The following is a 56760-nucleotide window of genomic DNA, read 5'->3' on the forward strand; positions in this document are numbered from 1 at the left end:
GTGGTTCGACCGGGAGAAGGGGGCCGGGCTCAGCATCCTGCGGCTCGGCATCGGCTCCTCCCCCGCCGGCAGCCCGTACGACCACATGGTCTCCATCCAGCCCGAGGACCCGGGCGGCCCGGACGCCCCGCCGAAGTACGTCTGGGACGGCGACGACAACAGCCAGGTCTGGGTGGCCAAGGAGGCCCAGCGGTACGGGGTCAAGCGCTTCTTCGCCGACGCCTGGAGCGCCCCCGGCTACATGAAGGACAACGGCGACGACAAGAACGGCGGCACGCTCAAGCCCGAGTGGCAGCGCGCCTACGCGAACTACCTGATGGCGTACACGAGGTTCTACGCCAGGGAAGGCATCAGGATCACCGACCTCGGGTTCACGAACGAGCCCGACTGGACGGCCACGTACGCCTCCATGCGCTTCACCCCCGAGCAGGCCGCCCAGTTCGTCAAGGTCCTGGGCCCGGTCGCCAAGGGCGTGAAGGTGGCCTGCTGCGACTCCTTCGGCTGGAACGAGGCCAAGGCGTACACGGCGGCCATCGAGGCCGACCCCGAGGCCCGCCGCTGGGTGAAGACGCACACGGGCCACACCTACGCCAGCCCCGTGGACGCCCCGCTGCCGACGGACAGGAAGACCTGGATGTCGGAGTGGAACCCGAACGGCAACACCTGGAACGAGAACTGGGACGACGGCAGCGGCTACGACGGCTTCACGATCGCCCAGGCCGTGCACGACGCGCTCACGCTGGGCAACGTCAGCGCCTACGTCTACTGGCTGGGCGGCTCGCGCGGGGCGACCAGGGCGCTGCTGCAGCTCGACGAGGTGGCCAAGACCTATCACGTGTCGAAGCGGCTGTGGGCGCTGGCGGCGTACAGCAGGTTCATCCGGCCGGGCGCGGTGCGGCTGGACGCGTCGGCCGCCGATCCGGCGCTGAAAGTTTCAGCGTTCCGCAACCCCGACGGCTCCCGCGTGATCGAGGTGCTCAACACCGGCACCGCCCCGGTCACGTGGAAGGGCGTGCGCGGCAGGGCCACGGCCTACGTGACCGACACCGACGACTCGCTCACCCCGTCGGCCGTGCCGAACCGCACGGTGACGCTCCAGCCCAGGGCGCTGACGACCATCGTCGTACGGTGACTTCGGCGTGAGCCCGGGCCCCTGCCTCCCGGGCTCACGCCGGCGCCTCAGGAGACCGGCACGATCGGGCTGTACGCCTCGGGCGAGCTGCCTGAGCCGTGGAAGACCACCCGGTGGGCCCCAGTCAGGGGCACGCTCAGTGGCGCAGTCAGCGGCACGCGCCACACGAACAGGTCGTCGGCCGAGGAGACCAGCGGGTTCAGGTCCACGGGCGTCCAGTTCCAGCCGGACCCCGCGTGCCGGTAGTACCAGGAGTTCTCGATGAGGTAGTCGGCGCCGATGCCCGCCACCGCGAAGCCGGTCGCGGCGTCGTTGTCGGCGTCGATGTACACGTGGTGGAAGTCGAACGGCAGGTTGTAGCGCGCCTGGTAGGTGGCGCTGCCGTCGGCGACGGAACCGGCCGCCTCGGAGATGGGGTCGCCGCTGGGCACGGCGGTGGTGACGGTCAGCGGCCGCGCGGGCGCGGACTCGTTGCCGCTCGCGTCCCTGGCGAGCACGGTGAAGGTGTACGAGGTCGCCGGCGTGAGGCCGGTGACCGGGACGGTGGCGTCAGCGGGCAGCAGGGCGGCGGGCAGGCGGAGCAGGCGCCGGCCGTCCATGAGGACGTCGTACCAGGCGGTGTCCGCGGTGCGCTCCCAGGCCAGCCGGACGCTGGCCACCTTGACCTGGTCGGCGCCCAGCCCCGCGGGAGTGGCGGGCGGCGCGGCGTCGGCCTTCCTGGTCCGCAGGGACACGGCGGCGCCGGCGGCCGAGGCGTTGCCGGCCGCGTCACGGGCCTTGACGGTCACCGTGTAGGCGGTGCCCGGGTCGAGGTTCTTGACGGTGACGGCGGGCACGCGGCCCGCGGTGCCGGTGACCCGCAGCCCGTCCAGGTGGACGTCGTAGCCGACCGCGCCGGGCGAGGGCCGCCAGGCCAGGGTGAGCGAGGTCGGGCCGCGCTTGACGGCCGTGGCGGGGCCGGGGCGCGCGGGCGCCCCGGTGTCGGGCGACCTGGCCGCGTCCAGCTCCGCCCGCCAGTAGTCCGGCAGGGTGTCCCAGGGGTTGGCCAGCACGTCGGGCGTGACGTACACGTGGCCCGCGCCGCGCTCCTTGGCCAGGCGCAGCGCGTCTTCCATCTGCTCCTGGGTGGCGGTGGCGTGCACGAGGTGCCAGAACCGGCGCGGGTCCCGGCCGCGCTGCCACGCGGGCGGCTGCCAGCCCTGGTACGTCTCGTACGTGCCCTCGAACGTCAGGCTCACGTCGGCGATGTCGGCGTAGCACTCGTCGGTGCCGATGCCGGGATTGATCACCGTGAACGCGCCCCGGTGCAGGCTCTTGATCGACTCGTCCAGCGCCCGGTAGGTGTCCGAGTAGGCGTTGCCGGGGCCGCAGACGTTCTGGACCTCGTCCAGGAAGACGCCGCCGAGGCCGTGGGCGCCGTACAGGTCGTACCAGCGGGCCACGTCCTGCTGCGCCTGCGCGAGCCAGGCGAGCGGGGTGGTCTCGCCGAGCCGGGTGGCGCGGCCGGTGCTGCCGAGGTAGCCGGTGGCCACGTAGCCGAGCACGGTGACCCCGGCGGCGCGGGCGTCGGAGATGGCCTTGGCGTAGTTGGGGTCGAAGTCCTTGCCGGGGCCGGAGAACGGGTTCGCCACCACGATCCCGACCCCCGGGTCGGACAGCCGGCCCCACAGCTCGCCCGGGTAGAAGTACGCGGGCACGGCCAGCGACAGGCCGGGCTCGTCCGCGGATGACGACGCGTGGGCCGTGCCGGTGAACGAGCCCAGGAGGAGCACCGCGACCGCGGCGGCTCTGCGTAAGAACATGGGTCAGCCTTTGCTGCCGGTGTGGGCGATGCCCTGGATGAACTGTCGTTGCAGGAACACGAACACGGCGATCACGGGGAGCGAGGCGATCAGCGAACCGGCCATCAGGACGGGGTAGTCGGTCTGGTACTGGCCCTGGAGCGCGGCCAGCCCGGCCGACAGCGTCATCTTCTCGGGGTCGGTGTTGACCACCAGCGGCCAGAACAGGTCGTTCCACGCCCACAGCAGGGTGAGGATGCCCAGCGCGACGAGCCCGGGCCGGGCCAGCGGCAGCATGACCGACCAGTAGATCCGCACGGGGCCGGCGCCGTCGAGCCGGGCCGCCTCCTCGATCTCGCGCGGCAGGCCCAGGAAGAACTGCCGCAGCAGGAACACCCCGAACGCGCTGAACAGGCCGGGAACGATGATCGCCTGAAGGCTGTTGAGCCAGCCCAGCGAGGACATGATCTGGTACTGCGGGATCACGAACAGCTGCGGCGGCACCATGAGCACCGACAGGAAGACGCCGAACAGCAGGTTCCGGCCGGGGAAGCGCAGGCGGGCGAAGGCGTAGGCGGCCATCGAGCAGAACAGCACCTGCCCGGTCACCCGCCCGGCGGCCATCAGCACGGTGTTGAGGAACTGCTCGCCGAACGGCAGCAGGTCGAAGACCTTCGCGTAGTTGTCCCAGCGGCCCTCGGGCAGGAACGTCGGCGGCACGGCGGTGGCGCTGCTGAGCGTCTTGAGCGAGGTGATGACCTGCCAGACGAACGGCGCCACCATCAGCAGCGACGAGACGATGAGCAGCGCGTGCACGCCCAACGGGCGGCGCTCAGACATAGTGCACCCACTTCCGCTGGAGCCGGAACTGCAGCATCGTCAGCACCGCGATGAGCGCGAGCAGCGCGATCACGATGGCGGCCGCGTAGCCGCGGTCGTTGGTGACGAAGGCCCGCTCGTAGAAGAGCTGCACGACGGTCTGCAGCCGCGAGTACGCCGGGTTGGCCCGCGCCGACTGCCCGGACCCGGTCATCACGAAGACCAGGTCGAAGAGCTGCAGCGAGCCGATCACCGAGACGATCGAGATGAAGAACGCGGTCGGCGACAACATCGGCAGCGTGATCCTGAAGAACTGCCGGATGCGTCCGGCGCCGTCGATGGACGCGGCCTCGTACAGCTCCTTGGGGATGCCCTGCATCCCGGCCAGGAAGATGATCAGGTTGTAGCCGACGCTCATCCAGATGCCGACCACCACCAGCGCGTACATGGCGGTGGCCGGGTCGGCGATCCAGTTGGGCCCGTCGATGCCGGCGATCGAGAGCACCTGGTTGACCAGGCCGTAGTCGCCGTTGTAGAGCCAGCGCCAGAGCATCGCGACCGCGACCGGCATGGTCACCACGGGCAGGAAGAACGCCGTCCGGTAGAGGCTCACGCCGCCCAGTCCCGGCCGGTTGAGCAGCGCGGCGAACACGATGGCCAGCGGGATGCCGAGCAGGCCGAGCACGGTGTAGGTGAGCGTGTTGAGCACCGCCCGCCCCACCTCGGGGTCGGAGAACAGCCGGGTGTAGTTTTCCAAACCGGTCCAGGTGTGCCCGCCGAACGCGCCCCACTCGGTGAAGGAGAAGTAGGCGGTCTGCACGACGGGCCACAGGTAGAAGATGGCCAGGCCGAGCCCGGTGGGGGCGATGAACGCGTACCCCCACAGGGCCTCGGCCCGCGGCCGGCGCCGCTTCACCGCGTGGGCGGCCCCGGCGGGCCGCCGCGTTTCGGCGGTCGTGCTCACGTCACTCCTTGGCCAGCAGGTCGTTCATGCCGGCCGCGAGGTCGGCGGCGGCCTTCTCGACCGGCACCTCGCCGGTCCACGCCTTGGTGAGGTGGGTGAGCTCGGCCTCCTGCCAGGCGGCGGTGTTCTTGGAGACGGGGTACGGCACCGCGTACGCGACCGAGTCGAGGAACGTCTGCAGCTTCCACTCGGGGTGGGCGGCCACCCAGTCGCTCTGGGTGCCGTTGTAGGCCGGGATCGGGCCCTTCTTGCCGAGGATGTCGGCGGCCTGCTTGGAGCCGAGGAACTCGACGAACTCCCACGCCTCGGCCGGGTGCTCGGTCTTGGCCGACACCACGTTGGCCACGCCGTGGATGATCGTGGCCTGCTTCTCACCCTTCGGCAGCGGGGCGACGTCCACCTTGTCCTTGGTGTAGTCGTTCTTGCCGAACTCGGCCACGTTCCACGAGCCGCCCCAGTACATCGCCAGCTTGCCGGCCTCGAAGAGCTGCAGCGGGGTGGTGTCGGTCATGGTCTTGAGGTCGGGCGACTGCTTGGCGGCGATGAGGTCGGTCCAGAACTTCAGGCCCGCGATCGTCTTGGGGTCGTCGTAGCCGGACTTCTTGCCGTCCGGGGAGATCACGTGGCCGCCGGCCTGGTAGATCGTGTTGTACTGGTACTCCTGGAAGCTCGTGAGCTGCGCCCCGACGGCGTAGACGCCCTTCTTGGGGTCGGTGAGCTTGGCGGCGGTCTCCTTGAAGTCGGCCCAGGTCCAGTCGTCGGCCGGATATTTCACCTTCGCGGCGTCGAAGAGCGTCTTGTTGTACCAGACGCCGACCGTGTCCATGTCCTTCGGCAGGCCGTACAGCTTGCCCTCGTAGGTGTAGAGGTCCACCAGGGCCTTGGGGTACACCGACGAGTCGATCTGCTCCTCGATCGGCTTGATCACGCCGTTGGAGGCGTAGAGCTGGAAGTTGGGGCCGTTCATCCAGAAGACGTCGGGCGCCGCGCCGCCGCTGACCGCGGCCTTCATCTTCGTCCAGTAGTCGACCCAGGGGGTGAGCTGGACGTCCACGGTGATGCTCGGGTAGGTCTTGGTGAACTCCGCGGCCAGCTCCTGCATGACCGCCTGCTGGGTGGCGTCCCAGACGCCGTAGGACAGCTTCACCCACTTCTCAGGCTGCGTGTCCGTGCCGGCCTGCTCACCGCCGCCGCACGCGGAGGCGAGCAGTGCCACGCAGAGGAGCGCCGCACCGCTCCGTGCCGACTTCCACATCTCCCGGTCCTCTCCTAGAACGTGGGAGTAATGATGGAGTCCAGGAAAATTGTTGGCAAGAGTGGCTTTGTTACAGATGGCTCACGAGCGGGGTGCGGCCGTCGAGCACGCGGTCCTCCACGTCGTCGAGCGCGAGGCGTACGGCGCCGAGCACCACGGCCTCGTCGCCCAGCGCCGACATGCGGACCTCGGGGGTGCGGATGCACCAGCGGTCCAGCTCGCGCCTGAGCGGTTCGATGAGCACGTCGGCCGAGCGCGAGAAGCCGCCGCCGACCACGACCATCTGCGGGTCCAGCGTCAGGACCAGCGCGGACGCGCCCAGCGCCAGGTCCTTGACGTAGCGGCGCACGGCCGCGAGCGCCGCCTTGTCGCCGTTGCGGGCGGCGGCGAACACGTCGCCCGCCTCGCCGTTGGCGTCGCTCAGGTGCTCCTGGGCACGGATCCAGCCGAGCACCGGCAGCGCGCCGATCTCGCCCGAGGCGTTGCCGAAGCCCTTGTGCAGCTTGCCGTCGATGACCAGGCCCGCGCCGGTGCGGAGCCCGGCCAGCAGGAACACCATGTCCTTGGCGTAGCGGGCCACGCCGCGCCAGCACTCGGCCAGGGCGGCGAGCTTGCTGTCGTTCTCGACCAGCACCGGGGCCGGGACGAGCCGGCGCACGTGCGCGGCCAGGTCCACGCCGGTCCACTCGGGCAGCGCCTCCGACAGCATGACCTTGCCCGCGCCGTCCACCAGGCCGGTCGTGCCGACGCCCGAGGCCCACACGTCGCCCCCGGTCAGCCCGGCGCCCTCCAGGCACTCCGCGACCGCCCGGTCCACCGCCGCCAGGCGTTCGAGCCGGCCCATCTCGGGCGTGACCGGGACCCGGGCGCTGTGCTGCACGTCGCCGTCGAGGTCGGCGACCACCGCGCGGATCTTGTGCCCGCCGATGTCGACGCCGAGCACCCGGCCCGCGTCGGCCCGGAACCGGTAGCGCCTGGCCGGGCGGCCCACCCCGCCCGCCGTGGCCCCGGCCTCGGCCACCCAGCCCTTCTGCAGCAACTCCCGGACCACGTCCTCGGTCGAGGCCCGCGACAGCCCCGTGCGCTTGGCGACCTCGGTGAGCGTGAGCGACGGCCGGCCCTGCAGCACCTTGATCACGGCCAGCGCGTTGAGCTGCCGCAGCCGCGACAGATCCCCGCCGCTCATCTCCGCCGCCATCGGCCCCCCTTGCTGTCTGCTTCCTCAGACCGAATAATGATGCTCTCCATGATATTTCTTCGGGGAAGGTTCCATGACTGAGGTGACTCTAGCCGTCGTCGGCGGCGGCCTGCGAGGGCTGACCTACGCGCGCCGCGCGCACGCCACGGGCGCGGGGCGGGTGGTGGCGGTGGCCGAGCCCGATCCGCAACGCCGGGCGGCGTTCGCGGCGGAGTTCGGGATCGTGCCGGAGCAGGTCTACTCCGACTGGAAGGAGCTGGCGGCGGACGGGCGGCTGGCGGACGCGGCGATCATCGCCACGCACGACCGGTTGCACACCGATCCCGCGGTGACGCTGGCGGACCTCGGTTACCACATTCTCCTGGAGAAGCCGATGGCGACGGAGGAGCAGGAGGCGATCAGCATCGCCGAGGCCGCCCGGCGCAACGGCATCATGCTCGCGGTCTGCCACGTGCTGCGCTACACGCCGTACACGAAGGTCGTGAAGGAGCTGCTGGACGAGGGGCGGATCGGGCGGCTCGTCAGCGTGCAGCACCTGGAGCCGGTGGGGTGGTGGCACCAGGCGCACTCGTTCGTGCGCGGGCACTGGCGGCGCCAGGACACCTCGGCGCCGATGCTGCTGGCCAAGGCGTGCCACGACATCGACTGGCTGGTGCACCTGTTCGGCCGGCCGCCGTCCCGGGTGTCGTCGTTCGGCTCCCTGTCGCACTTCCGCGCCGAGGAGCGGCCCGCCGAGGCGGCCGACCGGTGTCTCGACTGCCCGCTGGAGCCGTCGTGCCCGTACTCGGCCAAGCGCCTCTACCTGGGCTGCCTCGGGGACCCGGACAGCGAGTTCTGGCCGCTGTCGGCGGTCACGCCGGGACGGACCGAGGAGGCGGTGCTCGACGCGCTGCGCACCGGCCCGTACGGCAGGTGCGTGTACGCCTGCGACAACGACGTCGTCGACCACCAGGAGGTGGTGATGGAGTTCGACGACGGCGGGACCTGCTCGTTCACGATGAGCGCGTTCACCCCGATGGAGCACCGGCGCACCCGCCTGTTCGGCACCCACGGCTACATCGACGGCGACGGGCGCACGCTGCGCGTGGTGGACTTCCGCACCGGCGAGGAGGAGACCGTCACCACGGACGGCGTGGCGGGCCCGTCGGCGGCGGACGGGCACGGCGGCGGCGACGAGGGGCTGACGGACGCGTTCCTGGCCGCCGTCGCCTCGGGTGACGGCTCGCTGCTGCGCTCGGACGCGGCCGAGAGCCTGATGACGCACCGCGTCGTCTGGGCCGCCGAACGCGCCCGCCACACCGGCTCCGTGGTGACCCTCTAGCCCCAGACCTCCTGGGCGGTCTCGGCGATCAGGCGGAGCTTGGCGAACTGCTCGTCCTCGGTGAGCCGGTTGCCCTCGACCGTCGAGGAGAACCCGCACTGCGGCGACAGGCAGAGCTGGTCCAGGTCGATGTACTTGGCCGCCTCGTCGATGCGCCGCTTCAGGGTGTCCTTCGACTCCAGCTCGCCCCGCTTGGTGGTGACCAGCCCGAGCACGACCATCTTGCCCGGGGGCACGAACCGCAGCGGCTCGAACCCGCCCGACCGCTCGTCGTCGTACTCCAGGAAGAACCCGTCCACCTTCAGCTCGCCGAACAGCGCCTCGGCGACGAAGTCGTAGCCGCCGGCGGCGGCCCAGGAGGAGCGGAAGTTGCCGCGGCACATGTGCGTCGTGATCGTCATGCCCGCCGGCTTGGCCGCGAGCGCGGCGTTGATCTGCCTGATGTAGCGCAGGTGCATGTGCTCGGCGTCGTCGCCGCGCCCGGCCAGCTCGGCCCGCTGGGCCGGGTCGTTGAGATAGGCCAGGCTCGTGTCGTCGAACTGCAAATACGTGCACCCCAGCGCGCCGATCCGGCGGACCTGCTCGGCGTAGGCCGCGCTCAGGTCGCGCCAGAACTCCTCGACGTCCGGGTAGACCTCCGGGTCGATCGCGGCCGGCCCGCCCCGGTAGTGCACCATGCTCGGCGAGGGGATGGTCAGCTTGGGCACCGCCGTGCCGACGGTGTCGCGCAGGAACGCGAAGTCGTCGGCGAAGATCGGCTCGGTGAGCCGGATCCGGTCGTGCACGCGCAGCGCGGCAGGGGTGAACTCGATGTCGCCCTGCTCGTTGTGGAAGCGGACCGTGATGTGCTCGTCGGCGGCCTGGCCGATGCCGCCGAGCCGGTAGATGAAGTCCATGTGCCAGGAGGCGCGGCGGAACTCGCCGTCCGTGGCGCTCTGCAGCCCTGCCTCCTGCTGCTTGCGCACCACGTCCCGGATCGCCTCGTCCTCGGCCTCCCGCAGCGCGTCGCCGGTGAGGGTCTCACGGGCGCGCAGCAGCGCGGCCGGGCGGAGCAGGCTGCCGACATGGTCTGCGCGGAAAGGCGGTGAGGTACGCATGGAAGATCATCCTTCTCCGTAGAGCTTTCTCAGCGGGGCCTTGAGGAGCTTGCCCGCCGCGTTCTTGGGTAGTTCAGCCACGAATTGCAGATATTTCGGGATCTTGTAGCGGGCCAGCCGGCCGTCCAGGTGCTTCAGCAGCTCGTCACCATCGGCCACCGTTCCGGGCCGCAGGACGACCAGGGCCTTGCCCACCTCACCCCACTTCTCGTCCGGCACGCCGATCAGCGCGCACTCGGCGACCGCGGGGTGCTCGTACAGGGCGCTCTCCACCTCGGCGGGATAGATGTTCTCCCCGCCGGAAATGATCACGTCCTTGATCCGGTCGGAGATGCGCACGTAGCCGTCCTCGTCGGCGACGCCGACGTCCCCCGAGCGGAACCAGCCGTCGGCGGACAGCACCTCGGCGCTCTCCTCGGGCCGCCGCCAGTAGCCGGGCATCACGTTGGGGCCCTGGACGTACAGCTCGCCGGGCTCCCCCGGGGCGGCGGGCGAGCCGTCGGGGGCGACCAGCCGGACGTCGGAGAAGAAGCACGGCACCCCGGCCGTCCCGGCCTTGTCGATGGAGTGCTCGGCCCCGAGGAAGAGCGCGCCGGGCGCCGCCTCCGTCATGCCGTACCCCTGCAGGAACGTCAGCCCGCGCTCCTGGTAGAGCCGGATCAGCGGCTCGGGCACCGGCGCGCCCCCGCACAGCAGGTGCCGCAGGCTCGACAGGTCGGCCGTGGCCCAGCGCGGCGAGCGGGCCAGGAGGCCGAACATCGACGGCACCCCGAACATCACCGTCACCCGCTCCGCCTCGATGAGGTCGAACGTGCGCTCCACGTCGAACGACGACTCCAGGACCACCCGGCCGCCCTTGAGCACGCTCGGGACGAGCGTCTGGGCCAGCGCCGCGATGTGGAACAGGGGCGCGCTGATCAGCACCACCTCGTCGTGCGCCAGCGGCACGTCCACGAGCAGGTTGACGGTGTTCCAGGTCAGGTTGGCGTGGGTGAGCATGGCGCCCTTGGGACGGCCGGTGGTGCCCGACGTGTACATGATCAGGCACACGTCGTCCTGGCCCACGGGCTCGTCGATCGGCTCGGGCGAGCCGGACGCGAGCAGCGCCTCGTAGCCGGCGGCCGGCAGGTGGCGCCCCGGCAGCCCCTCGCCGTCCCGCTCCTCCCCCAGCACGAGCACCGCCGGATCGGCGTCCTCCAGGATGAAGCGCAGCTCGGGCTCCGCCAGCCGGGTGTTGAGCGGCACGAACACCGCGCCCAGCAGCCCCGCCGCGAAGAACGTCTCCACCATCGACGGCTGGTTGACCCCGAGGAAGGCGATGCGGTCGCCGCGCCGCACGTCCAGCGCCGAGGCCAGCCGGTTCACGCGTTCCCGCAGGTCACGATAGGTGTGGTCGCGACCCCGGTACGACAGCGCGACCCGGCCGGGCGTCATGCGGGCCCTGCGCGCCGGCCACGAGCCGATCCCCTGATTCCGCATCGGCACTCCTTGAGGCTCAAGCCCTCAAATTAGGCCACTATGTGATCGCTGTCACCGTTCTCCCAGGTTTCATCGGGAACGGTGTCCAGCAACCGCGCCACGACCTGCTCCGCCTCCGGCCGGAACCGCTCGTGCAGCGTGTGGCAGACCCGCTGCGCCTTCTCGGCCGGCCAGTCGTGCGGCAGGTAGCGCAGCGGCAGCCGCGGGTCGGTCCTGATGATCTGCAGCCAGCCGGTGAGCAGCGTCAGCGACCGGGCCAGGTCGTCGGGGGCGTCGGGCGCCGGGTCGGCCTGGTCCCAGCGGCTCAGGAACGCCCGGTAGCGGGCGCCCAGCCCGGCCAGGTCGTACGCGTCCCCGACCAGGGCCTGCATGTCGGTCGGGTGCCGCGGCTCGGCGGCGAAGACCTTCACGTTCGCGCCCAGGTCCTCGATCACCCCGGCCGCGTCCACCTCGCCTGGAGCGATCCACAGGCCGTTCTGCAGCGGGCCGAACCCGGCCCACACCAGCCTCGACCGCAGCTCGTGCCGCTGCCGCTGCCAGGACTCCGGCAGCGAGAAGCCGATCAGCGTCCACCGGTCCTCGTCGGCGTCGTTCACCACGCCGCTGTGCCAGATGCGCCGCTCGCCGTCCTTGAGCACCTCGCTGCTGGTCGGGGTGAGCCCGAAGTACATGCGCCGCCCCGAGCGCTGCCGGCGCAGCAGCCCCCGGCGGACCATCCGGGTCAGCGTCGAGCGCGTGGCCTCCTCGGAGATGCCGACCTTGCCGAACGCCTCGATGAAGCTGCGCGACGAAACGCAGATCCCCCGGCCATATACGTGATCTCCGAGGAAGGTCAGAATCACCGATTGAGGCCTCATAACAGCTTGTCTCCAGATATTCGGCACTCTATTGACAGCCGTAATGTACCTGCCTACATTCGGGGCCACATCGCCCGGTCCAGGAGGTTCTGATGCGCAGGCTTCTACCGTCCCTGGCCTGTCTCCTCCTGGCCGTGACCGCCTGTGGCGGCGGCGGAGAAGGAGGCGGATCCGGTGGGCAGGATCCGATCAAGGTGGGCCTCATCGTCTCCCTGACCGGCAACTACACCCCGCTCGGCAGCGAGGACAAGAAAGCCGTCGAGCTGGCCGTGGAGCAGGTCAACGCGCAGGGCGGGCTGCTCGGCCGCAAGGTGGAGCTGGTCCCGCGCGATGACAAGACCGCCCCCGACCAGGCCATCGTGGCCTACAACCAGATCAAGGGCGAGATCGACGCCTTGATCGGGCCGGTGTTCTCCAACGCGGCGCTGGCGGTCGAGCCGCTCGCGCAGCGCGAGAAGATGCCGTACCTGTCGCTGGCCCCGGCCCAGGAGCAGGTCGAGCCGATCAAGTCGTACATCTTCGTCACGCCCGCCCTGTCCAGCATGTACGCCGAGCGCTACCTGCAGTACATCCAGGCCGAGGGCATCAAGACGATCGCGGTGGCGTGGGACTCCAAGAGCGCCTACTCGGTCTCCGGCCACGAGTCCATGGTGGCCCTGGCCCCCAAGTACGGCGTGACGATCGCCGTGGACGAGCCGTACGAGACCACCACCTCCGACTTCAGCGCGGTCTTCCAGCACGTGCGCGACTCCAAGGCCGAGGCGCTGGTGTTCTGGGGCTCGGGCGCGCCCGGCGTGACGGCCGCCAAGCAGTACGTGGCCTCCGGGCTCAAGACTCCGCTGTTCCTGACCGCGTCGCAGGCCAGCAAGCTGTGGCTGGAGCCGATGGGCACCGCGGCCGAGGGCATGACCGTGCAGAGCGCCATCGGCGTGGTCGGCGACCACCTGCCCGACGGGAAGCAGAAGCAGATCATCGACCAGATGGCCAAGCCGTACCAGCAGAAGCACGGCTACCCGCCGCCGCAGTTCGCCCAGGACGGCTACAGCGCCTCGCTGCTGCTGTTCGAGGCGATCAGGAAGGCCGGCAGCACGGACAAGACCAAGATCCAGCAGGCGCTGGAGAGCATGGACCTGATCACGCCGAACGGCCGCTTCCGCTACTCCCCCACCGACCACTCCGGCCTGTCGCCCGAGTTCATCTCGGTCAACACGGTGAAGAACGGCCAGTTCGTCCCCACCGAGTGGGCCAAGGAGCAGCTCACCAAGACCGTCACCGCGGCGGGGTGAGGCGTGCTGCGGGTCACCGGGGTCTCACGCTCTTTCGGGGGCGTCTACGCCGTCCGCGACGTCTCGCTGAGCGTCGCGGACGGCGAGGTCTGCGGCGTCATCGGCCCGAACGGAGCCGGCAAGTCCACGCTGTTCAACCTGATCACCGGGCACCTGGCGGCCGACCACGGCCAGATCTCCTTCCTGGGGCACCGCGTTGACCGGCTCGCGCCGCACCGGCGGGCCCGGCTGGGCATGTCGATCGTCTTCCAGGCGGCCCGGGTGTTCCGCGGCATGACGGTCAGGGAGAACGTCATGGTGGGGCTGCACGGGCGTACCCGGGCGGGGTTCGTCTCGGCGGCGCTGCGGCTGCCGCGGCACCGGCACGACGAGCGCGAGATCGCGGCCGAGGCCGACGCGGCCCTCGAACGCGTGGGCCTGACCGGGTGGGCGGACCGGCCCGCCGACCGGCTTCCGATCGGGCAGCAGCGGGCGCTGCAGCTGGCCCGCGCCCTGTGCGCGCGGCCCCGGCTGCTGCTGCTCGACGAGCCCGCCTCCGGGCTGCGCGGCGAGGAGCGCGAGCGGCTGGCGGCGCTGGTGGAGGAGCTGCGGGCGGGCGGGCTGACGATCCTGCTCATCGAGCACGACGTGGCGTTCGTGACCCGGCTGGCCGACCGCGTCGTGGTGCTCGACCTGGGCCAGGTCATCGCCGACGGCTCGCCCGCCGAGGTGCGGGCCGACCCGCTGGTGCTCGCCGCCTACCTCGGACAGGCCTCATGATCGAGGTCCAGGACCTGGTGGTCTCGTACGGCACCGCGACCGCGCTGGACCACGTCACCCTCACGGTCGGCAAGGGCGAGATGGTCGCCCTGCTCGGCCCGAACGGCGCCGGCAAGTCGACCCTGGCGAACACGCTGGCCGGGCTGCTCGCCCCCGCCTCGGGCACGGTGCGGATCGGCGGCCGGCTCGCGCTCATCCCCGAGGGCCGCCAGCTGTTCCCGGACCTGTCCGTCGCCGACAACCTGGCCCTCGGCGGCTGGCGGTCCGGCCTGCGCGACCCCTCCTTCGTGTACGACCTCCTCCCCCGGCTGGCCGAGCTGGCCGGGCGGCGGGCAGGGGTGCTGTCCGGCGGCGAGCAGCAGATGGTGGCCTTCGGCCGGGCCATGATGTCGCGCCCCGAGGCGCTGGTCGTGGACGAGCTGTCGCTCGGGCTGGCCCCCCAGGTCACCGCCGACCTGGCCGCGCACCTGGCCGAGCTGAACCGGACGCAGGGGCTGACCGTGCTGCTCATCGAGCAGAACGCGCGGCTGGCCTTCGACCTGTGCTCGCGGGCGTACGTGCTGGAGGTCGGGCGGGTGGTGACCGAGGGCGAATGCGCGGACCTGGCCGACGACCCCAGGGTGGCCAGCGCGTACCTGGGCGGGGCGATCACATGAGCGGCCCGAAGGGGGCGACGGCGTGAGCGCGTTCCTCACCTACCTCCTGAACGGCCTCGCGGTCGGATGCGCGATCGCGTTGATCGCCAGCGGCCTGGTCACCATCCACCGCGTCACCGGCGTGGTGAACTTCGCCCAGGGCACGTTCGCCGTCATCGCCGGCCTGTGCACGTCCTCCCTCCTCGGCCTCGGCTTCCCGCACGGCCTGAGCGAGCTGGCCGCCGTCCTGGCGGCGGCCGTGGCCGGGCTCCTGACGGGCCTGGCCGCCATCGGCAAACCGGGCACCACCCCCCTCTCCGCGCTGATCGTCACCCTGGGCGTGGGCGTGCTCGCGTACGCCGTGGAGATCGTCCTGTGGGGTGACCAGCCGCGCTCGGCCCCCGGGCTGGCGGGCTCGCTGACCGTGGCCGGGGCGCGCATCCAGACGCAGCACCTGCTGGTCATCGGCGTGACGGCGGCCACGTTCGTGGTGCTGGCGCTCTTCTTCGGCCGTACCTACCTGGGCAAGGCGCTGACCGCGTGCGCCTCCAACCCGTACGCCGCCCGCGTCGTCGGCATCGACACCCGGCGGATGGGGCTGCTGGCGTTCGCGCTGGGCGGGCTGCTCGGCGGCATCGCCGGGGTGCTGGTGACGCCTCTGCGGCCGATCTCGTTCGACACCGACGTCACGCTGATCGTCAACGGCTTCGCCGCGGCCGTCTTCGGCGCCCTCACCCGGCCGGTGATCGCGCTGGCCGGGGCGCTGCTGCTCGGCGTGGCCGAGACCATGGCCGCCGGCTACGGCTACGGCTCCCACCAGCTGGAGGTGGCGCTCGGTCTCATGATCGTCGTCATGATCGTGCAGGCGAGCCGCCGCTCGGCCATCTCCGAGGAGTCCGCATGATCAGGCTCGCGGCCGGGATCCTGGTGGCCGCCGTGACGCTCGTCCTGCCCGCCGTGCTCGACGACAGCGTGCTGGCCGTGTACATCCTGCTCGGGCTGGCCGCGATGGTGACGGTCGGGGTCTCCCTCCTGATGGGCTACGCGGGGCAGGTGTCGCTGGGCCAGGGCGCCTTCTACGCCATCGGCGCCTACACCGCCGCGCTCCTCTCCCTCGGCGGCGTCCCGCCGGTGGCCGGGCTGGTCGCCGCACCCGTGGCCGCTGCCGTGTCCGCGCTCGTCATCGGCACCCCGCTGCTGCGCCTGCGCGGCCACCACCTGGCCTTCGCCACGCTCGCCATGCAGCTCATCCTGCTCTCCCTGGCCGGGCAGCTGGAGTTCACCGGCGGGGACATCGGGCTCCAGGGCATCCCGCAGTTCAGCGTGGGGCCGTTCGAGGTCGGGAGCGCGGCGGCGTACGCGTACATGACCTGGGGCGGGCTGGCGCTGGTGATGCTGGTGACCCACAACGTCATCACCTCCCGTCCGGGCCGCGCCCTGCGCGCGCTGGCCACCAGCGAGACCGCGGCCGCCTCGTCGGGGATCCCGGTGGGACGCTACAAGCTGGTCGTCTTCGCCCTGTCGGCCGCCTTCGCGGGGCTGGCCGGGGGGATCTACTGCTTCTACACCGGTTACGTGGCGCCGGGGTCGTTCCCGGTGCTCATCTCGATCCAGTACATCGTGATGGCGGTGGTCGGGGGGCTGGGCACGATCTGGGGGGCCGTGGTGGGGGCCACCGCGATCACGCTGCTGGTGCAGGGGCTGGACAGCCTGGCCTCGCTGCCGGGGATGCCCACGTACGCGCCGAGCGTGCTGTCGTACGCGGTGTACGCGCTCGTACTGATCGTGGTGGTGCTGTTCATGCCGCACGGCCTGGTCCCCGCCGTCTCCGGCCGCCTGCAGCGAAAACGCGGCAATCCTTCGCCGGAGAAGCGCCGCCACCGGTAAATTCAGGGGCTTCTGCCGGCCACCTGAAGCCACGGGACGTGCGACATGGGAGAGACTCCCGATGCCGAGTGGCAGTTCTATCGCACCGAAACCGGGCGTCCCGTCGTCAGTGAAGAAATCCAGGACGTGCTGGGGGACGGCCCTCCCAAGAAGGAGCTCGGTGCACTTCTGAGCAGGATCCAGTACAACCGCGCCCTGCCGCGCGACACCAAGTCGCTCGGACAAGGGCTGTTCGAGGCCCGTCTGACGTATGTCGGCAGCGAATACCGGCTCTACTTCGCGCACGGCCCCCAAGGAGGACACGTCCTGCTCGGGCTGGCCTTCCATGTGAAGGGGAGCAAGGGCGCCCAGGAACGAGTCATCGCCAGGGCCCGGGACCGTCTGGCCGACTGGTTGCGGAGAATATAAGGTTAACCCGATACGAGGAGGCCGACCGATGATGGATCCCAACGTCGCGGAACTACTGGGCATCGACCTGGCCGACCCAGACGTGCAACGCGAGAATGCGGCCATCGACCGCGACATGCGCCTCGTCGAGACGCTCGTGGCCATCCGCAAGCAGCGCGGGCTCACCCAGGCCGAGGTCGCCGAGCGTATGGGCCGCAGCCAGCCGGCGGTCTCCGACTTCGAGCGTTTGGGCGGCGACCCGCATCTGTCGACGATCCGTCGTTATGCCCTGGCCGTCGGCGCGGAGGTGGTGCATGTCGTCACTGCTCCAGCGAGCGCCTCGACCACGAGTTCCACGGCCGCACGGGTCTGTGTCCACGCTGTCGGCTTCGCGGAGGAAACGGGGCCGACGGGGGCAGGGGTGACTTCCGGGACGGGCAGCCTTGATCTGAAGCAGGCGACTCTGTGATCGAAGGCTTTCTTGTCCTGGCCGACTCCGCCACCACGGACAAGTCATCGGGCAAAGTGCACATGCTGGGAGCAGGATGGTCGGTGACCGGCCCGGCCATCCCGCCGTCCGCCGTGAGCGGCTTCCTTCGCGTGCCGTGGGACGAGGCCGGAGAAGCGCTGCGTTTCCGGCTCCGTCTGGTGGACGAGGACCGCAACGGAGTCAAGGTGCTCCACGGGGACGGGGAAACTCGTGCCGTGGGCTTCGAAGGCACCCTGGAGCTGCGTGACGCGGAACCGCCGGATGAGATCATGGAGCAGGTCCCCATGAATCTCAGCTTCGCCATTTCCGTCCCTTCCCTGCCTTTGCCTGCGGGCCGGGTCTATGAATGGCTCTTCGACGTCGAAGACACGGAAGTGGCCTCGGTGCGCTTCGCCGTACGGGCGGAGACCACGTATCGGTGAAATCACCGGTCTCTCCTGAACGTCCCCTTTCAGACATGACATCCGCGCGTAACACTGGACGGCATGTCCCCTGTCAAGTGCGCACCCCCGCTGCGCGGTCGTGACGAGGAGGAGCGCGCCCTTCGGCGGCTGCTCGACGGCGCCCGTGCGGGATCCGGCGGGGCGCTGCTGCTGGTGGGCGCGCCGGGCATGGGGAAGACGGCGCTGCTCGACCTGGCCGCCGCGCATGCCGCCGACGGCTTCCGGCTGTTACGGGTCTCCGGGGTGGCGGCCGAGTCGCGGCTGCCGTACGCCGGGCTGCACGGCCTGCTGCGCCCCGTCGCCGCGTCCGCCACCGCCCTGCCCGACGCCCAGTCCCTCGCCCTGATCTCGGCCCTGGAGTCCGGTACGGCCGCCGGCGGGCTGGCGCTGCCCGCCGCCGTGCTCGGGCTGCTGTCGGCGGTGGCCGCCCGGCAGCCGGTCCTGGCCTGCGTGGACGACGTGGACCTGCTGGACCCGGCCAGCCAGGAGGTGTTGTCGTTCGCGGCCAGGCGGGTGTCGGCCGAGCCGGTGGCGCTGCTGTTCACGGCGCGTACGGGCGTGCCCGACGGCATCCCGGCACGGGAGCTGGCCGGGCTGGACGCGGCGGCCGTACGCGAGCTGGCCGGTGACCTGGCGCCGGGGAAGGTGGCCGAGGACCTCCTGGCGGCGCTGGACCAGATCGCCTGCGGCAACCCCCTCGCCCTGGCCGAGCTGATCGGCTCGCTCACCCCCGACCAGCTCGCCGGCCTGGCCGCCCCGCCCGCGGCGCTGCCCAGGGACGGGCGGCTGTGGCGGGCCCACGCCGCCCGCCTGGCCGACCTGCCGGAGGAGGCGCGGCGGCTGCTCCTGCTGATCGCCGCCGACCCCGGGCTCGACGTGCCGACGCTGATCCGGGCGGCCCGGCCGGCGTGCGCGCTCACGGCGCTGGAACCGGCCGAGCGCGCGGGCATCCTGCTCTCCGCGGGCGACCGCTACGACTTCCGCGACCCGGCGGTGCGCGGGGTGGCGTACTACGGGGCCTCCCTGCTGCGGCGGCGCAGCGCCCACCGCCTGCTGTCCGCCCTGCTGGAGGACCCCGGGGACGGCGGGGGGCAGCGGCTGCGGCGGGCCTGGCACCGCGCCTGGGCCCTGGACGGCCCGGCCGAGCGGCTGGCCGACGAGCTGGCCGCGGCGGCGCTCGACGCCTGCCCGCCCCGCGCCTACCCCGAGCCGTACCTGGCCCTCGAGCGCGCCGCCGAGCTCACCGAGCACGACCACCCCGCCAAGGCCGAGCGCCTGGCCGCCGCCGCCCGGCACGCGTGGGTGGCCGGCCGCCCCCAGGTGGCCCGCTCGCTCCTGGCCAGGCTGCGCAGCCTGGCCGCCCCGGACGAGCTGCGCGCCCACGTCCAGCTCCTGCACGGCAGCCTCGAACTGCTCGGCGGCGAGACCGGCAGCGCCCGCGAGGAGCTGCTCTCGGCCGCCGCCTGGCTGCTGGAGAGCCACCGCATGCTCGGCGTGCGAGCGCTCGTCCGGGCCGCCGACGCCAGCTACCGCGCGGGCGACAACCGGGCGTTCATCGCGATCGCCCGGCAGGCCGCCGCGCTGCGCCGCCCCGACGAGACGGTGCCGACGCAGCTCATGTTCGAGTATCTGGCCGGAATGGCCTCCACCTTCAGCGGCTCGCACCAGGAGGCGGCCGCCCCGCTGCGCCGGGTCGTCGAGCTGGCCGGGTCGGTACGCGACCCCGCCGTGCTCGTCTGGGCCTGCGTGGCCAGCATGCTCCTCGGCGAGGACGCCACCGCCCACCGGCTGTCGGCCCGCGCCGTCGAGTTGGCCCGCGTGCGCGGCGCGGCCTCGGCCATGCCGCAGCTCCTGGAGTACATGATCTACCCGCAGATCTGGATGGGCCGCTACACCTCCGTCGCCGCGACCGCCGCCCAGGGCCTGCGCCTGTCCCAGGAGACCGGCCAGCTCAACACCGCGGCCCAGCACCTGGCCTGGCTGGCGATCACGGCGGCCGTCGAGGGCGACCAGGAGACCTGCCGGGTGCGCGCGGACGCCGCCATCGATTTGGCCGACGCGCACGACCTGGGCATCGCGGGCGCCATCGGCAACTGGGCGCTGGCCTACCTCGACCTGGCCGCGGGCCGCCCGGCCGACGCCGCCAACCGGCTGCGCGCCGAGCGGCGCAACCACAACCACGTCGTCATCCGCGTCATGGCCACGCCGCATCTCATCGAGGCGTGCGCGCGCACCGGCGACCAGGAGCGGGCCCGCTCGGCGCTGCGGGTGCTCGAACGCTGGGTGGGCAGCACGCGCAGCCCCGACCTGCGCGCGCTGGTGTCCCGCTGCCGCGCGCTGCTGGCCGGGCCCGGGGAGGCCGAGGAGCTGTTCCGGGAGGCGATGGAGCTGCACGGGCAGGGCGTGTACGAGTTCGAGGCGGCGCGTACGCAGCTCCTGTACGGCAGCGCCCTGCGCCGCGACCGCCGCCCCGGCGCGGCCAGGACCCACCTGCACTCGGCGCTGGAGACCTTCGAGCGGTACGGCGCCCGCCTGTGGACCGAGCAGGCCAGGACGGAGCTGCGCGCCTCCGGCGACCCCGTCCGCCCCGCCATGGACGCGACCACGGGGCAGCTCACGGCCCAGCAGCTCCAGATCGCCCGCATGGTGGCCGAGGGCGCGACCAACAAGGAGGTGGCCGAGCAGCTCTTCCTCAGCCGCCGTACCGTCGAGCACCACCTCAGGAACATCTTCAGCCGCCTCGGCATCCGCTCCCGCGTCGAACTGGTACGCCTCATGTCCTGATCGAAGGACCGGTGATTTCACCGATGCACGGCTGACTGCGCATCCGAACAATGGCGACAGACAGCAGTCACCCCCCGGTGAGCTCCCCAGTGAGCCCCCGATGAGCAGGGAGTATGACGACGTGCAGCTCTCCACCCCCCGATCCGGCGCGCGAACGTTGACCAAGCTCGCCCTCACCGTCTCACTGATCGGCGGCGCCCTGGCGGCCGCCACCCCCGCCCAGGCGGCGGCCGGCCCGTACGACCGCGGCCCCGACCCCACCGACGCCATCCTGGAGGCCAGCCGCGGCCCGTTCGCGACCGCGCAGACCAGCGTCTCCTCGCTCAGCGTGAGCGGCTTCGGCGGCGGCACGATCTACTACCCGACCGACACCAGCCAGGGAACGTTCGGCGCGATCGCCATCTCTCCCGGGTACACCGCCAGGTGGTCCAGCCTGTCCTGGCTCGGCCCGAGGATCGCCTCCCACGGATTCGTGGTGATCGGCATCGAGACCAACTCCGTCTACGACCAGCCCGCCAGCCGGGGCCGCCAGCTCCTGGCGGCGCTCGACTACCTGGTCGAGGACAGTTCGACCACGGTACGCAGCCGCATCGACGGCTCCCGGCTCGCGGTGGCCGGCCACTCGATGGGCGGCGGCGGCTCGCTGGAGGCCGCCGACGACCGGCCGTCGCTGCAGGCGGCGGTGCCGCTCGCGCCCTGGAACCTGACCAAGAACTGGTCGGGCATCCAGGTCCCGACCATGATCATCGGCGGTGAGAGCGACAGCGTCGCCTCGGTGACCACCCATTCGGAGCCGTTCTACAACAGCATCCCGTCCTCGTCGGAGAAGGCGTACCTGGAGCTGAACAACGCCAGCCACTTCTTCCCGCAGACCACCAACACCACGATGGCCAAGTCGATGGTGGCCTGGCTGAAGCGGTTCGTCGACGACGACACCCGCTACGAGCGCTTCCTCTGCCCGCCGCCCAGCGGCCTGTCGATCGAGGAGTACCGCCACACCTGCCCCAGCTCCTGACCTCCGCCATCGGCCTGTCCTCTCCCGGGAGCGCCGGGTCAGGCGACGCCGTTCCAGGCCCTGCCCGCCAGTGCCGCGTCGAGCGGCGTGCCGGTCACATTGGCGACCCAGTTGGCCATGATCGTGTACGCCGCCTGCGTGATGACCTCCAGGACCTGGGCCCGGGTGTAACCGGCGCCGAGCAGCGCGTCGATCACGTCCTGGCCCACGTGCCCGCCGGTCCGCAGCAGGGCCCTGGCGAACGTGGCCAGCGCGGCCGCCCGCTCCTCCGGCAGGTCGTCCTTGCCGGCCCGCAGGGCCTCGATCACCTCCGGCGCGGCGCCCTCCCGCCCGGCGAAGGCGGAGTGGGCGGCCACGGAGTACGGGCACCGGTTGGCGACGCTGACCGCGAGGCCCACCACCTCCCGCTCGGCCCCGGTGAGTGTGGTCTGCCGCAGCGCGCGCTGCAGCTGGTTGAACCCGTCGATGGCGACCGGGGCCGCGGCCATCGCCCCGGCCAGGTTGGGCACGAACCCCACCCGCTGCCGCAGCTCGTCCAGCGGCTGCCGGGACGGCTGCGGCGCCGAGTCGACGGAGTGAACGGTGAAGACGGTCATCTCAGACCTCCGGTGTCTCCGGCCGCGGGTCGGTCCCCGGCCGGCAGCCACCACTGTCGGGTCGCCGGCGCGCCGTTCCAATTCCCTCGGAGGGAAGTGCGCGCGGACGCCGCAGGTCGTTGACTGTCGAGGGTGAGGACATCAGCTCTCCGGCCGACGGAGCACCCGCTGGGTTACCTGCTGCGCTACTGGCGGCAGGCCCGGCGGATGAGCCAGCTCGCCCTGGCCCACCACGCGCAGGTCTCGCCACGGCACCTCAGCTTCATCGAGAGCGGCCGGTCGGCGCCGAGCCGCGAGATGGTGATCACGCTGGCGGGCGCGCTGCAGGTGCCCCTGCGGGAGCGCAACGACCTGCTGCTCGCCGCCGGGTACGCCCCCGCCTACCGCGAGAGCGACCTCGCCGGGCCCGCCATGGCCCGGGTCCGGGCGGCCCTGGAGCGGGTGCTGGCGCACCACGAGCCGTACCCGGCCGTGGTGATGGACCGCCACTGGAACATCACCCAGGCCAACCGCCCCGCGGAGGTCATGTTCGCTCACCTGCGCGGCGACCCGCCGGCGAGCGCCACCGCCAACGTCGTGCGGCTCATGTTCGACCCGCGCGAGCTGCGTCCCCACGTCGTCAACTGGGAGCAGGTCGCCCCCGCCCTCATCCAGCGGGTGCACCGGGAGGCCGTGGGCGGCGTGCCGGACCCGGCCACCCGGGCGCTGCTGGCCGAGGTGCTCTCCCGCCCCGACCTGCCGGCCGCCTGGCGCGAGCCCGACCTGGCGGCCACGGTGCTGCCGATCATCCCGGTCATCTTCGCGAAGGGCGGGGTGACCGTGAGCTACTTCTCGATGATCACCACGGTGGGCACCCCCCAGGACATCACGGCGCAGGAGTTGCGGGTGGAGAGCTTCTACCCGGCCGACCTCGAGACCGAGCGGCACCGCTGGACGTGACCCGCCCAGGTAAAGAGTCGGTCATGGGAATGCCTGGTTGCGGTCTGATCGCCACCGCGGGCCCGCCGGGCGGTAGGAGGATCACCCCCGGGTCGAGCAGGCACGACGGCACTTTCAGGCGGGGGTACGACATGGGCAGGCCCGGGATCGCGACGATCATCGCGTTCGCCACCCTGGGCGGGGGCTGGGCCGCCTCGGTCCCGGCAGCCGACGCGGCCGCCGACGCGGCCGACCCCGCACCGGCCGCCGCCGGCGGCGCCCCGAGCCCCGCACCCGCCTCGGCCGGCCACGCGCCCCGTCCCCGCGCCGTGACCGGCCCCGGCGACGCGCCCGGTCCGGCCGCCCATCCCCGCCCGGCCCCCCGCTCGGGCCCCCGCCCCGGCGCCGGTCCGGGCCCCGACGCGGGCCCGCGCGCCGGGGACCCGGTCATGCCCCCGTCCCCCGGGCCCGCCGACCTGCGCATCGTCCAGTCCGTCACCCCGGACCCGGTGGTCATCGGCGCCGAGGCCGTCCACACGCTGACCGTCACGAACACCGGCGGCCAGGACGCCGGCGACGTCACCGTCACCGACCTGCTCGACCGGAACCTCACCCCCGGTCACCTCCCCGCCGGCTGCTCCCGCACCGACCGCACCGTCACCTGCGGCGGGCCCGGCCTGACGGTCCCGGCCGGGCAGAGCGTCACCTACGAGGTCCCGGTCACCACCGACCCCGCGCTGCCGGAGGGCACGCCCCTCACCAGCCGCGTCCAGGTCACGGGCGGCGACGAGACCCGGTTCGTCACGCAGACCCGGACCATGGCCGACGTCGAGATCCTCAAGAGCGGCCCGTCCGCCGCGATGGCCGGCGACACCATCACCTACACCGTGACGGTGACCAACCACGGCCCCTCGCAGGCGAGGGACGTCCTCGTACGGGACCACACCGCGAGCCGCATCGCCGACCGGCCCGCCGAGTGCACCGGGGACGGGCCGGCTCTGATCTGCCCCATCGGCGCGCTGGCCCCGGACGAGAGCCGGACGTTCACGTTCGCCGTCACCCCGGACGCCGCGGGCACGTTCGAGAGCTGCGCCACCGTCCACACCGGCAGCCAGGAGGAGGACACCTCCGGCAACCGCTCCTGCGCCGGCACGGAGGTCGAGCCCGCCCCCGCTCCCGCCCCCGCCGAGCCGGCGACCCCCAGGGCGGAGGAGCGCAAGGACGGGCACGTCAGGCGCGAGGGCCCGGCGGAGAAGCCGGCGAGGGACCAGCCCCGGGCCGCCCCCGCCCCGGCCGCCGGCCAGGACGTGCCGCCCCCGGCGCACCACACCGGCCGGTCCCTGCCCCTGACCGGCGTGTCGGTCTGGATGCTCGGTCTCGGCGTGGCCGTCCTGCTCGCGATCGGCTTGCTCGTACGCTACTTCTCCCGCCGCGACGACACCGGCCGCACCCCCTGAGCTCACCTCGGCAGGTCCCGGGTCCACGACCCGAGCACCAGCAGCGTCTTCGTGCCCGTGACGTCCCCTGCCCGGCGCAGCCGGTCGATGACCTGCTGGAGGTGCCCCAGGTCGCGCACGCGTACCTGGATCAGCGCGTCCGGATCGCCGGCGATCGTGAACACCGCCTGCACCTCCGGCACGTCCGTGGCGGTGCGGATGATCTCGCTGACCGGCGTCGTGCCCGGATAGCGCAGCTCGGTGAACGCCTCGATGCCCCACCCCAGCTTGGCGTAGTCGATCTGCACCGAGAAGCCGGTGATCACGCCGATCTCCTTGAGCCGGTCGACCCGCCGCTTGACCGCCGCCACCGACAGCCCGACGAGCTCGGCCATCTCCGAGAACGTCCTGCGCCCGTCCTCGCGCAGCAGCCGCAGCACATGGTGATCGATCTCGTCCACGTCAGGCACCGGGAACGCCTCCTTCAGGCGCAAATAACCTCAGCCACGAAGCCCATGAACTCATATTGTTTGCGTCTTAGGCCCGCTTTCTCATCTAATACTTGCGCACATCATGCCCTCATTGCTGTGCTGGGATCCACCGGACACATCAAGCGGGCACGTACCACAAGCCAGGAGGTTCGAGCGTGAGCGAGACTCCCGCCCCCGTGTCACTCGACGACAAGTACACGGCGCTCGACGGCAGGGTGCTCATCTCGGGCATCCAGGCCCTGGTCCGCCTGACGCTGGAACAGCGCCGGCTGGACGAGGAGCGCGGTCTGGACACCCGGGCGTTCGTCACCGGCTACCAGGGCTCGCCGCTGGGCGGCGTGGACCTGGAGATGGGGCGCGCGGCGCGGTTCCTGGAGCCGGCGGGCGTGGTGTTCAAGCCCGGGCTCAACGAGGAGCTGGCGGCCACGGCGGTGGCCGGGACGCAGCTGCTGGAGCAGGTGCCGGGCCGGCGCCACGACGGCGTGACGGGCTTCTGGTACGGCAAGAACCCCGGCCTCGACCGGGCCGCCGACGCCATCCGGCACGCGAACGTGGCGGGCACGGCCCCGCTCGGCGGCGCGGTGGCCTGGATCGGCGACGACCCCGGCTGCAAGTCCTCCACCCTGCCCAGCTCGTGCGAGCCGATGTGCCAGAGCCTGTCCATGCCGCTGCTCGCGCCCGGCTCGGTCGCGGAGATCGTCGAGTTCGGGCTGCACGCGGTGGCCATGTCGCGCGCCACCGGCCTCTGGGTGGGCCTGAAGATCGTCGCGGACATCGCCGACGCGTCCGCCACGGTGGACCTCGCCCCGCTGCGCGAGCACATCCCCGCCCCCGCGACGGCCTCCAGGGGCCCGGCCCCCATCCTGCTCGGCCCGGCCGCCCTCGACGCCGAGCACGACATGCTCACCCGCCGCCTGGACCTGGCCCGCGCGTACGCCCGGGCCCACGGCCTGAACCGGGTCATGTCCGGGGCCGGCAACACCACCCTGGGCGTCATCGCCTCCGGCGCCACCTACGCGATCGTCGAGCGGGCCCTGGCGGACCTCGGGCTGGACGAGGCGGCCATGGACGAGCACGGGCTGCGGCTGATCAGGCTCGCGATGCCGTTCCCGCTCGCGTACGACGAGCTGGCCGCCATGACGTCCGACCTCGACCGGGTGCTGGTGGTCGAGGACAAGGTGCCGTTCCTGGAGGGGCATCTCAAGCAGGCGCTGTACGGAGGCGAGCGGGCCCCGGCCGTCGTGGGCAGGGAGCTGCTGACCGCCCGGGGCACGCTGGGCGCCGAGGACGTGGCCGGGGCGATCGCGAAGTGCCTGGGCATCGCCCCGCCCCGCCGGGAGCGCGGGCGCGGCCTGCTGCCGGTGGTGGCGGCGCGCACCCCCTACTTCTGCTCCGGCTGCCCGCACAACACCTCCACCCGGACCTCGGACGACACGCTGGTCGGCGTGGGCATCGGCTGCCACGCGATGATCGCGCTGGACGGGCACGGGCGCGGCACCCAGGTCGGCATCACGCAGATGGGCGGCGAGGGGGCCCAGTGGATCGGGCTGTCGCCGTTCACCGAGGACCGGCACTTCGTGCAGAACCTCGGGGACGGCACCTTCCACCACTCCGGCTCCCTGGCGATCAGGGCCGCCGTGGCCGCCGGGGTGTCGATGACGTACAAGCTGCTCTACAACGACGCCGTCGCCATGACCGGCGGGCAGCGCGCGGAGGGGCGGCTCGACGTGCCGGCGCTCACGCAGGAGCTGGCCGTCGAGGGCGTGCGCGGGATCGTGGTGACGACGCCGGAGCCGGAGACGTACCGGGGGGTCGGGCTGGCGCCGATCGCGTCCGTACGGCACCGCGACGACCTGCCCGAGGTCGAGAAGGAGCTGGCCGCGCTGGGCGGCGTGACCGTGCTGATCCACGACGACCGGTGCGCGGCCGAGGAGCGGCGGCTGCGCAAGCGTGGCAAGCTGCCCACGCCCACCCAGAAGGTCGTGATCAACGAGCGCGTCTGCGAGGGCTGCGGCGACTGCGGCGACGTCTCCACGTGCCTGTCCGTGCAGCCGGTCGAGACCGAGTACGGCCGCAAGACCCGCATCCACCAGGCCTCCTGCAACACCGACCTGAGCTGCCTCAAGGGCGACTGCCCCTCGTTCCTGCTGGTCGAGCCGGGCACCACCAGGAAGCCCCGGAAGGCGCCCGATCTGCCCGTGCGCTCGCCGGAGCCGATCCCGGAGGCCAGGGACGAGGTGCTGATCAGGATGCCCGGCATCGGCGGCACCGGCGTGGTCACCGTCTCGCAGATCCTGCAGATGGCCGCCCACCTCGACGGGCTGCACGCGGCCGGGCTGGAGCAGACCGGGCTGGCGCAGAAGGGCGGGCCCGTGGTCAGCGACGTGCGGATCTCGAAGCGGCCGCCGGCCGGGTCCGTACGCGCCTCGCGGGGCGGGGCCGACGTGCTCATCGGGTTCGACGTGCTGGGCGCGGCGGCCGACGCCACCCTGGCCGTGGCCGCGCGCGAGCGCACCGTCGCCGTGCTGAACACCTCCGTGGTGCCCACCGCCGCCATGGTGACCGGCCGCGTGCCGGTGCCGGGGCACGCCGCCGCGGTGGCCCGGGTGGAGTCGGCCACCAGGGAGCAGGTCTGCGTGGACGCCCACGCGCTGTCGGAGGCGCTGTTCGGCGACCACATGCCGGCCAACCTGCTGCTGCTCGGGGCCGCGTACCAGCAGGGCTGCCTGCCCGTCAGCGCCGCCTCGATCGAGCGGGCCATCGAGCTCAACCGGGCCTCCGTCGAGCAGAACCTGGCCGCCTTCCGCTGGGGCCGCGCCGTCGTGTCCCACCCGGAGGCCGTGCGCGCGGCCGTCCTGCCCGGCGCCGAGCCGGAGCCCGAGGGCCTGGACGACGTGGTGGCCAGGCGGGTGGCCGACCTGACCGGCTACCAGAACGCCACCTACGCCCGTACGTACGCCGAGGACGTGCGCCAGGTGACGGCCCTGGCCGTGGAGCGGGCGGGCGAGGAGGCGGGCGCCGCGATCGCCCTCGCCTACGCCCGCGGCCTGCACAAGCTGATGGCCTACAAGGACGAGTACGAGGTCGCCCGCCTCCACCTCGACCCCGCCGAGCGGGAGCGGCGCGAGCGCGAGTTCGGCGCGGACGCGGTCGTTTCGGTGCTGCTGCACCCGCCGGTGCTGCGCGCGATGGGCATGAAGCGCAAGATCAAGGTACGCCGCTCGGCCGGCGTGCTCTTCCGCGGGCTGCGCGCGGCGCGGGTGCTGCGCGGGACGGCGTTCGACGTGTTCGGCCGCGCCGAGGTGCGCCGGGTGGAGCGCGAGCTGGTCACCGAGTACCGCGAGCTGGTGCGTACCGCCCTGACCCGCCTCACCCCCGCCACCGCGGCGGCCGTGACGGAGATCGCGGGCCTGCCGGACCTGGTCCGGGGGTACGAGGACATCAAGCTCGCCCGCGTCGCCGAGTTCCGGGCCCGCGCGAGCGAGGCCCTGGAAGCCCTTGCCCCGTGACCTACTACCAGGAGTGATTGTGACCGTCGACCGCCTGCTCCCCGGCCAGGACGCCAGGGACCTCATCGAGCTCACCCGGGAGATCGCCGACAAGGAGCTGGCACGCCGGGTGGACGAGCATGAGCGCGCCGAGACGTACCCGGAGGGGCTGTTCGCCACGCTGGGCGCGGCGGGGCTGCTCGGGCTGCCGTACCCGGAGGAACTCGGGGGCGGCGGGCAGCCGTACGAGGTGTACCTTCAGGTGATCGAGGAGCTGGCGATGCGCTGGGCGGCCGTCGCGGTGGCGACCAGCGTGCACACGCTCGCCTGTTACCCGGTGGCCACCTTCGGCACCCCGGAGCAGCGTGACCGGTGGCTGCCCGACATGCTGGCCGGCCACCTGATCGGCGGCTACAGCCTGTCGGAGCCGCAGGCCGGGTCCGACGCGGGCGCGCTGACGTGCCGGGCCGAGCGGGTCGAGACCGGCTACCGGATCACCGGCAACAAGGCGTGGATCACCCACGGCGGCATCGCCGACTTCTACGCCCTGTTCGCGCGCACGGGCGAGGGCTCGCGCGGCATCTCCTGCTTCCTCGCGCCGGGCTCGGCCGACGGGCTCACGTTCGGCCGGCCGGAGGAGAAGATGGGCCTGCACGCGGTGCCGACGACCAGCGCGCACTGGGACGGGGCGGTCCTGGAGGCCGACCGGCTCATCGGCGAGGAGGGCCAGGGCCTGCAGATCGCCTTCAGCGCCCTCGACTCGGGCCGCCTCGGCATCGCCGCCTGCGCCACCGGCCTGGCCCAGGCCGCCCTGGACGAGGCCGTGGCCTACGCCAAGGAGCGGCAGACGTTCGGCAAGAAGATCATCGACCATCAGGGGCTCGGCTTCCTGCTGGCGGACATGGCGGCGGCGGTGGACAGCGCCCGGGCGACGTACCTGGACGCGGCCCGGCGCCGGGACGCGGGGCTGCCGTACAGCCGGCAGGCGAGCGTGGCCAAGCTGGTCGCCACGGACGCGGCGATGAAGGTGACCACGGACGCGGTGCAGGTGCTGGGCGGGTACGGGTACACGCGGGAGTTCCGGGTGGAGCGGTACATGCGCGAGGCCAAGATCATGCAGATCTTCGAGGGCACGAACCAGATCCAGCGGCTGGTGATCAGCCGCCATCTGGCCAAATAGCCTCCGACCTGTGAAAACCCCGCCTGCCGGTGCTCGGCGGCGGGGTTCGCCGTCTTGTGCCCGGGGCCCGGCCGCGGCACGGTGACCGTCCGTGAGGTCGTACGCCGCGAGAATCTCCACGATCCGCCCGCCGTCACTCACGCACCCGCCGGCAAGATCGCGACGTGGGCATTGAGGAGAACACCCGTATGTCAAGATCACGACCTGCCGAACGTGCCCCCCGATGTCGGCCAATCTCTCCGTTAACTAGGTGCTGTTGCTGAGTGACTGTGGGCGCGTAAAGATCCCCCCGCAAGGAGGTCGCCATGATCCGCGCACTCAACAAGCTGGGAGACCGCTTCCTCGACAAGCTCCTGCCCTCGGCCGACGCCTCGGCCGCGTGCTGGACCGAATGGTGCTGCCAGGGCAAGTTCTGCCGAACCTGCTGCTACCACGACCACAACGGCACGGTCAGCTGCGGCAGCTTCGACTACTGCTGACGCGTCCTTCCGATCCCCAGTGACAGCCATGCAGTACGTCGTGCCGGCCTGCCGGGTGGCGATAGCAGTCGTCTTCCTGGTGGCGGTGCTCGGAAAGGTGCGCGGCAAGTCCGCGTTCGCGAGTTTCCGCGTGTCCGTGCGCGGCCTGGTCCCTCTGGGGTCGCGGGCCTCCACGGCGCTGAGCGGCGCGGTCGTCCTCGCGGAAGGATGCGTCGTCGTACTGCTGGCGATCTCCGGGACAGTGCGGGCCGGCCTGGTGCTGGCCGGCACCGTCCTGGCGGGTTTCTGCGCCGGCATCGTCAGGGCGATGCGTTCGGGCTCCACGACGCCGTGCAGGTGCTTCGGCGTCACCGGAACGCCGCTCGGCGGGCGCCACCTCGTCCGCAACGCCGGGCTGCTCGCGCTCGTCGCGGCCGGGCTGCTCGCGCACGTCGCCGGCGGGCCGGTGCCGGGCAGCACCTCTCCGCATCCCGCGGGCGTCTCCCTGAGCGTGCTGGTCGGGGCCGTGCTCGCCGTCATCGTGATCTTCTTCGACGACCTCGCCGACCTGTTCGCCGCCCAGCCGCGCCGCCCCTGAGGAGCTCGTATGCCGTATCTCGTCGCCGCCGTCATCGTCGTCGGACTGCTGTGCCTGGTGGATCTGGTGCTGACCCTGGCGGTGATCCGCCGCCTGCGCGAGCACACGCTGCGGCTGGCGGAGCTGGGGCCGACGCGTGCCCCGCTGGTGCAGCCGGGAACGACGCTCGGCGATTTCAGCGCGACCGCTGTCGGCGGGGAGACCGTGTCGCGCGCGTTCTTCTCGGGGCCCTCCGTGGTGGCGGTGTTCTCCACCGAGTGCGCGTCCTGCCACGAGCGGCTGCCGGAGTTCACGTCCTACCTGGCCGACACCCGCCCCGAACGCGTGCTGGCCGTGGTCACCGGCGACCCCGACGAGGCCCGGCGGTTCACCCGCGAGCTGACCTCGGTCACCGTCGTGCTCGAGCCGATGGGCGGGCCGGTGAGCCGGGCGTTGCAGGTCTCCCAGTTCCCCAGCTTCTACCTGGTCGACGGTGACGCGGTGGTCGTGGCCGCCGACACCGCCCCGGGCCGGCTGCCGGCGGCCACCCGCCGATGACCTCTCCTGCCGGGCACGGCGGCACCGCCCGGCGGCGGTTTCGCGCGGCCGCGGCGCTGGCCTGGCGGGCGCACCCGGCCGCCGTACTGGCATCCGGGACCACGGTGCTGCTCATGGGCCTGGTCCCGGTGGTCACCGCGTGGCTGATCAAGCTCGTTCTCGACGGCCTGGCGGCCGGGGCGGGCCCCGCCGAGCTGCTCCCGCAGGGCGTGGCTCTCGCCGTGACCGGCCTGGCGGGTGCGGCCCTGCCCCCGGTCGCGGAGTACGCCCAGGAGCAGTTGCGCCGCGCGCTCCAGGTGCTGATCCAGGACCGCCTGTTCCAGGCCGTCAACGCCCACCCGGGGCTGAGCCGGTTCGAGAACCCGGTCTTCCACGACCAGGTACGCCTGGCGCAGGAGGCCGGCCAGAACGCGCCGCAGCGGATCGTCCGCTCCTGCCTGGGGATCGCCCAGGGAGCCGTGACCCTAGCCGGATTCACCGCGGCGCTGGCGGCCTTGGCTCCGGGGATGATCCTCGTCGTGGCGCTCTCCGCCATCCCCTCGGTCCGCGCCCAGCTCGACCTGTCCCGGCGTCGCGCCGGGATGATGTGGGGCGTCAGTGCGGGGACCCGGCGGCAGATCTTCTTCGCCAACCTGCTCACCAGCCCCGACGCGGCCAAGGAGATCCGGCTGTTCGGCCTCGGCGACTTCCTGCGCGCCAGGATGCTGGGCGAGCTGCGCGCGGTCAACGCCGCCGAGCAGGGGCTGGCTCGCAGGACGCTGCGTACCCAGGGGTCGCTGTCGCTGATCGGGGCGGCCGTCGCCGCGCTCGGCCTGCTCTGGGCGATCACCGGGGCCGCGTCGGGCGCGCTGAGCGTCGGCGACGTCGCCGTGTTCGTCGCGGCCGTCGCCGGGGTGCAGTCCGCGCTCACGTCGGTCGTCGCGCAGTCGGCCGATGCGCACAACGCGTTGCTGATGTTCGGGCACTACCTCGACGTCGTGGCCGACGCGCCCGACCTGCCCGTCCCCCGGCATCCGCGCCCCGTCCCCTCGCTGCGCGAGGGCATCGAGGTGCGCGACGTGTGGTTCCGGTACGACGACGCGCACCCGTGGGTGCTGCGCGGGGTCGACCTGTTCATCCCCCGGGGCGGCTCCCTCGCCCTGGTCGGGCTGAACGGTGTCGGCAAGAGCACCCTGGTCAAGCTGATCTGCAGGCTGTACGACCCGGTACGCGGGTCCATCCGCTGGGACGGCGTCGACCTGCGGGAGATGGATCCCGCCGAGCTGCGCGGCCGCATCGGCGCGGTGTTCCAGGACTACATGTCCTACGACCTGAGCGCGGCCGAGAACATCGGGCTCGGCGACGTCGCGGCGGTCGACGACCGGGACCGGGTCGAGGCCGCCGCCAGGCTGGCCGGCGTCCACGAGACGATCGACGGGCTGCCGCGGGGCTACGACACGCTGCTGAGCCGGATCTTCTTCGGCGACCGGGACGACCCCCAGGCCGGGGTGGTGCTGTCCGGCGGGCAGTGGCAGCGCCTCGCCCTGGCCCGCGCCCTGATGCGCGAGGGCCGGGACCTGCTCGTGCTCGACGAGCCGAGCTCCGGCCTGGACGCGCAGGCCGAGCACGCCATCCATCAGAGCCTGCGCCGCCACCGGGCGGGGCGGACCAGCCTGCTGATCTCGCACCGGCTGGGCGCGGTGCGAGAAGCGGACGTGATCGTCGTCCTCGCCGAGGGGCGGATCGCCGAGCGTGGCTCCCACACCGAGCTGATGGCGCTGGGAGGGCAGTACGCGAAGCTGTTCACCCTGCAGGCTCGGGGCTACGAGCCGACGGGCTCCCGGAGCTCGCCGGCCGTCCCGGACCTTCAGGATTCGCCCGAAGGGGCGAGCCCGCGGACGACGACGCCGAGCACGCGGTCGACGGGCACGTAACCCCACGCCCTCGAATCCTCGCTGACCGGCCCGTCACCGAGGACGACCAGCCGGCCCGCCGGCACCGTGTCACCCGGCGACGCCCCTACGCGAGCCATGACCTGGGCGGGAACCGGATCACCCGGCACGGCCACCGCGCGCTTGATGAACCACCTGGCCGCCCCCGGCTGCGGCAGCGGCCCGGTACGCCACCGTCCCCCGGGCAGCACCGTCTGCAGCACCACGACCTGGCCGCGCCTGACACCCGCCCCTGCGGTCCTGCGGACGAGCACCCGGTCGCCGGTGCGGTAGGTCGGCAGCATGCTCGCCCCGCTGATCCGGACGATGACGAAGCGACGCCGGGCGACGACCAGCCCGGCGGCCAAAGCCACGATCGGGGCCAGCAGGATCATGACGCGCCGCACAGGGACCCTCCCAAGTCGATCATCACCAGTGGACTGCCGACACTAGCGCCCACTGTCGCTACGGTGTACACCCGCACCACATCGGTGGCGGGGATGAACGCGGTCCACACACGAGCACACGCGTCAGTCGTGGCCTTCGAACCGTGAGCGAGCAGCCCGGTGATCAGCGGCCACCCGGCTGCTCGCTGAGCGCGGCGGTGTCCACCTGGGCGGGAAGGTACGGCGGGAGGTTGAAGCGGGTGCGGATGGTGCGCTGGACGGTGGCCTTGTCGGCGCGGGCGTCGATGGTCATGACGTACTCCTTGCGCCTGAACAGCTCCAGCACCGGGTCGACCTTGCTGTGGTAGTCGCTCAGCCGCCGGGCCAGCGCGTCCGGGGTGTCGTCCTCGCGGCTCACCAGCTCCCCGCCGCACACGTCGCACCGGCCCTCCTGCTCCGGCCGGTGGGCGATGAGGTTGTAGTCCATGCCGCAGCGCGAGCAGAGCCGCCGGGCCAGGACGCGCCGGCGTACCTCCGCGTCGGGCAGGTCCAGGTGGATCACCCCGTCGAGGTCGTAACTCTCCAGGAAGAACTCCGCCTGGCGGCGGTTGCGCGGGAAGCCGTCGATGACGAATCCGTAGTTCCAGTCGTGCAGTTGCAGGCGGTCCCTGACCACGTCCTCCACCAGGTCGTCGCCCACCAGCTCCCCCGCGGTCACCAGGCGCCGGACCTGGGCGCCGAGCTTGGTGTGGTTCTTGACGTGCCAGCGGAAGATGTCGCCGACGCTGATGTGCACCAGGTCGAGGTCGGCGGCGAGCAGGGCGCTCTGCGTGCCCTTGCCGCTCCCCTGTACGCCCATGATCACGTATTTCCGCATGTCCCACTTCCCGGGGGCTGTTTCATGTCCTGAGAATCGTCACCCTCCCATCTGGTGTTCATGCCTGGGAAGATGCGTGTGGTGTGGTGGCACGGAGCCGATGAAACGGGGGCGACAGGCATGCCAAGATCCTTCGGTATGAGATACCCCGCCCCCCTTCGTCCCGGTGACCGGATCGGCGTCACCGCCCCCTCCGCCGGTGTGGACGGCGGCCTGCGAGCCCGCCTCGACGTGGCGATCCGTACGGTCGAAGCCCGCGGGTACGAGGTGATCGTCGGCTCGTGCATGGACGGGACGGGGCACGTCAGCGCACCGGCGGCCGACCGCGCGCGCGAGCTGACGGGCCTGCTCACCGACCCCGCCGTCAAGGCCGTCGTGCCCCCGTGGGGCGGGCAGACCGCGATCGACCTGCTGCCCCTGCTCGACTGGGACGCCCTGCGCGCGGCCGAGCCGACCTGGGTCGTGGGGTTCTCGGACATGTCGACGATCATCACGCCCCTGACCCTGCTCACCGGCGTCGCCACCGTGCACGGCAACAACCGGATGGACACCCCCTACCGCGCCCCGGAAGGGCTGCTCACCTGGCTCGACATCGTGACGATGGCCCCGGGCACGACGTTCACCCAGGTCCCGCCGAACCGGCACCGCGCGCAGGGCTGGGACGACTACCGGACGGCACCGGAGGTGAACGAGTTCACGCTCGACACCCCCGGCCGGTGGCGGCGGCTCGACGGTGACGGCGACGTGCTGGCCGAGGGGCGGCTGATCGGGGGCTGCGTCGAGACGTTGTCCGACGTCGCCGGCACGCCGTACGCCGACGTGCCCGCCTTCGCCCGGGCCGCCGCGCCGGACGGGCTCCTGGTGTACGTGGAGGCCGGCGGGCACGACGCGGGCGACGTCTGCCGCCAGCTGCACGGCATGCGCCTGGCCGGCTTCTTCACCGGCGCGAACGCCGTGCTCGTCGGCCGCACCAACGCCCCCGGCACGGCGGGGCTCACCCAGCACGAGGCCGTCCTCGACGCGCTGGGCGGGCTCGGCGTGCCGATCGTCGCCGACGTCGAGTGCGGGCACGTGCCGCCGTACCTGCCGATCGTGAACGGCGCCCGCGGCCGGCTCGTGTGCACCGCGGACCGGAACGAGCTCACCCAGACCCTCGGCTGAGGCGCTGATACGTAGATTTCCCGATGCTTTGCCGGCCCGCTGCGCCTAATGTCGGCCGCACCGAGCGCCTTCCGAGAAGGTGGGTCCATGCGCGCGCTGATCGTGTTCCTGTCCGCCCTCGCCCTGGTCACGACCGTTACCTCCCCCGCCGGCGCCAAACCGGCCGCGGCCACCCCCGACGTGGTCTTCCAGCGGGCCGACTTCTCCTCCGGCACCCCGGAGGGCACGACGTCCGGCAGCGGGCTGTCGTTCGGCTCCGCCGCCGGGACGATCTCCCACACCGACGCCCTGGGCACCAAGACCTGGGAGTACGCCCGCTGGACCGGCCCGGAGCGGGACATCGGCTTCCCGGCCACCGAGCTGATCGCCTCTTGGACCGCGGACGTCCCGCCGGGGAGCTGGCTGCAGGTCGAGGCCCGCGGCCGGAACGCGGAAGGCCTGACCAAGTGGTACTCCCTGGGGCGCTGGTCCTACGCCGAAGGTGACATCCTGCGCACCTCGGTGCCGAACCAGGGTGACGCGGACGCCTCGGTGGCCGTGGACACGCTGGTCGCCGCGGCGGGCAAGCCCATGAGCGGCTACCAGCTCCGCCTGACCCTCTACCGGACGCCGGGCTCGTCGGTGACGCCCCGCGTGCGTACGTCCGGCGTGATGAGCTCCAACGTGCCCGAGCGCAAGACCGTGCCGGTCAGCCCCGGCGGCGGCGCGTGGGGCACGGAGCTGGCGGTGCCGCGCCGCTCCCAGAACGTCCACCAGGGCCACTACCCCGAATGGGACGGCGGCGGCGAGGCGTGGTGCAGCCCCACCTCGACGACCATGGTGCTGGGCTACTGGGACAAGTGGCCGAGCGCACAGGACACCTCCTGGGTCGATCCCTCCGACCCGAACCCCGAGGTCGACTACGCCGCCCGCTACACCTACGACCACGCCTACCAGGGCGCGGGCAACTGGCCGTTCAACACCGCCTACGCCGGACGATACGGGCTGGACGGGTTCGTCACGCGGCTGCGGTCGCTGACCGAGCTGGAGCTGCTCGTCAAGGCGGGCGTCCCGGTCATCACCTCGCAGTCGTTCAAGAAGGGCGAGCTGCCCGGCGCCGGTTACGGCACCAACGGTCACCTCATGGCGATCGTCGGCTTCACCTCGACCGGCGACGTGATCGCCAACGACCCGGCCTCCCCCAGCAACTCGGCCGTACGGCACGTCTATCCGCGCGCCGACTTCGAGAACGTGTGGCTGCGCAGCTCCAGCAGCGGCGGCGTGGCGTACGTCATCCACCCGCCGGACCACGCCCTGCCGGCCACGACGCCGGGCCTGCCCGCCAACTGGTGACCCTCCAGGCCGTCGCGCGGAGCTCGGCCATATGCCATCTTCTGCCCCTCGGTACGGTGATCGGTCATCCGTATTGTGGCGCTCCGAAGTTGACCGAGCACTCGACGCCCGGCCAAGAGGTGCGTACCCTAACAACCGGGAAACGGGGGGTATCCCGCGTTCCCGTCGCTGCATGCGCCGGTCGGGGGGTCGCCGTGCACCGCGACCTTCCCCCGATCGACTCCCCACTGCCGTGGAGCGCCGTATGACCGAGGACGAATCTACGACGCTCGAGAAGACCCGGCTCGTGCGACCTCTCCGGCGGAACACTCCACCCCTGCTCCTCGCGTCCGAGGGTGCCCGGGTGCTGGTCGCGGGCACGGGGACGCACCGTCCAGCCTCGCGCCTGCCCGAGGCGCGCGCCGTCCCGGCGACCGTCGCCGACGTCGGCCAGTGCCTGGTCGAGCGGGCGGGCCTGGCACCGGCGAGCCTGACCACGGTGCTCGACCCGGCCACCCCGGCCAACCTGGGCGAGGCCCTGGACCGGGTGGCGCGCGAGGCGACCAGCGTCCTGATGTTCCACTATGTCGGGCATGGGGTGTTCAGCCCCGACAACGAGCTGCACCTGGCCACGCGGGCCACGGTGGACCTGGGGCAGGGGCCGCCCGGCTACCAGGCGCTGCCGTACTCGGTGGTGCGCCAGATCCTGTCCTCGTCGCGGGCCGACCTCGTCGTCGTGGTCCTGGACTGCTGCTTCACCGGGGGCGCCCGGCCGGTGCCGGCGAAGGCCATGGAGCAGACGCTCGACTGGCCCGGGGCGTACGTGCTGGCGTCGTCGAGCAAGGACGAGAACTCCTGGGCGCTGCCCGGGGTCCGGCACACGGCGCTCAGCGGGGGGCTGCTCCGGCTGCTGAACGAGGGCGACCCGGCGGGGCCGGCGACGTTCACCCTGGACCACGTCCACCACCACCTGGCGCGCGCCCTGCCCGTCGCCGGCTTCCCGCGCCCGCGGCGGCAGGCCGGCGAGCTCAAGGAGCTGCCGCCGCTCGCGGTCAACCCCGCGCACGACGCGCCCACCACCAGGTCGGGGCCACCGATGACCTCGCCCGGCGACCTGAACAGCCCCTACCGTGGGCTGGCCGCCTACGGGACCGAGCACGCCGACCTGTTCTTCGGCCGCGAGGAGCCGACCCGGTCGCTGCTGACGCGCGTCCGCCAGGCGTTCCGGTCCGCCGGGCCGCCGGTGGTCATCGGGAAGCAGGCGTTCGAGGCCGGCGGCCCGCTCATCGTCACCGGCCCGTCGGGCTGCGGGAAGACCTCGCTGCTGCGTGCCGGCCTGATCCCCGCGCTGGGGGACGAGCCCGGCCGCTGCCTCGTGCTGACGCCCGGCGCGCAGCCGACGGCCAGGCTGGCGCGCGAGCTGGCCGCGCTGGGCGGGGGCGACCCCGAGCGGCTGCGCGCGGTCATCGAGTCGGACCCGGGCGCGGCCCGGCGCGGGCTGCCGGCGCGGACGTTGCTGGTGGTGGACCAGTTCGAGGAGCTGTTCACCCACTGCGCCGAGGAGGCGGCCCGGCGGCGCTTCGTCGAGGCGCTCACCGAGCTGTCCCGTTCGGCGGCGGTGGTGATCGCCGTCCGGGGCGACTTCTTCGGCCGCTGCGCGGCCTACCCCGGGCTGCTGGAGACGATGCGGCGGCCCGAGATCGTCGCTCCCATGTCCGGGGCCGAGCTGCTCCGGGTGATCGACGAGCCCGCGATCCGCTCCGGGCTGTCCCTCGAACCCGGGCTCGCCGAGCTCGTCCTGGAGGACCTCCAGGCGCTGGACGACGACCTGCTCCCGAAGCTCTCGCACGCGCTGCTGGCGACCTGGCAGAAGCGTTCCGGCGGGGTGCTCACCATGGCCGGTTACCGCGCGGCCGGCGGCGTCGCGCGGGCGGTGGCGATGAGCGGGGAGGAGACGCTGCGGCGGCTCGGCGCGGAGTTCGAGCCGGTCGCGCGCGGCCTGCTGGTCCGGCTGGTCCACGTGGACGAGCAGGGCGGCGGCATGCGCGGGCGGGTTCCGGTCGCCGAGCTGAGCTCCGGTACGGCGTCCGTCGAGGGGCAGGTGCTGGCGGAGTTCGTCCGCGCGCGGCTGGTCACGGTGGACGGGGACCAGGCGGAGATCGCCCACGAAGCGCTCATCCGCGCCTGGCCCCGGCTCGCGAGCTGGGCCGAGACGAACCGGGCCGGGCTGCTCGTGCGGCGGCGGCTGGCCGAGGACGCGGAGATGTGGCACCGGGACGGGCAGGGCACCGCGTACCTGTACGCCGACGACCGCCTCGCGACCGCCGAGGCGGCCGTGACCGGCGATCCACCCGCGTCCGGGGTGGCAGTCCAGCCCGTGGGCGGGATCGGGCCGGTCGAGCGGGAGTTCCTCGCCGCGTCCCGCCGGCGGCAGCGGCGCCGCTCCCTGATCGCCCGCGGCGCCATCGCCACCCTCACCCTGCTCCTCCTCGTGGCGGCGGCGGGCGGGGTGGTGGCCCTCCTCCAGAGCAGGCAGGCGAGCACCCTGGCCGGCAACGCGACCGCGCTGCGCGACCAGGCGCTCTCCCGCCAGGTGGCCGCGGCCGCCAACGCCGCCCAGGACACCTCGCTCGGATCCCAGCTCGCCCTGGCCGCCTACCGCGTCTCGGCCACCCCGGAGGCCCGCGGCGCGCTACTCGGCTCGCTCTCCCGCCCGGTCGGCGCCCGGATGATCGGCCACACCGCGCCGGTCGAGCGGGTGGTCTACCGCCCCGACGGCCGCGTGGCCGTCACCGCCTCGGGCGACTCCACCGCCAGGCTCTGGAACGTCGCCGACCCCCTCCGCCCCACGAGCCTGGGCGTCGTGAAGGGGCACACGGGCGGCGTGGTCGCGGTGGCGTTCAGCCAGGACGGCAAGATCCTGGCGACCGGGTCCGCCGACGGCACGGCCCGGCTGTGGGACGTCTCCAACACCGCCGCCCCACGCGCCCTGGCCACGATCAAGGGCCACAAGGAGCAGGTCGGCTCCGTGTCGTTCAGCCCCAAGGGCGGCATCCTGGCCACCTCGTCCAACGACGGCACGGCGCGCCTGTGGGACATCAAGGACACGGCCAAGCCGAGCGCGCTCTCCATCCTGCGCCAGGAGACCGACCTGACCAGGGCGGTCTTCAGCCCGGACGGCCGCCTGCTCGCGGTCACCGCCACCGGCGGCACGATCACGCTCCTCGACGTGCTGACCCCCGCGAAGCCGACGAGCTTGGCGACGCTGACCTCGTCGGAGGGCGGTGTCCGGAGCGTCGCGTTCGCCCCCGACGGCCGCCACCTCGCCACGTCCTCCGGCACCGGGAAGGTCGAGGTGTGGAACATCACCGCGGCCAAGCTCGCCGGCACCGCGAGCGGGCACTCCGCCGCCGTGGACGACGTCGCGTTCAGCGCCGACGGCAACGTCCTGGCCAGCGCCTCCGCCGATGCCACCGTCGGTCTGTGGAGCGTGGAGGACCCGGCGCAGCCCGAGCTCACCGCCACGCTGGCCGGGTTCCCCGACGCGGTGACGGGGGTGGCGTTCAGCCCGAACAGCCAGAACCTGGCCACCTCCGCGACCGACGGCGTCGCCCGCCTGTGGAATGTCTCCAACGCCGCCCGCGTCGCCCCCCGCGCCCGCCTCGCCCGGCACACCGGCCAGGTCAACGGGCTGGCGATCGCCAAGAGCGGCCGCGTGCTCGCCACCGCCTCCGACGACAGGACCGTCCGGCTCTGGGACATCGCCGACCCGGCGGTGTCCGCCCCGCAGTCCACCCTGACGGAGCACACCGGCCAGGTCATGGGGGCCGCGTTCAGCCCCGACGGCACCCGCCTGGTCACCGCCTCCCTGGACAAGACGGCCAGGATCTGGGACGTCTCCGCGCCCGAGAGCCCGAAGCTCCTGGGCACGCTGACGGGTCACACCGACGGCGTGCGCGCGGCCGCGTACAGCGGGGACGGGAAGATGGTCGCGACGACCGGACTCGACGGCAGGACGCTGCTGTGGAACGTGGCCACGCCCGCCAGCCCCAAGCAGCTCACGGCGCTCGGGGTCGCCGACCGGCGGATGAACGTGGCCGCCTTCCGCCCGGACGGCAAGGTCCTGGCCACCGGTTCCGGCACCTCCTCCGTACGGCTCTGGGACATCTCGAAGCCCGCCGACCCGCAGTCGCTGGAGACCTTCTCCGCCCACTCCGGCGGCGTGCTCGACCTGCGGTTCAGCAAGGACGGCAAGACGCTGGCCACGGCGTCGTCGGACGGCACGGCCCGCCTGTGGGACGTCACCACCCCCGCGAAGCCCAGGCGCCTGTCGGACCTGCCGGCGCAATCCGGCGACGTGACCGGGGTCGCCTTCAGCGCCGACGACCGCACGCTCGCCACGGCCGCCCAGGACGGGACCGTCCGGGTCTGGAACGTGGTCGACCTCGCCGCCCCCACGCTCTGGGCCGTGTTCGCCGACCGGACCGCGGGGGCCGGCGACGTGGAGCTCGGCCCGGACGGCACCGTGCTGGCCGGCACGTCCGGCAGCGCCGTCCAGCTCTGGGCGCTGAACGTGGAACAGGCGAGCGCGAACGTCTGCGAGGCCGCCGGCACCTCGATCACCCGGGCCGAGTGGGCCCGGCACCTCCCCGGCCGCCCGTACGCCCCGCCCTGCACCGCCTCGACCTCGACCCCGACCCCGGGCGGCTAACGGTAGGTCGTGTCCCGGAAGGTGGCCCGGCACCCCTCGCCGGCCAGGTCCTGCACCCACAGGCCGGCGAAGGCGCCGGTGAAGCCGAAGGAGCGGATCTGGCCGTCGATGATCTCGTCGGCGTACTCGTCGGACAGGATGGTGGCGTCCAGCTCCACGGGCAGGGTCTCGCCGTCGCACGAGAAGCGCAGCACGGGGCCGTCGAACTCGAGCCCGAGCCTGGTCGCCGGCCCGGCCGTGAGGTGCGCAGTGTGGTGCACGGTGCGGGCGCCCCGGTCGCTGCCGGTCAGGACCAGGCCGTCGGTGGTGAGCGCGAGGTGGTACCAGTTGCGGGAGTTGTAGTAGGCGGTGATCCCGGCTGACTGGTGCACGGTGCCCGGCTCGAACGTCACGCTCGTCTCCAGGGTGAACCTCGTGCCGGTGACGCGGCGGGCGACCAGGCTGGGGGCGCGCCGCCCGTACGGGGACTGCCCGCCCGTGATCGTCACCCCGCCGTCGTCGTCGAAGGTCACCCAGTCGGGCGAGGCCGGCCGGCGCAGGGTGCTCCAGTCGTCGGCCACCGGCCACGGGTGCGGCGACAGGGCGGGCGCCGGCCACGGGTGCGGTGGCAGGGCGGGCGCCGGCCACGGATGCGGTGGCAGGGCGGGCGCGGGCACCTCGACGGCGGGCACTCCCCCGGCCACCCGGGGCCAACCGTCCACCCACTCGACCCGCTGGATGGCGCTCTCCCGCCCCAGCACGCACCGGCCGCGCGGCGTGTAGGGGCGGGCGGCCAGGTGGGCGAGGTACCACTCGCCGTCCTGGGTCCGCACGAGGCAGCCGTGCCCGGCCTTCTGCAGCTCCAGGCCGGGATCGTGGGCGGCGGTGAGCATCGGCCCGGCCGGGTCGTCCTCGTACGGGCCCTCCAGCGAGCGGGACCTGAGCACGCTCACGCGGTGCTCGTAGCCGGTGCCGCCCTCGGCCACCATCAGGTAGTACCAGCCGCCGACCCGGTAGACGTGCGGCCCCTCCGTGATGCTCCGGTTCTCCAGAATCAGCCGCGGCTCGCCGCCCCCGGCCAGCGGCCGCAGCTCGATCCCGGCGAACCCGCGCCCGGGACGGGAGTCGAAGACCATGTACAGCAGGTGCGTGGTGCCGTCCTCGTCATGGAACAACGAGGCGTCGAACCCGCGCCCCGGCAGCCTGACCGGATCCGACCAGGGCCCTTCGATCGCGGGCGCGGTGGTCAGGTAGTTGGCGACGTCCTTGTACCCGTGCGCGTAGGTGTCCATCACGCTGTAGACCAGGTGGAACAGCCCGTTCGCGTACGTCAGGTCCGGCGCCCAGACACCCCCCGAGTCGGGCACCCCGGACAGGTCCAGCAGCCTCCGCTCGCCCAGAATGCCGCCCAGCGGGCGCCAGTTGACCAGGTCACGCGAGTGGTGGACGCGGACACCCGGGTACCACTCGAAGGTCGAGGTGGCCAGATAGTAGTCGTCACCGACCCGCAGGATGGACGGGTCAGGGTGGAAACCGGGCAGCACGGGGTTACGGATCATTCAACTCTCCACAGGGACGGGCTTCGGCCTAACAGCGTAGGTGGGCACGCGCTGACCCGAAGGCGCCGGTCCGAAGAGTCGCCGCCTCCACCCGCTTGTTCGCTTCAGGCCGTGGCGAGGCGTCGCTGGGCTGATCGGAGCATCGCGTGGACGACGATCGGGTGCGCCAGGCGTACCGGCCAGAAGTACACCCGGCCGCGCCAGCCCTTCAGCCGCACCGTCGTCGTGACCCGCACCAGCCGGGTCGCCGCGTCCACCGCCACCCCGCAGCGGAAGTCGAGATGCCGGTCATCCGCAACGATGAGCGCCTCCTCCCCTTCGACCCGCTCCACCCGGAACGTGTCCCGAGGCGCCCGCCGGATGCCGAGCAGCGGCACGACGGCCTGGCGCACCGCCATGGCGGCGAGGACCCAGCGAGGCATGGCGGCCGGCGAGAAGATGCCCTCCGCCCAGGCGCGCGGGTCCTCGGGCGCGCCGGCCGGGAGCACCCCGATCGTCATGTCGGCGTAGTCGGGCGCGGGAATGTCCTCGAGGGCCGACGACCAGTACACGGGGGTTCTCATGACGCCTCCATACGGTGCCGTATGGAACGTACTGTACGGCAGCGTACGCAAGCGCCGCAGGCGGGGTTCCTCCCGGAGCGCCAAGGCCCTGGGACGGATGGGTGAGGCCGGCCGGCACGTTGCGAAGCTCCTCCGAGGCGCATGCGGGCGTGTCCCGTTCGGAAACCGGCGTCCGATGGTTACCGTGAAGAGGCGTTCCGGATCGTGTGCGACCGGTCCCGCTCCTCCTGCGAAGGCTTTCACAGTGACAGAAGGAGCTGCGTGCATGAACACGGTGACCTCGCGGAACAACCAGGTCCGCGAACTGGTCGACCGGCACCTGGCGTGGTTGCTCGACGAACAGGTGGAGCGGCTCGGCTTCCTGGACGACCCGGACGTCGAGCTGGTGCGCGCGTTCCTGGTGGAGTTCGTCCTGAACGGCGGCAAGAGGTTGCGGCCCACGTTCGTCTCCTGGGGTTTCCGGGCGGCCGGCGGCGAGCGGCCGGCGGAAGTGCTGCCCGCGGCCTGCACCGTGGAGCTCGTGCACGCCGCGGCGCCGCTGGAGACGGGGCCGCGTCTGGGGGCCGCGCTCGACGTGTACACGGTGGAGCGGCCCCTGCATCTCGGTCATGCCGTCGCCGGTGGCTGCCCGCGGACGCGCCGGCTGCTGAGCGCGTACGCGCCGGCGCTGGGGGAGGCGCTCCAGCTCAGGGACGACGTCAACGGCGTGTTCGGGGACCCGGCCAGGACGGGCAAGCCCGCCGGGGCGGACCTGCTGCAGGGCAAGGCGACCTTCCTGCTCGCCGAGGCCCGCCGGCGGACCGGCAGCCCGCTCCTCGACGACATCGCCGGGTTGGACCGGCCGCCCGGCAGCCCGCCCGAGGTCAGGCAGGCACTGGCCGAGCTGGCGACCCTGTGCGCCGAAGGAGGGCCTCGATGAGCCCGGTGGTGGTGGTCGGAGCGGGGCTGGGCGGCCTGGCGGCGGCTGTCCGCCTGGCTGCGGCCGGCCGCCAGGTGATCGTGGTGGAGGCCCTCGACGAGCCGGGGGGCTGCTGCGGCACCGCCCGCGTGGGGGCCTACCGCTTCGACACCGGCCCGTCGGTGCTGACCATGCCGGGCGTGCTCGCCGAGGTCTTCGGAGCGGCCGGGGAGGAGCTGCGGCACTGGCTGCCGTTGCGCCGGTTGGATCCGTCGTATCGGATGGTGTTCGACGACGGGTCGCGGCTGGACGTGCCGGCGGACCGCGAGGCGATGGCCGAGCAGGTGCGCACGGTGTGCGGGCCCGCGGAGGCCGCGCGCTACGAGCGGTACCGACGGCTGCTCGACGAGCTGTTCCGGGTGGAGTGGCCGGCGTTCATCGACGCGGACATGACGCGGCTGCGCGGCCTGGCCCGACCGGCGGCGCTGCTGCGGCTGGCCGCGCTGGGCGGCTTCCGCCGGTTGGACCGCCTGGCGGCCCGTCACCTGACCGACCCCCGGCTGATCAGGGCTCACACGTTCCAGGCCATGTACGTGGGGTTGTCGCCGCAACGCGCGCTGGGCATCTACGCCGTCGTCGCCCACATGGACACCGTCGGCGGCGTGTACTTCCCCGAGCGCGGCGGCATGCATGCCATCCCGACCGCCATGGCGGCGCTGCTGGAGAAGCTGGGCGCGAGCATGCGGTACGGCGTGCGCGCTCGCCGGGTGGAGACGGACGGCGGCGGCGTCACCGGCGTCCTGCTGGAGGACGGCGAGCGGCTGCTGGCGCGTCACGTGGTCGTGGCCTGCGACCGGCTGGCGGCCCGGCGTCTGCTGCCCGCCCTGGCCGAGGACTGGCGGCTGCGTCGCCCCCGCCACTCCCCGTCCTGCCTGGTGATGCACGCCGGCCTGGAGCGTCCCCGGTCCGGCCAGGCGCACCACACGCTGCACTTCGGGCGGGCCTGGCGGGAGACGTTCGCCGCGCTGGCGGCGGGCCGGCCGCAGCCGGACCCGAGCCTGCTGGTCACCTGCCCCGAGCCGGACGGCGAGGCCGCGCCGGACGGGCACGCCACGCTCAGCGTTCTGGAACCCACGCCCAACCTCGAACGCGCCGACTGGGACCGGCTGCGCCCGGAGGTGGAGGCGCGGCTGCTCGGCCGGATGGCCGAGCTCGGGTACGGCGATCTCGCGGGTGCGCCCCGGCTGGTGCTGGACCCGCCCGGCTGGGCGGCGCGCGGGCACAGCGCGGGCACGCCGTTCGCGCTGGACCACCGATTCACGCAAACGGCGTGGCTGCGGCCCTCCGCCGTCGCCCGGCGGGTGCCCGGCCTGCACTTCGCCGGCATGTACACCGCGCCCGGAGTCGGGGTGCCGCCGGTGCTGATCTCCGGCCGGCTCGCCGCCGAGCGCATCCTGAAGGAGACCCGTTGACGCTCACCGCCAGCTACGAGAACTGCCGGCGGCTCCACGCCCGCTACGGCCGCTCCTACTACCTGGCCACCCGGCTGCTGCCACAGTGGAAGCGGCGGCACGTGCACGCGCTGTACGGCTTCGCCCGCTACGCCGACGAGATCGTCGACTCCGTCACGATGACCGCCGACCGGGCCGGCGCACTGGACGCGCTGGCCGCCAGGGTGGCGGCGGGACTTGCGGGGGCGCGGGCGGACGACCCGGTGCTGCCCGCGTTCCTGCACACCGTGCAGTCCTTCGGCATCGGCCACGACGACATCGGCGCCTTCCTCGCGTCGATGCGCGCCGACCTGTCGGTGACGCGGTACGCGACCTATGACGACCTGCTCGGCTACATGGCGGGCTCGGCCGCCGCCGTCGGCACGATGATGCTGCCGGTGCTGGAGCCGGCGCCCGGCCGCGAGGAGGCGGCCCGCGAGCCCGCCCGCCAGCTCGGCTTGGCCTTCCAGCTCACCAATTTCCTGCGGGACGTCGGCGAGGACTTCGCCCGGGGCCGCGTCTATCTGCCGATGGAGGACCTGGACAAGTTCGGCGTCGAACCGGCCGCGCTGGGCGCTTCCCGCACCGGGCGGGCCGTACGGGAACTGCTCGCGTTCGAGGCCGGGCGCGCCCGTGAGCACTACCGCGCCGCCGCCGACGGCATCCGCCTGCTCGTGCCGTCCTCCCAGCCGTGCCTGCACGCCGCCGTCGACCTGTACGGCGGCATCCTGGACGAGATCGAGCGCCGCGGGTTCGAGGTCCTGGCCGGCCGGGTTCGGGTGCCGCGGCGGCGCAGGGCGGCCGTGTTCGCCCGCCGGCTGCTCGACTCCGCCGGGGCGAGCAGGGCCGAGCGCCGCGTCCGCGTGGAGCTTCCGTGACCGCCGTGCGGCCCGTGGTCCTGGACGCGATGGGCGGCGACCACGGGCCGGCCGAGACGGTCGCCGGCGCGGTGGCGGCGCGGCGGGCGCACGGCGTGCCGGTCGTCCTGGTCGGCGACGAACCGCGCGTTATCGGGGAGCTGCGCCGGCACGGCGCCGCGGGCGAGATCGCGGTGGTGCACGCCGGCGACGCGGTTCCGATGGCCGAGCGCGGCGCGTCCGCCGTGGCGCGCGCGGCCTCCAGCCTCGCGGTGGGCTGCGAGCTGGTCAGCCGGGGGGAGGGAGGAGCGTTCGTGTCGGCGGGCTCCACCGGCGCGGTGGTCGCGTGCGCGTCGCGCGGCATCGGCCGGTCCGGAGGCGTGCTTCGGCCCGCCCTGGCGGTGGCTCTGCCCTCGCTGGCGGGCGGGGCGAGCGTGCTCGTGGACGCGGGCGCGACAGCGGATCCGAGCCCGGCCATGGTGGCCCAGTTCGCCCTGCTGGGCGTGGGGTACGCGCGGGCGGTCCTCGGCCGTGCGGACCCGGTGGTGGGGTTGTTGTCGATCGGCTCCGAGCCGGGAAAGGGGAACCGGCTGACCCGCCGGGCCGCGGAACTGCTCGCCGATCTGCCGCTGCGTTTCCACGGCAACGTCGAGGGCCACGATGTGCTGACCGGCGCGGTGGACGTGATCGTCACGGACGGCTTCACCGGCAACGTGGTGCTGAAGAACGTCGAGGGCTGCGTCCGCACGGCGCTGGCCATGGTCGCCGAGGCCGGCATCGCCTCCCCGGACCGGCTCGCCGAGGTGGCCCGCCGCTACGACCCGGAGACCCACGGCGGCGCCGTCCTGCTCGGCCTGCGCGGCAGCGTGGTCGTCGCGCACGGCTCCTCCCCGGCGGCCACGATCGCCCGGGCGTGCTCGGTGGCGTACGCGCTGGCGGGGCAGGACCCGGTGGCCGGCGTCGAGGCCGCGGCGGCGGAGCCGGTGACATGACATCCTCAGCGCAGGGGGTCGGCCCCGTCCCAGGTGCCCTCGCTGGCATAGGGGGTGAAGCGCGCGAAAAGCTCCTCCGCGTACCACTCGTGCGCTCGTACCCGCTCGATGACCCGCTGGTGGGCCTGCCCCTGGTAGGCGAAGGCACGCACCGCCTGGCGGTCGCGCCACAGCGAGAAGGTGGCCTGCCGGGCCAGCGGCCACTCGCCCATGCCGATCGAGGCCAGGCAGCCGTCCTGCCGCCGCAGCAGCTCGTCGACCGCCGGCACCGACCGGTAGAAGGCGACCAGCCGGCCGGGCCGGATCGACGCCCTGGTGAGCACGGCGACAGGTCCCCCGCCGCCCTCGGGACAGGCCGTCGCGGGCCGTTCTCCGCCGCCGCGCCCGGCCGGCATGGCGGCGAACGGGTCGCGTCCCGACCAGGCGCCGCGCGAGGCGACCCGGTCCAGCCGCACCTGCCAGCTCTCGCTCGCCTCCGCCCGCCATCGGGCCGCGATCGGCGAGGCGCGCAGGAACGCGTCGAGATCGTCTTCCCGGCGCCAGACCGCGAACAGCGCCCACCGGTGCAGGTCGGCGCCCAGCGACATGGCACGGCCCCGGCCGGTGCCGAGCAGCCGCCAGAACAGCAGTCCGCCGGTGTGCCGCAGGAGCGGCCGGTCGAAGGCCATGTGCTTCATCGCGCCCGCGGTGTCGTACCGGATGAGGTGGAACGAGGCGATGGGTGAGGAGCTCGTGTCGGTCATCGCCGGCTACCTGCTCGGCTCGGTGCCGGTCGCGGTCCTGGTGGCGCGCGTGCACGGCGTCGATCCGCGCGAGGTCGGCGACCGCAACCCGGGGTACTGGAACGTCAAGGAGCAGCTCGGCCGGCGGGCCGCGGTGCCGGTGTTCGCCGGCGACATCCTGAAGGGCGCGCTGGCCGCGCTGGCCGGGCTGCTGGTCAGCGGTGCCCATACCACCGGGCTGGGCGTGGTGACGGGGGCCGGCGCGGTGCCGGTGTATCTGGCCGTGGCGGCGGCCATGGCCGGGCACGCGTGGCCGCTCTTCGCCGCGTTCCGGGGCGGCCGCTCCGTTCTGACCTTCGTGGGCGGCATCGCGGTCATCTGCCCGCCGGCGTTCGTGCTGGCGGTGGCCGTGCTGGCGGTGGCCGGGCCGGCGCTGCGCTCGTTCGCGGCGGGAGCGCGAGTTGCCGTGTTCGGCGTGCCGGTGCTGCAACTGCTGTTCGCGCCCGCGGAGCAGGTGGCGGCCACCGGAGGGCTGATGTGCCTCATCGGGCTGCGCTTCGGCCAGGCCGCGCTGGCCGCGCGCCGCCGCTGACGTCCGGATACGTCCGCCCGCGCCAGGTCCGTACGGGTCGCAGCGTGGCCTGCGTCAGCCGGAACGCGGACGCGGGATCGAGCAGCGGCGACAACAACAAGCCCGCACCGGGCTCCCGATAGCTGCCGCGCAGCGCGCCCGCCAGCAGCACCCGGACCGCCAGCAGCGCCACGTCCAGGCCGGTGGGCCGGCCGGCGGCCAGGCGGAGCACGGGCAGCGCTCCGGTCAGCCAGATGACGGCCAGGTCGGCCGCCTGCCATCCGGGCCCGGTCACGTCGCGCAGCGGCAGCGAACGGCCCCACTCACGCCACAGCTCGCCCACCGAGTCGTGCATGTCGACCTCCAGCAGACCGCCGGCGTCCAGGAAACCCACCGACCAGCCGCGCCGGGCCAGGCATCGGGCGAGCGCCACGTCGTCGGTCATCCGGTCATGTATCTGCGCGAAGCCATCCACCTCGGTCATCCGGGCCCGGTGGAAGGCCATGCACTGGCCGTTGGCGACGACGCGGTGCGGCGGCGGCGGTCTCGCCGGGCCGACGGGCCCGAACCGGTAGACGAGCGTCGCCAGCATGGAGGCGTGCAGCGCCTGTTCCAGCACCCCGTCACAGACGAACCGAGGGCCCGCGCTCACCAGGTCGTACCGCTCCAGGGCAGCCGCCAGCGCGCCGAACAGGCCGGGCGCGGGCCGGGCGTCCGCGTCGAGCGTCACCACCACCTCGCCCCCGGCGGCGGCCACCCCTTGGCGCAGCGCCCACTGCTTGCCCACCCAGCCACCGGGCAGCGGCTCGGCGGTGACGACCTTGGCTCCCAGCCCGGCCGCCACCTCGGCCGTGCCGTCGCGGGAGCCGTCGTCGACCACGATCACCTCAACGACGGCGGGGTCCGCGAGCACGGCGCGCAGACACGGCCCGATCCTGGCCGCCTCGTCGCGGGCGGGAACCACCACGGAGATCGTCACGCCGGCGGCCGGGCGGGGCCGGAGCGCGGGCAGCCGCCGCCGGCCGCGGGCGAGCCGGGCAGCCACGACGGCGGCCGCGACGGCCTGCGCGGCGGTGAGCGGCCTCATCGCGCCCCGGCCGGGAAGTCCCGCGCCACCAGCCCGGCCACGATGCGCGCGCCCATCGCCACCATGGGCAGGCCGCCGCCCGGGTGCGCGGAGCCGCCGACCAGGTACAGGCCGCGCCGCGGGCCCCGGTTGCCGGGACGCAGGAAGGACGCCAGCCTGCCGCGGTAGGCGCTGCCGTAAATGGCTCCGCCCCAGGCCCCGTAGCGGTCGCGCAGGTCGGCCGGGGTGAAGACGTCGGCGAAGCGCAACCGGCCCGCCAGGTCGTGGCCGCGCTCGGCCAGCCGCTCCAGCACCAGATCCCGGTACGCCTCCACCCCGATCGGCCACCGGCCCGGGTCGCGGGCGGGCACGTTGACGAGCATCGTCCAGTTCTCCGCCCCGCGCGGAGCCTGGGAGGCGTCGTCCACGGCCGAGCAGCCGACGTAGACGGTGGGGTCGCGCGGCGGGCTCCCGCGGTCGAATATGTCGGCGAACTCCCGCTCGTAGTCGGCCGAGAACAGCACCGAATGATGCGGCAGCCCGGGCGTGCGCCCCTCCACCCCGGCCAGGATCAGCAGCGCCGACGACGAGGTCCCGAGCCGGGCGATCCTGCGCAGTCGCCGGCGATCGGGCAGCAGACGTCCGTACAGCGCGGCGGCGTCGGTGTTGGCCACCACGACGTCGGCCCGGACGCGTTCGCCGCTCACCAGCCGCACCCCCGTGATCCGCGAGCCGCCGGCCTCGACGGCGGCGACCGGCTCGGACAGGAACACCTGCACGCCCGCGGCCTTCAGCAGCAGGGCCAGGTCCTCGGCCAGCCGGGCCAGGCCGCCGGGCGCGTACCAGACGCCCTGCCCGTGCTCCAGGGCCGGGACGCAGCCCAGCGCGGCGGGCGCGCGGTAAGGGCTCGATCCCGCGTAGGTGGCGTAGCGGCCGACGTACTGCCGCAGGCGGGGGTCGCGGAAGTAGCGGCGGGCCAGCCCGTCCAGCGTGCGCGCGGGCGACACGGCCAGCAGGTCGGACAACCGGGCCTCGCCCGGCGGCCGGACCAGCGGACCTGCGAAGACGGTACGGTGCGCCGCGCGCAGGCAGCCCTGTGCCCAGTCGTGGAAGGCGCGCCAGGCCCGGCCCTCCCCCTGGGACAGCCGCTCCACCTCGGCGGCCATCCGCCCGGGGTCCCGCCGAGCGTCCAGCACCGCGCCATCGGCGAACCGGTAGCGGCACAGCAGCCGCGGCTCGACAAGCTCGCGCTCCAGCCCCAGCTCCCGGAACAGCTCCGGCATGGTGAGCAGCGAGGGTCCCAGGGAGAAGGTGAACCCCTCACGGCGGTGCTCGGCCAGCTTGCCGCCCAGCCGCGGCAACCGCTCGTACAGCCGTACCTCGTGCCCCTGCCGGGCCAGCAGGAGCGCGCACACCATGCCGCCCACTCCGCCGCCGATCACCGTCACCTCGGCCATGCCCGCCTCCATGCCGGCCTCCAGGCCCGCCTCCAGGCCGGCGCCGCGAACGCCCCCATCGTGACCGCTCCGGCCAGCGCCACCAGTGGGTCGGGCGGGTCGAACACGGCGGCGAAAGCGACCGTCTCCATGACCGCCATGACCGTGTACAGCACGAGCAGTCCCCGTCCCGGCCCGGCGTCACCGCAGATGCGCCCGACGACCAGCATGACCAGCGTCGACACCAGCAGCCAGCCGGCGAAGTTGCTCAGCGGGACGCCGCGGTAGACGCCGTTCTCCGCCCACGTCCACAAGTGGAGGCGGACCATCTGCGGGTCGAGGAACAGGTCCCACGCCGTCAGCGCGCCCGCGCCCACGCACACCCGCGCCCACCCGCCGGCCGGCGCCACGGCGGCCGCCACCGCGTACGCCGCCAGTCCCATGCCGCCCCAAGCCAGCGCCACCACCACCGGAACGCCGCCCACCTGCGGCCACAACACGTCGCTGTAGCGGTAGTCGCCGAACGGGAACGCGGTCAGCACCCCGATCACCTCGGCCGCGTACCCGGTCAGGACCGCCGAGCCGAACGCGGCCACCGCCCTGCGCGGCCCCCACGCGGCGGCGGCGAAGGCGACGGCACACGCCGCCAGCGACACCACGATCAGTGCCGTGAACCGCTCCGGCCGCGCATCCAGCCCGGAGGCCACCTGGGAGCCCGTCATCGCCAGAAGGAACACCACGCCCAGCGCGCGTGCCGGCGTGCGGGCCACGCCTGTCACCCGTCGGCTCGGAGTCCGTTCCACGCCCTGTCTTCCGGAGTGGCCGTGCACATCGATGCACGTGCCCTGCCGGGCGTCAAGTGATCACCACGGCGGTGCGAGCATCAGGACAAGGATCGTCGACCGATGACGTGATGGTCGCGGTGCAGGAACGCATCGACGGCCGGCACGTCGCGGGCCGATCCGTACGCCGCCTTCCCGAACCGGCAGGAGCACGCACCATGAACAACCCCATCGACAAGGTCGCCTGGATCCATCTGGACGACGGCAGGATCCTGAGCACCCGATCACGGGGCAAGGACACGTACTACATCCCCGGCGGCAAACGCGAGCCCGGCGAATCAGACCTCGACACGCTCGTCCGCGAGATCGGCGAGGAGCTCTCCGTCACGATCCTCCCCGCGACCGCCACCCACATCGGCACCTACCACGCCCAGGCGCACGGCCACGCCGACGGCGTCGTCGTCCGGATGACCTGCTACACCGCCGACCACCACGGAACCCCGACACCCAGCAGCGAGATCGAGGAGGTCGTCTGGCTCACGTACGCCGACCGCGACCGGGTGGCCCCCGTCGACCGGATCATCTTCGACGACCTCCACCGGAACGGACAGCTCACCTGATCCGCTCACCCCGGGGGGACCCGGGGGATCGGCTCGGGGCGGGTGCCGGGCGGGCCGCCAGGTGCGGCCTACCCGGCGAGTCGCAGGACACCCCAGTGGCTGGTGTCCAGGTAGCTGCGGCCCGTCGAGTCGTTCCAGGTCACCGCACCCGTACGAGCCGCGCCCGTGGCGTCGTTCACCTGGACGTCGAAGCCCAGCAGGGCGCCCTCCGCCATCTCGATCGTGGGCAGCCTGACGGCCGCCTCCACCACGTACCCGCCGGGCACCACCTTGGCCACGGCCCGCACGTTGTCCCGGATCCCGGCGGCGTCGAACGTCCCGCCCACCGTGACCTTGCCGGAGAAGCTCACCCGGTACTGCCCGTCGTCGTCCGAGAACCCCTTCGTCTTGTCGTTCCCGGGGTCCACGAAGATCTCGACCGAGTCCTGGTCCCAGGGGTTCGCCGACTCCTCGCTCAGCACCGGGTCACTGACCTGGGCCAGGACGTACAGGGTGGAGCCGCTCCACAGCGAGCGCACGCGCGCGGTGGCGCCCGAGGTGCCCTGGATCCAGGTCCCCGTGCGGATCTCCGGGGCGGCCGACCAGGCCCGGTCCACGGTGCCGTCGAGTACGGGCGCGGCGCGGTGGGCGGCCCAGGTGCGTTTGACGGCGGGCACGGCGCTCACCTCGCCCTTCCAGGCGATCTCCGTGCCCCGGTCGCGTACGGTCACCTCCACGTCCGTGCCGCCGCCGACCAGCGCCTCCACCCGGTACCCGGTGGCGGTGGGCCGGACGCCCGGCCCCGCCCGCCCGACGGAGCGGGTCCGCCCGTCGACCGTGAACGTCACCCGGTCGTCCCGGTTCACCGTGGGATCGACGACCTCGGCGAGCACGTACAGCCCGGCACCCGCCGAGCGGGCCTGGAAGCCGGCCGACACGTCCCCGACCCGCGCGATCGGCGAGTCCGGCAGCAGGTCCCATTCGAGATCCCGCCTGCCGTCCACCTTGACGGCCCCGGCCGGCGCCGCCAGCTTCCGCACGAGCGGGGCGAGCCTGGACGGGTCCACGACCCCCCAGTAGGCGGGCTTGGCCTGGAGGTCGTCGTCGAAGAGCAGCGGCGCGTTCAGCCGGGGGATCGGCCAGGAGCGCAGCCAGCTCACGTCGTCCGACTTTCCCCACACCGTGACCGAGCTCAGGTGCGCGGCCTGCCGCCGGAAGACGTCGAACAGCTCCTTGTACCGGTGGCCCTGCTGGACGAGCAGCTCGGGCGGAATCGTGTCGTAGGTGGAGACGAAGTCGGTGTAGACGCTCACGTCCAGCTCGGTGACCTGCTGGTCCACGCCGAGCGAGGCGAAGCGCTCGATGGTGGCCTCGACGGAGGAGGCGGGCGGCTGCTCGATGTTGAGGTGGAGCTGGTGGCCGACGCCGTCGATCGGCACGCCCTCGTCCTTGAGCTTCTTGACCAGGTTGTACAGGGCCTCGCGCTTGCGCGGGAACTCGGTGTTGTAGTCGTTGATGAACAGCTTGGCGTCCGGGTCGGCCTCGCGGGCGACGCGGAAGGCGGTGCGGATGAAGTCGAGGCCGGCGATCTCGTACCACTGGGAGCGGCGCAGCCCGTCCGGCTGGTTCTCGTCCACCACCTCGTTGACCACGTCCCAGGCCGCGATCCGGCCCTTGTACCTGGTCACGAGCGTGCGCACGTGCCGCTCCAGGCGTTCGAGCAGCACCTCCTTCGTGGCGTTCGCGAACACCCAGTCGGGCGTCTGGCTGTGCCAGGCGAGCGTGTGGCCGCGGATCGTCATGCCGTGCCCGGTGGCGAAGTCCACCAGGTGGTCGCCGTCGGTGAAGGTGAACTCGCCGTCCCTGGGCTCGGTGGCGTCCCACTTCAGCTCGTTGCCGGGGGTGACGCCGTCGAAGTGCTTGGCGAGCAGCTCGCCGTGCGTGCCGAGCGTCTCGGGCCTGGTGAAGGCCGAGCCCATGGTGAAGGGCACCTCGTCCTTGAGCGAGGGCAGGTCGGTCTCGATCGGCTTGGGCTCGACGTACTTCATGGTGAAGTCGTCCAGGTAGAAGGGGAAGGTGCCACTCTCGGACTCGATGTACAGGCTGAGGAACTCGACATCGTAGGCCGGCGTGTACGTGCCCGAGAGCTGCACCCACTCCCCCGCTGGCACGTCCTTCGGCGCCGCGATGCGCTCGTAACTCGGGGTGCCGCCGGTCCTGCGCTCGATCGACAGGCCCAGCCGGCCCGACGCGGTGTCCGGGCCGAGCCGCACCCAGACCGACAGGGCGTACTTGTCGCCCTTGCCCATCCGGCTCAGCACGTTCAGGGCAGGGCCGTCCCAGGAGGCCGACCGGCCGGTCACCGCGAGGCTCCGCGTGCCCGTGTGGGCGGCGGCCGTCCCCGGCTCCAGGACGGCGGAGGCGCGCGGCGCCCAGTCCTGCGCGGTGCCGTCCTCGAAGTCGCTGGTGATCGGCTCGCGGGTGGGGTCGCCGAGCGGGGTGATGACGATGTCGTCCAGGTGGTACTGGGCGGTGGCCTCGGAGCTCTCCACGTAAAGCTGCAGGTCGGTGGACTCGGCGGTGAACAGGTAGCTGCCCGACAGCCGCACCCAGCCGGCGTCGGTGACGGTGGCCGCGGCGACCCGCTCGTACGTGGTGGCGCCGCCGGTCGGGGTGCGCTGCACGGTCATCGCGATCGTGCTCGCGGGCTGCCCCGCGGCCAGCCGGGCGTGCGCGGTCACCTCGTAGCCGATGCCCCGGGTGAACGGCGCGGGGATGGAGGCGCCGTGCCAGGTGGCGGTGCGCCCGCTCACGGCGAGGCCGCCCGCGCCCGTGCGGGCCGCGTCCGCCGTCGCGGTGACGGAGACGCCGTCCCCGCGCGGCCCCCACCCCTGGGCGGTGCCGTCCTCGAAGTCGTACGTGAGGTCGGCCGCGTGTGCCGGAAGCACCGGCAGCAGGCATAACAGGGCGGCGACCACCAGGGCTCTCAGGGTGCGCACGGGGCTCCTAGGGCATCCGGTCTGAAACTTTCAAGGAAGTGCCGATAAATATCAGGCGGACTGTAGAGCCGGGGCGGTCGCCGGTCAATAGACCCCCACCTGTCCCGCCAGGCCCTGCAACCGCTTGTTGCAGCAAAAGTGCAGTTTCACTGCATGCCATTGACGGAGTGAGCGGTATTGGGCGAACGTTTCATGCAACCGATTGCCGCGCTCTGCGAGGTTACGCATGCGACGTCTGTTACTCCCCCCATTGATCGCCCTGACAGTGCTCGCGACCGTGACCCCGGCGGCGACCCCGGCGGCGACCCCGGCGGCGACCCCGGCGGCGACCCCGGCGGCGGCCACGACCCGCACCACGATCGTGGTCGCGGCGGACGGCTCCGGCGACCACGCGACCGTGCAGGACGCCGTGAACGCCGTGCCCTCAGGCAACACCCGGCCGGTCACCATCCTGGTCCGCAAGGGCACCTACCGGCAGCAGGTGGTCATCCCCGCCGACAAACCGCACATCACGCTGGCCGGCGACACCCGCGACCCGCGCGAGGTGGTGCTCACGTACGACGTCTCCGCGGCCACCCCCAAGCCCGACGGCTCGGGCAC

Annotated in this window: 49 protein-coding genes (2 of these 49 cut by a window edge); 30 read left to right on the forward strand and 19 right to left on the reverse strand. The window is 72.9% G+C overall.

Features of this window, described 5'->3' with window-relative positions; genetic code table 11:
- A protein-coding gene (locus ACBJ59_RS20220; protein WP_375111757.1) for a glycoside hydrolase crosses the window boundary here: on the forward strand, positions 1-1132 show its 3' portion. Its footprint begins 200 nt before the window's first position; the window shows 1132 of its 1332 coding nt (coding positions 201-1332); the start codon falls outside the window, past its left edge; the stop codon is at positions 1130-1132.
- A gap of 47 nt (positions 1133-1179) precedes the next feature.
- Here the strand turns inward: ACBJ59_RS20220 and ACBJ59_RS20225 are convergent, their stop codons facing one another.
- The 5 genes from ACBJ59_RS20225 to ACBJ59_RS20245 all read right to left on the reverse strand — a co-directional run bounded on the left by ACBJ59_RS20225 (position 1180) and on the right by ACBJ59_RS20245 (position 7149).
- Positions 1180-2934 carry a spherulation-specific family 4 protein gene (locus tag ACBJ59_RS20225; RefSeq protein ID WP_375111758.1) on the reverse strand — a complete coding sequence of 585 codons (1755 nt, stop codon included), beginning with the start codon at positions 2932-2934 and terminating at the stop codon, positions 1180-1182.
- A 3-nt stretch (positions 2935-2937) separates the two neighbouring features.
- Positions 2938-3753 carry a carbohydrate ABC transporter permease gene (locus tag ACBJ59_RS20230; RefSeq protein ID WP_364131363.1) on the reverse strand — a complete coding sequence of 272 codons (816 nt, stop codon included), beginning with the start codon at positions 3751-3753 and terminating at the stop codon, positions 2938-2940.
- Entirely contained in the window at positions 3746-4696 is a 951-nt protein-coding gene (locus ACBJ59_RS20235; RefSeq protein WP_375111759.1) for a carbohydrate ABC transporter permease, read from the reverse strand. The genes ACBJ59_RS20230 and ACBJ59_RS20235 overlap by 8 nt, the downstream gene beginning before the upstream one ends.
- Before the next feature lies 1 nt (position 4697).
- Positions 4698-5951, reverse strand: coding sequence for an ABC transporter substrate-binding protein (locus ACBJ59_RS20240; RefSeq protein WP_375111760.1), 1254 nt, complete (start codon positions 5949-5951; stop codon positions 4698-4700).
- A gap of 70 nt (positions 5952-6021) precedes the next feature.
- Entirely contained in the window at positions 6022-7149 is a 1128-nt protein-coding gene (locus ACBJ59_RS20245) for an ROK family transcriptional regulator (RefSeq protein ID WP_375111761.1), read from the reverse strand.
- Positions 7150-7222: 73 nt separating this feature from the next.
- Here ACBJ59_RS20245 and ACBJ59_RS20250 point away from each other — a divergent pair, with 73 nt between their 5' ends.
- Positions 7223-8470 (forward strand): Gfo/Idh/MocA family protein, encoded by a 1248-nt coding sequence (locus ACBJ59_RS20250; RefSeq protein ID WP_375111762.1) that lies wholly within the window; start codon positions 7223-7225, stop codon positions 8468-8470.
- Here the strand turns inward: ACBJ59_RS20250 and ACBJ59_RS20255 are convergent.
- Genes ACBJ59_RS20255 through ACBJ59_RS20265 form a run of 3 tightly spaced genes read right to left on the reverse strand, consistent with a single transcriptional unit; the run spans position 8467 to position 11888 of the window.
- Positions 8467-9567 (reverse strand): 5-methyltetrahydropteroyltriglutamate--homocysteine S-methyltransferase, encoded by a 1101-nt coding sequence (locus tag ACBJ59_RS20255; protein ID WP_375111763.1) that lies wholly within the window; start codon positions 9565-9567, stop codon positions 8467-8469. The two genes, ACBJ59_RS20250 and ACBJ59_RS20255, sit on opposite strands and share 4 nt — an antisense overlap.
- 6 nt (positions 9568-9573) lie before the next feature.
- Positions 9574-11046 carry a long-chain fatty acid--CoA ligase gene (locus ACBJ59_RS20260; protein WP_375111764.1) on the reverse strand — a complete coding sequence of 491 codons (1473 nt, stop codon included), beginning with the start codon at positions 11044-11046 and terminating at the stop codon, positions 9574-9576.
- Positions 11047-11075: 29 nt separating this feature from the next.
- Complete coding sequence (locus ACBJ59_RS20265) at positions 11076-11888, reverse strand: PaaX family transcriptional regulator C-terminal domain-containing protein (protein WP_375111765.1); 813 nt, start codon at positions 11886-11888, stop codon at positions 11076-11078.
- A 107-nt stretch (positions 11889-11995) separates the two neighbouring features.
- Here ACBJ59_RS20265 and ACBJ59_RS20270 point away from each other — a divergent pair, with 107 nt between their 5' ends.
- The 10 genes from ACBJ59_RS20270 to ACBJ59_RS20315 all read left to right on the forward strand — a co-directional run bounded on the left by ACBJ59_RS20270 (position 11996) and on the right by ACBJ59_RS20315 (position 21589).
- The gene (locus ACBJ59_RS20270; RefSeq protein WP_375111766.1) at positions 11996-13189 is read left to right on the forward strand and encodes an ABC transporter substrate-binding protein; all 1194 of its coding nucleotides are present in this window, start codon (positions 11996-11998) and stop codon (positions 13187-13189) included.
- Positions 13190-13192: 3 nt separating this feature from the next.
- Positions 13193-13948: an ABC transporter ATP-binding protein gene (locus tag ACBJ59_RS20275; RefSeq protein WP_375111767.1), complete on the forward strand. Its 756-nt coding sequence runs from the start codon at positions 13193-13195 to the stop codon at positions 13946-13948.
- A complete protein-coding gene (locus ACBJ59_RS20280; protein ID WP_375111768.1) occupies positions 13945-14604 on the forward strand; it encodes an ABC transporter ATP-binding protein in 660 nt (219 codons plus the stop codon). The genes ACBJ59_RS20275 and ACBJ59_RS20280 overlap by 4 nt, the downstream gene beginning before the upstream one ends.
- 22 nt (positions 14605-14626) lie before the next feature.
- Positions 14627-15487 carry a branched-chain amino acid ABC transporter permease gene (locus ACBJ59_RS20285; RefSeq protein WP_375111769.1) on the forward strand — a complete coding sequence of 287 codons (861 nt, stop codon included), beginning with the start codon at positions 14627-14629 and terminating at the stop codon, positions 15485-15487.
- On the forward strand, positions 15484-16470 hold the full coding sequence (locus ACBJ59_RS20290) for a branched-chain amino acid ABC transporter permease (RefSeq protein WP_375111770.1): 987 nt from the start codon (positions 15484-15486) through the stop codon (positions 16468-16470). The genes ACBJ59_RS20285 and ACBJ59_RS20290 overlap by 4 nt, the downstream gene beginning before the upstream one ends.
- A gap of 45 nt (positions 16471-16515) precedes the next feature.
- Positions 16516-16878, forward strand: a complete 363-nt coding sequence (locus ACBJ59_RS20295) for a hypothetical protein (protein ID WP_375111771.1) — start codon at positions 16516-16518, stop codon at positions 16876-16878.
- 28 nt (positions 16879-16906) lie between these two features.
- Positions 16907-17326: a helix-turn-helix domain-containing protein gene (locus ACBJ59_RS20300; RefSeq protein WP_375111772.1), complete on the forward strand. Its 420-nt coding sequence runs from the start codon at positions 16907-16909 to the stop codon at positions 17324-17326.
- Positions 17323-17769 (forward strand): hypothetical protein, encoded by a 447-nt coding sequence (locus ACBJ59_RS20305; protein WP_375111773.1) that lies wholly within the window; start codon positions 17323-17325, stop codon positions 17767-17769. The genes ACBJ59_RS20300 and ACBJ59_RS20305 overlap by 4 nt, the downstream gene beginning before the upstream one ends.
- 63 nt (positions 17770-17832) lie before the next feature.
- A complete protein-coding gene (locus tag ACBJ59_RS20310) occupies positions 17833-20574 on the forward strand; it encodes an AAA family ATPase (protein WP_375111774.1) in 2742 nt (913 codons plus the stop codon).
- A gap of 100 nt (positions 20575-20674) precedes the next feature.
- Positions 20675-21589 carry an alpha/beta hydrolase family protein gene (locus ACBJ59_RS20315; RefSeq protein ID WP_375111775.1) on the forward strand — a complete coding sequence of 305 codons (915 nt, stop codon included), beginning with the start codon at positions 20675-20677 and terminating at the stop codon, positions 21587-21589.
- A 38-nt stretch (positions 21590-21627) separates the two neighbouring features.
- On the opposite strand, the gene ACBJ59_RS20320 is transcribed toward ACBJ59_RS20315, so the two are convergent.
- Positions 21628-22185 carry a carboxymuconolactone decarboxylase family protein gene (locus tag ACBJ59_RS20320; RefSeq protein ID WP_375111776.1) on the reverse strand — a complete coding sequence of 186 codons (558 nt, stop codon included), beginning with the start codon at positions 22183-22185 and terminating at the stop codon, positions 21628-21630.
- Positions 22186-22317: 132 nt separating this feature from the next.
- Here ACBJ59_RS20320 and ACBJ59_RS20325 point away from each other — a divergent pair, with 132 nt between their 5' ends.
- The gene (locus ACBJ59_RS20325; RefSeq protein WP_375111777.1) at positions 22318-23124 is read left to right on the forward strand and encodes a helix-turn-helix domain-containing protein; all 807 of its coding nucleotides are present in this window, start codon (positions 22318-22320) and stop codon (positions 23122-23124) included.
- A gap of 23 nt (positions 23125-23147) precedes the next feature.
- A complete protein-coding gene (locus tag ACBJ59_RS20330; protein ID WP_375111778.1) occupies positions 23148-24560 on the forward strand; it encodes a hypothetical protein in 1413 nt (470 codons plus the stop codon).
- Positions 24561-24562: 2 nt separating this feature from the next.
- Here the strand turns inward: ACBJ59_RS20330 and ACBJ59_RS20335 are convergent, their stop codons facing one another.
- Positions 24563-25009, reverse strand: coding sequence for an Lrp/AsnC family transcriptional regulator (locus ACBJ59_RS20335; RefSeq protein WP_375111779.1), 447 nt, complete (start codon positions 25007-25009; stop codon positions 24563-24565).
- A 176-nt stretch (positions 25010-25185) separates the two neighbouring features.
- Here ACBJ59_RS20335 and ACBJ59_RS20340 point away from each other — a divergent pair, with 176 nt between their 5' ends.
- The 6 genes from ACBJ59_RS20340 (at position 25186) to ACBJ59_RS20365 (ending at position 33204) form a co-directional block, all read left to right on the forward strand.
- Positions 25186-28539, forward strand: a complete 3354-nt coding sequence (locus tag ACBJ59_RS20340; RefSeq protein WP_375111780.1) for an indolepyruvate ferredoxin oxidoreductase family protein — start codon at positions 25186-25188, stop codon at positions 28537-28539.
- A 19-nt stretch (positions 28540-28558) separates the two neighbouring features.
- Positions 28559-29698 carry an acyl-CoA dehydrogenase family protein gene (locus tag ACBJ59_RS20345; protein WP_375111781.1) on the forward strand — a complete coding sequence of 380 codons (1140 nt, stop codon included), beginning with the start codon at positions 28559-28561 and terminating at the stop codon, positions 29696-29698.
- A 305-nt stretch (positions 29699-30003) separates the two neighbouring features.
- Positions 30004-30177, forward strand: coding sequence for a hypothetical protein (locus ACBJ59_RS20350; protein WP_364131312.1), 174 nt, complete (start codon positions 30004-30006; stop codon positions 30175-30177).
- A 28-nt stretch (positions 30178-30205) separates the two neighbouring features.
- Entirely contained in the window at positions 30206-30754 is a 549-nt protein-coding gene (locus tag ACBJ59_RS20355) for a MauE/DoxX family redox-associated membrane protein (protein WP_375111782.1), read from the forward strand.
- Between the two features lie 9 nt (positions 30755-30763).
- Positions 30764-31291, forward strand: coding sequence for a TlpA disulfide reductase family protein (locus ACBJ59_RS20360; protein WP_375111783.1), 528 nt, complete (start codon positions 30764-30766; stop codon positions 31289-31291).
- A complete protein-coding gene (locus tag ACBJ59_RS20365; protein WP_375111784.1) occupies positions 31288-33204 on the forward strand; it encodes an ABC transporter ATP-binding protein in 1917 nt (638 codons plus the stop codon). Before ACBJ59_RS20360 ends, ACBJ59_RS20365 begins: the two co-directional genes overlap by 4 nt.
- Here ACBJ59_RS20365 and ACBJ59_RS20370 read toward each other — a convergent pair.
- A complete protein-coding gene (locus ACBJ59_RS20370; RefSeq protein ID WP_375111785.1) occupies positions 33138-33608 on the reverse strand; it encodes a S26 family signal peptidase in 471 nt (156 codons plus the stop codon). The two genes, ACBJ59_RS20365 and ACBJ59_RS20370, sit on opposite strands and share 67 nt — an antisense overlap.
- Positions 33609-33771: 163 nt before the next feature.
- Positions 33772-34464, reverse strand: a complete 693-nt coding sequence (locus ACBJ59_RS20375; protein ID WP_375111786.1) for an adenylate kinase family protein — start codon at positions 34462-34464, stop codon at positions 33772-33774.
- Positions 34465-34602: 138 nt separating this feature from the next.
- Here ACBJ59_RS20375 and ACBJ59_RS20380 point away from each other — a divergent pair, with 138 nt between their 5' ends.
- The 3 genes from ACBJ59_RS20380 to ACBJ59_RS20390 all read left to right on the forward strand — a co-directional run bounded on the left by ACBJ59_RS20380 (position 34603) and on the right by ACBJ59_RS20390 (position 41647).
- A complete protein-coding gene (locus ACBJ59_RS20380; protein ID WP_375111787.1) occupies positions 34603-35625 on the forward strand; it encodes a S66 peptidase family protein in 1023 nt (340 codons plus the stop codon).
- Between the two features lie 87 nt (positions 35626-35712).
- Entirely contained in the window at positions 35713-36957 is a 1245-nt protein-coding gene (locus ACBJ59_RS20385) for a C39 family peptidase (RefSeq protein WP_375111788.1), read from the forward strand.
- Positions 36958-37201: 244 nt separating this feature from the next.
- Entirely contained in the window at positions 37202-41647 is a 4446-nt protein-coding gene (locus ACBJ59_RS20390) for a caspase family protein (RefSeq protein ID WP_375111789.1), read from the forward strand.
- Here the strand turns inward: ACBJ59_RS20390 and ACBJ59_RS20395 are convergent.
- Both ACBJ59_RS20395 and ACBJ59_RS20400 read right to left on the reverse strand, forming a co-directional pair.
- Positions 41644-43185, reverse strand: coding sequence for a family 43 glycosylhydrolase (locus ACBJ59_RS20395; protein WP_375111790.1), 1542 nt, complete (start codon positions 43183-43185; stop codon positions 41644-41646). The two genes, ACBJ59_RS20390 and ACBJ59_RS20395, sit on opposite strands and share 4 nt — an antisense overlap.
- A gap of 104 nt (positions 43186-43289) precedes the next feature.
- On the reverse strand, positions 43290-43748 hold the full coding sequence (locus ACBJ59_RS20400) for a DUF2867 domain-containing protein (RefSeq protein ID WP_375111791.1): 459 nt from the start codon (positions 43746-43748) through the stop codon (positions 43290-43292).
- A 265-nt stretch (positions 43749-44013) separates the two neighbouring features.
- Here ACBJ59_RS20400 and ACBJ59_RS20405 point away from each other — a divergent pair, with 265 nt between their 5' ends.
- Genes ACBJ59_RS20405 through plsX form a run of 4 tightly spaced genes read left to right on the forward strand, consistent with a single transcriptional unit; the run spans position 44014 to position 47985 of the window.
- Positions 44014-44667, forward strand: coding sequence for a polyprenyl synthetase family protein (locus ACBJ59_RS20405; protein WP_375111792.1), 654 nt, complete (start codon positions 44014-44016; stop codon positions 44665-44667).
- Complete coding sequence (locus ACBJ59_RS20410) at positions 44664-46118, forward strand: phytoene desaturase family protein (protein ID WP_375111793.1); 1455 nt, start codon at positions 44664-44666, stop codon at positions 46116-46118. Before ACBJ59_RS20405 ends, ACBJ59_RS20410 begins: the two co-directional genes overlap by 4 nt.
- Complete coding sequence (locus tag ACBJ59_RS20415; protein ID WP_375111794.1) at positions 46115-47014, forward strand: phytoene/squalene synthase family protein; 900 nt, start codon at positions 46115-46117, stop codon at positions 47012-47014. The genes ACBJ59_RS20410 and ACBJ59_RS20415 overlap by 4 nt, the downstream gene beginning before the upstream one ends.
- Positions 47011-47985: a phosphate acyltransferase PlsX gene (gene plsX, locus ACBJ59_RS20420; RefSeq protein ID WP_375111795.1), complete on the forward strand. Its 975-nt coding sequence runs from the start codon at positions 47011-47013 to the stop codon at positions 47983-47985. The genes ACBJ59_RS20415 and plsX overlap by 4 nt, the downstream gene beginning before the upstream one ends.
- A gap of 5 nt (positions 47986-47990) precedes the next feature.
- On the opposite strand, the gene ACBJ59_RS20425 is transcribed toward plsX, so the two are convergent.
- Positions 47991-48728, reverse strand: coding sequence for a spheroidene monooxygenase (locus ACBJ59_RS20425; protein WP_375111796.1), 738 nt, complete (start codon positions 48726-48728; stop codon positions 47991-47993).
- Between ACBJ59_RS20425 and ACBJ59_RS20430 the strand changes: the two genes are divergently transcribed.
- A complete protein-coding gene (locus ACBJ59_RS20430) occupies positions 48703-49299 on the forward strand; it encodes a glycerol-3-phosphate acyltransferase (RefSeq protein ID WP_375111797.1) in 597 nt (198 codons plus the stop codon). The two genes, ACBJ59_RS20425 and ACBJ59_RS20430, sit on opposite strands and share 26 nt — an antisense overlap.
- Here ACBJ59_RS20430 and ACBJ59_RS20435 read toward each other — a convergent pair.
- From ACBJ59_RS20435 to ACBJ59_RS20445, 3 genes are read right to left on the reverse strand one after another with little or no spacing between them, the layout of a single operon-like run.
- Positions 49250-50365 carry a glycosyltransferase gene (locus tag ACBJ59_RS20435; protein ID WP_375111798.1) on the reverse strand — a complete coding sequence of 372 codons (1116 nt, stop codon included), beginning with the start codon at positions 50363-50365 and terminating at the stop codon, positions 49250-49252. The genes ACBJ59_RS20430 and ACBJ59_RS20435 overlap by 50 nt on opposite strands.
- On the reverse strand, positions 50362-51801 hold the full coding sequence (locus ACBJ59_RS20440) for a phytoene desaturase family protein (protein WP_375111799.1): 1440 nt from the start codon (positions 51799-51801) through the stop codon (positions 50362-50364). The genes ACBJ59_RS20435 and ACBJ59_RS20440 overlap by 4 nt, the downstream gene beginning before the upstream one ends.
- Complete coding sequence (locus tag ACBJ59_RS20445; RefSeq protein ID WP_375111800.1) at positions 51789-52550, reverse strand: carotenoid biosynthesis protein; 762 nt, start codon at positions 52548-52550, stop codon at positions 51789-51791. The genes ACBJ59_RS20440 and ACBJ59_RS20445 overlap by 13 nt, the downstream gene beginning before the upstream one ends.
- A gap of 143 nt (positions 52551-52693) precedes the next feature.
- Between ACBJ59_RS20445 and ACBJ59_RS20450 the strand changes: the two genes are divergently transcribed.
- On the forward strand, positions 52694-53182 hold the full coding sequence (locus tag ACBJ59_RS20450) for an NUDIX domain-containing protein (RefSeq protein ID WP_375111985.1): 489 nt from the start codon (positions 52694-52696) through the stop codon (positions 53180-53182).
- Positions 53183-53250: 68 nt separating this feature from the next.
- On the opposite strand, the gene ACBJ59_RS20455 is transcribed toward ACBJ59_RS20450, so the two are convergent.
- Entirely contained in the window at positions 53251-56160 is a 2910-nt protein-coding gene (locus ACBJ59_RS20455; protein WP_375111801.1) for an endo-1,4-beta-xylanase, read from the reverse strand.
- A 250-nt stretch (positions 56161-56410) separates the two neighbouring features.
- Here ACBJ59_RS20455 and ACBJ59_RS20460 point away from each other — a divergent pair, with 250 nt between their 5' ends.
- On the forward strand, positions 56411-56760 hold the 5' end (the start) of the coding sequence (locus ACBJ59_RS20460; RefSeq protein ID WP_375111802.1) for a pectinesterase family protein. Its footprint extends 1924 nt past the window's final position; the window shows 350 of its 2274 coding nt (coding positions 1-350); it begins with the start codon at positions 56411-56413; its stop codon lies beyond the right edge, outside the window.

The sequence above is a fragment of the Nonomuraea sp. MTCD27 genome (assembly GCF_041950495.1).
Lineage (GTDB): Bacteria > Actinomycetota > Actinomycetes > Streptosporangiales > Streptosporangiaceae > Nonomuraea.

Coding starts and splice junctions, on each gene's coding strand:
- ACBJ59_RS20225 (WP_375111758.1), bottom strand. CDS start 2,934: ATGTTCTTACGCAGAGCCGCCGCGGTCGCGGTGCTCCTCCTGGGCTCG.
- ACBJ59_RS20230 (WP_364131363.1), bottom strand. CDS start 3,753: ATGTCTGAGCGCCGCCCGTTGGGCGTGCACGCGCTGCTCATCGTCTCG.
- ACBJ59_RS20240 (WP_375111760.1), bottom strand. CDS start 5,951: ATGTGGAAGTCGGCACGGAGCGGTGCGGCGCTCCTCTGCGTGGCACTG.
- ACBJ59_RS20245 (WP_375111761.1), bottom strand. CDS start 7,149: ATGGCGGCGGAGATGAGCGGCGGGGATCTGTCGCGGCTGCGGCAGCTC.
- ACBJ59_RS20250 (WP_375111762.1), top strand. CDS start 7,223: ATGACTGAGGTGACTCTAGCCGTCGTCGGCGGCGGCCTGCGAGGGCTG.
- ACBJ59_RS20255 (WP_375111763.1), bottom strand. CDS start 9,567: ATGCGTACCTCACCGCCTTTCCGCGCAGACCATGTCGGCAGCCTGCTC.
- ACBJ59_RS20260 (WP_375111764.1), bottom strand. CDS start 11,046: ATGCGGAATCAGGGGATCGGCTCGTGGCCGGCGCGCAGGGCCCGCATG.
- ACBJ59_RS20270 (WP_375111766.1), top strand. CDS start 11,996: ATGCGCAGGCTTCTACCGTCCCTGGCCTGTCTCCTCCTGGCCGTGACC.
- ACBJ59_RS20280 (WP_375111768.1), top strand. CDS start 13,945: ATGATCGAGGTCCAGGACCTGGTGGTCTCGTACGGCACCGCGACCGCG.
- ACBJ59_RS20290 (WP_375111770.1), top strand. CDS start 15,484: ATGATCAGGCTCGCGGCCGGGATCCTGGTGGCCGCCGTGACGCTCGTC.
- ACBJ59_RS20295 (WP_375111771.1), top strand. CDS start 16,516: ATGGGAGAGACTCCCGATGCCGAGTGGCAGTTCTATCGCACCGAAACC.
- ACBJ59_RS20300 (WP_375111772.1), top strand. CDS start 16,907: ATGATGGATCCCAACGTCGCGGAACTACTGGGCATCGACCTGGCCGAC.
- ACBJ59_RS20310 (WP_375111774.1), top strand. CDS start 17,833: ATGTCCCCTGTCAAGTGCGCACCCCCGCTGCGCGGTCGTGACGAGGAG.
- ACBJ59_RS20315 (WP_375111775.1), top strand. CDS start 20,675: ATGAGCAGGGAGTATGACGACGTGCAGCTCTCCACCCCCCGATCCGGC.
- ACBJ59_RS20320 (WP_375111776.1), bottom strand. CDS start 22,185: ATGACCGTCTTCACCGTTCACTCCGTCGACTCGGCGCCGCAGCCGTCC.
- ACBJ59_RS20330 (WP_375111778.1), top strand. CDS start 23,148: ATGGGAATGCCTGGTTGCGGTCTGATCGCCACCGCGGGCCCGCCGGGC.
- ACBJ59_RS20350 (WP_364131312.1), top strand. CDS start 30,004: ATGATCCGCGCACTCAACAAGCTGGGAGACCGCTTCCTCGACAAGCTC.
- ACBJ59_RS20355 (WP_375111782.1), top strand. CDS start 30,206: ATGCAGTACGTCGTGCCGGCCTGCCGGGTGGCGATAGCAGTCGTCTTC.
- ACBJ59_RS20360 (WP_375111783.1), top strand. CDS start 30,764: ATGCCGTATCTCGTCGCCGCCGTCATCGTCGTCGGACTGCTGTGCCTG.
- ACBJ59_RS20365 (WP_375111784.1), top strand. CDS start 31,288: ATGACCTCTCCTGCCGGGCACGGCGGCACCGCCCGGCGGCGGTTTCGC.
- ACBJ59_RS20375 (WP_375111786.1), bottom strand. CDS start 34,464: ATGCGGAAATACGTGATCATGGGCGTACAGGGGAGCGGCAAGGGCACG.
- ACBJ59_RS20380 (WP_375111787.1), top strand. CDS start 34,603: ATGAGATACCCCGCCCCCCTTCGTCCCGGTGACCGGATCGGCGTCACC.
- ACBJ59_RS20385 (WP_375111788.1), top strand. CDS start 35,713: ATGCGCGCGCTGATCGTGTTCCTGTCCGCCCTCGCCCTGGTCACGACC.
- ACBJ59_RS20390 (WP_375111789.1), top strand. CDS start 37,202: ATGACCGAGGACGAATCTACGACGCTCGAGAAGACCCGGCTCGTGCGA.
- ACBJ59_RS20395 (WP_375111790.1), bottom strand. CDS start 43,185: ATGATCCGTAACCCCGTGCTGCCCGGTTTCCACCCTGACCCGTCCATC.
- ACBJ59_RS20400 (WP_375111791.1), bottom strand. CDS start 43,748: ATGAGAACCCCCGTGTACTGGTCGTCGGCCCTCGAGGACATTCCCGCG.
- ACBJ59_RS20405 (WP_375111792.1), top strand. CDS start 44,014: ATGAACACGGTGACCTCGCGGAACAACCAGGTCCGCGAACTGGTCGAC.
- ACBJ59_RS20410 (WP_375111793.1), top strand. CDS start 44,664: ATGAGCCCGGTGGTGGTGGTCGGAGCGGGGCTGGGCGGCCTGGCGGCG.
- ACBJ59_RS20430 (WP_375111797.1), top strand. CDS start 48,703: ATGGGTGAGGAGCTCGTGTCGGTCATCGCCGGCTACCTGCTCGGCTCG.
- ACBJ59_RS20425 (WP_375111796.1), bottom strand. CDS start 48,728: ATGACCGACACGAGCTCCTCACCCATCGCCTCGTTCCACCTCATCCGG.
- ACBJ59_RS20435 (WP_375111798.1), bottom strand. CDS start 50,365: ATGAGGCCGCTCACCGCCGCGCAGGCCGTCGCGGCCGCCGTCGTGGCT.
- ACBJ59_RS20440 (WP_375111799.1), bottom strand. CDS start 51,801: ATGGCCGAGGTGACGGTGATCGGCGGCGGAGTGGGCGGCATGGTGTGC.
- ACBJ59_RS20450 (WP_375111985.1), top strand. CDS start 52,694: ATGGTCGCGGTGCAGGAACGCATCGACGGCCGGCACGTCGCGGGCCGA.